At 59.2% G+C, this 57,341-nt stretch carries 55 protein-coding genes; 44 read left to right on the top strand and 11 right to left on the bottom strand.

The window, feature by feature from the left end; genetic code table 11:
* Positions 1-5: 5 nt before the first annotated feature.
* The 23 genes from fabG (at position 6) to L9059_RS23130 (ending at position 21,719) form a co-directional block, all read left to right on the top strand.
* Positions 6-749 (top strand): 3-oxoacyl-ACP reductase FabG, encoded by a 744-nt coding sequence (gene fabG, locus L9059_RS23240; RefSeq protein ID WP_247293238.1) that lies wholly within the window; start codon positions 6-8, stop codon positions 747-749.
* 191 nt (positions 750-940) lie between these two features.
* Positions 941-1,177, top strand: coding sequence for an acyl carrier protein (gene acpP, locus L9059_RS23235; protein WP_004371293.1), 237 nt, complete (start codon positions 941-943; stop codon positions 1,175-1,177).
* A gap of 107 nt (positions 1,178-1,284) precedes the next feature.
* Positions 1,285-2,529 (top strand): beta-ketoacyl-ACP synthase II, encoded by a 1,245-nt coding sequence (fabF, locus tag L9059_RS23230; RefSeq protein ID WP_247293237.1) that lies wholly within the window; start codon positions 1,285-1,287, stop codon positions 2,527-2,529.
* Complete coding sequence (pabC, locus tag L9059_RS23225) at positions 2,529-3,344, top strand: aminodeoxychorismate lyase (RefSeq protein WP_247293236.1); 816 nt, start codon at positions 2,529-2,531, stop codon at positions 3,342-3,344. Before fabF ends, pabC begins: the two co-directional genes overlap by 1 nt.
* 3 nt (positions 3,345-3,347) lie before the next feature.
* Positions 3,348-4,562, top strand: a complete 1,215-nt coding sequence (mltG, locus tag L9059_RS23220) for an endolytic transglycosylase MltG (RefSeq protein ID WP_247293235.1) — start codon at positions 3,348-3,350, stop codon at positions 4,560-4,562.
* Between the two features lie 19 nt (positions 4,563-4,581).
* Positions 4,582-5,214 (top strand): dTMP kinase, encoded by a 633-nt coding sequence (gene tmk, locus L9059_RS23215; protein WP_247293234.1) that lies wholly within the window; start codon positions 4,582-4,584, stop codon positions 5,212-5,214.
* Positions 5,207-6,193, top strand: a complete 987-nt coding sequence (locus tag L9059_RS23210; protein WP_247293233.1) for a DNA polymerase III subunit delta' — start codon at positions 5,207-5,209, stop codon at positions 6,191-6,193. Before tmk ends, L9059_RS23210 begins: the two co-directional genes overlap by 8 nt.
* Positions 6,194-6,225: 32 nt before the next feature.
* Positions 6,226-6,582 (top strand): PilZ domain-containing protein, encoded by a 357-nt coding sequence (locus L9059_RS23205; RefSeq protein ID WP_247293232.1) that lies wholly within the window; start codon positions 6,226-6,228, stop codon positions 6,580-6,582.
* A 15-nt stretch (positions 6,583-6,597) separates the two neighbouring features.
* A complete protein-coding gene (locus L9059_RS23200; RefSeq protein WP_247293231.1) occupies positions 6,598-7,383 on the top strand; it encodes a TatD family hydrolase in 786 nt (261 codons plus the stop codon).
* Positions 7,384-7,725: 342 nt separating this feature from the next.
* On the top strand, positions 7,726-8,364 hold the full coding sequence (locus tag L9059_RS23195; protein WP_019689364.1) for a TetR/AcrR family transcriptional regulator: 639 nt from the start codon (positions 7,726-7,728) through the stop codon (positions 8,362-8,364).
* Between the two features lie 138 nt (positions 8,365-8,502).
* Positions 8,503-9,471, top strand: a complete 969-nt coding sequence (locus L9059_RS23190; protein ID WP_247293230.1) for a GTP 3',8-cyclase MoaA — start codon at positions 8,503-8,505, stop codon at positions 9,469-9,471.
* A 111-nt stretch (positions 9,472-9,582) separates the two neighbouring features.
* Positions 9,583-10,191, top strand: a complete 609-nt coding sequence (locus L9059_RS23185; protein WP_247293229.1) for a DUF4823 domain-containing protein — start codon at positions 9,583-9,585, stop codon at positions 10,189-10,191.
* A gap of 17 nt (positions 10,192-10,208) precedes the next feature.
* On the top strand, positions 10,209-10,769 hold the full coding sequence (locus L9059_RS23180; protein WP_247293228.1) for a DUF1285 domain-containing protein: 561 nt from the start codon (positions 10,209-10,211) through the stop codon (positions 10,767-10,769).
* Positions 10,770-10,878: 109 nt separating this feature from the next.
* A complete protein-coding gene (locus tag L9059_RS23175; protein ID WP_247293227.1) occupies positions 10,879-11,595 on the top strand; it encodes a FadR/GntR family transcriptional regulator in 717 nt (238 codons plus the stop codon).
* 46 nt (positions 11,596-11,641) lie between these two features.
* Positions 11,642-12,517, top strand: a complete 876-nt coding sequence (locus L9059_RS23170; RefSeq protein WP_247293226.1) for an SMP-30/gluconolactonase/LRE family protein — start codon at positions 11,642-11,644, stop codon at positions 12,515-12,517.
* Positions 12,518-12,714: 197 nt separating this feature from the next.
* Positions 12,715-13,533 carry an SDR family oxidoreductase gene (locus L9059_RS23165; protein ID WP_247293225.1) on the top strand — a complete coding sequence of 273 codons (819 nt, stop codon included), beginning with the start codon at positions 12,715-12,717 and terminating at the stop codon, positions 13,531-13,533.
* Between the two features lie 119 nt (positions 13,534-13,652).
* Entirely contained in the window at positions 13,653-14,657 is a 1,005-nt protein-coding gene (locus tag L9059_RS23160) for a substrate-binding domain-containing protein (RefSeq protein WP_247293224.1), read from the top strand.
* Positions 14,658-14,720: 63 nt separating this feature from the next.
* Complete coding sequence (gene araG / locus L9059_RS23155; protein ID WP_247293223.1) at positions 14,721-16,265, top strand: L-arabinose ABC transporter ATP-binding protein AraG; 1,545 nt, start codon at positions 14,721-14,723, stop codon at positions 16,263-16,265.
* A gap of 12 nt (positions 16,266-16,277) precedes the next feature.
* Positions 16,278-17,246 (top strand): L-arabinose ABC transporter permease AraH, encoded by a 969-nt coding sequence (araH, locus tag L9059_RS23150; RefSeq protein ID WP_247293222.1) that lies wholly within the window; start codon positions 16,278-16,280, stop codon positions 17,244-17,246.
* A gap of 179 nt (positions 17,247-17,425) precedes the next feature.
* A complete protein-coding gene (locus L9059_RS23145) occupies positions 17,426-18,139 on the top strand; it encodes a GntR family transcriptional regulator (RefSeq protein ID WP_247293221.1) in 714 nt (237 codons plus the stop codon).
* Positions 18,136-19,134, top strand: a complete 999-nt coding sequence (locus L9059_RS23140) for an ADP-ribosylglycohydrolase family protein (RefSeq protein ID WP_247293220.1) — start codon at positions 18,136-18,138, stop codon at positions 19,132-19,134. Before L9059_RS23145 ends, L9059_RS23140 begins: the two co-directional genes overlap by 4 nt.
* A gap of 196 nt (positions 19,135-19,330) precedes the next feature.
* Entirely contained in the window at positions 19,331-20,797 is a 1,467-nt protein-coding gene (locus L9059_RS23135) for a purine-cytosine permease family protein (RefSeq protein WP_247293219.1), read from the top strand.
* Positions 20,790-21,719 carry a PfkB family carbohydrate kinase gene (locus L9059_RS23130; protein ID WP_247293218.1) on the top strand — a complete coding sequence of 310 codons (930 nt, stop codon included), beginning with the start codon at positions 20,790-20,792 and terminating at the stop codon, positions 21,717-21,719. The genes L9059_RS23135 and L9059_RS23130 overlap by 8 nt, the downstream gene beginning before the upstream one ends.
* 118 nt (positions 21,720-21,837) lie before the next feature.
* Here the strand turns inward: L9059_RS23130 and L9059_RS23125 are convergent, their stop codons facing one another.
* The 3 genes from L9059_RS23125 to L9059_RS23115 form a co-directional block, all read right to left on the bottom strand.
* Positions 21,838-22,092, bottom strand: a complete 255-nt coding sequence (locus L9059_RS23125; protein ID WP_247293217.1) for a hypothetical protein — start codon at positions 22,090-22,092, stop codon at positions 21,838-21,840.
* A 43-nt stretch (positions 22,093-22,135) separates the two neighbouring features.
* Positions 22,136-22,474, bottom strand: a complete 339-nt coding sequence (locus L9059_RS23120) for a hypothetical protein (RefSeq protein ID WP_247293216.1) — start codon at positions 22,472-22,474, stop codon at positions 22,136-22,138.
* Between the two features lie 84 nt (positions 22,475-22,558).
* On the bottom strand, positions 22,559-23,764 hold the full coding sequence (locus tag L9059_RS23115; RefSeq protein ID WP_247293215.1) for an MFS transporter: 1,206 nt from the start codon (positions 23,762-23,764) through the stop codon (positions 22,559-22,561).
* A gap of 207 nt (positions 23,765-23,971) precedes the next feature.
* Here L9059_RS23115 and L9059_RS23110 point away from each other — a divergent pair, with 207 nt between their 5' ends.
* From L9059_RS23110 to L9059_RS23085, 6 genes are all read left to right on the top strand, one after another.
* Positions 23,972-24,454 carry a GNAT family N-acetyltransferase gene (locus tag L9059_RS23110; RefSeq protein ID WP_045061705.1) on the top strand — a complete coding sequence of 161 codons (483 nt, stop codon included), beginning with the start codon at positions 23,972-23,974 and terminating at the stop codon, positions 24,452-24,454.
* A gap of 188 nt (positions 24,455-24,642) precedes the next feature.
* Positions 24,643-25,635, top strand: a complete 993-nt coding sequence (locus tag L9059_RS23105; RefSeq protein WP_247293214.1) for a 2-dehydro-3-deoxygalactonokinase — start codon at positions 24,643-24,645, stop codon at positions 25,633-25,635.
* A gap of 20 nt (positions 25,636-25,655) precedes the next feature.
* Positions 25,656-26,276: a 2-dehydro-3-deoxy-6-phosphogalactonate aldolase gene (locus tag L9059_RS23100; RefSeq protein ID WP_205892125.1), complete on the top strand. Its 621-nt coding sequence runs from the start codon at positions 25,656-25,658 to the stop codon at positions 26,274-26,276.
* Between the two features lie 47 nt (positions 26,277-26,323).
* On the top strand, positions 26,324-27,472 hold the full coding sequence (gene dgoD, locus L9059_RS23095; RefSeq protein ID WP_045061702.1) for a galactonate dehydratase: 1,149 nt from the start codon (positions 26,324-26,326) through the stop codon (positions 27,470-27,472).
* Between the two features lie 198 nt (positions 27,473-27,670).
* Positions 27,671-28,981, top strand: coding sequence for an MFS transporter (locus tag L9059_RS23090; RefSeq protein WP_247293213.1), 1,311 nt, complete (start codon positions 27,671-27,673; stop codon positions 28,979-28,981).
* Between the two features lie 60 nt (positions 28,982-29,041).
* A complete protein-coding gene (locus tag L9059_RS23085) occupies positions 29,042-29,845 on the top strand; it encodes an IclR family transcriptional regulator (RefSeq protein ID WP_247293212.1) in 804 nt (267 codons plus the stop codon).
* Here the strand turns inward: L9059_RS23085 and L9059_RS23080 are convergent, their stop codons facing one another.
* Entirely contained in the window at positions 29,846-30,898 is a 1,053-nt protein-coding gene (locus L9059_RS23080) for an NAD(P)-dependent alcohol dehydrogenase (RefSeq protein ID WP_247293211.1), read from the bottom strand. It lies immediately after the preceding gene.
* 192 nt (positions 30,899-31,090) lie between these two features.
* On the opposite strand from L9059_RS23080, the gene L9059_RS23075 reads away from it, so the two are divergent.
* Positions 31,091-31,981, top strand: a complete 891-nt coding sequence (locus tag L9059_RS23075; RefSeq protein WP_247293210.1) for an AraC family transcriptional regulator — start codon at positions 31,091-31,093, stop codon at positions 31,979-31,981.
* Positions 31,982-32,035: 54 nt separating this feature from the next.
* On the opposite strand, the gene L9059_RS23070 is transcribed toward L9059_RS23075, so the two are convergent.
* Positions 32,036-33,700 carry an electron transfer flavoprotein-ubiquinone oxidoreductase gene (locus L9059_RS23070; RefSeq protein ID WP_247293209.1) on the bottom strand — a complete coding sequence of 555 codons (1,665 nt, stop codon included), beginning with the start codon at positions 33,698-33,700 and terminating at the stop codon, positions 32,036-32,038.
* A 548-nt stretch (positions 33,701-34,248) separates the two neighbouring features.
* Between L9059_RS23070 and L9059_RS23065 the strand changes: the two genes are divergently transcribed.
* The 10 genes from L9059_RS23065 (at position 34,249) to L9059_RS23020 (ending at position 43,792) form a co-directional block, all read left to right on the top strand.
* Complete coding sequence (locus tag L9059_RS23065) at positions 34,249-34,998, top strand: electron transfer flavoprotein subunit beta/FixA family protein (protein WP_017340080.1); 750 nt, start codon at positions 34,249-34,251, stop codon at positions 34,996-34,998.
* 2 nt (positions 34,999-35,000) lie between these two features.
* Positions 35,001-35,930 carry an electron transfer flavoprotein subunit alpha/FixB family protein gene (locus L9059_RS23060; protein WP_247293208.1) on the top strand — a complete coding sequence of 310 codons (930 nt, stop codon included), beginning with the start codon at positions 35,001-35,003 and terminating at the stop codon, positions 35,928-35,930.
* A 77-nt stretch (positions 35,931-36,007) separates the two neighbouring features.
* Complete coding sequence (locus L9059_RS23055; protein ID WP_247293207.1) at positions 36,008-36,826, top strand: substrate-binding periplasmic protein; 819 nt, start codon at positions 36,008-36,010, stop codon at positions 36,824-36,826.
* 9 nt (positions 36,827-36,835) lie between these two features.
* Positions 36,836-37,192, top strand: coding sequence for a DUF4398 domain-containing protein (locus L9059_RS23050; RefSeq protein ID WP_008147008.1), 357 nt, complete (start codon positions 36,836-36,838; stop codon positions 37,190-37,192).
* Positions 37,189-38,001, top strand: coding sequence for an OmpA family protein (locus tag L9059_RS23045; protein ID WP_247293206.1), 813 nt, complete (start codon positions 37,189-37,191; stop codon positions 37,999-38,001). The genes L9059_RS23050 and L9059_RS23045 overlap by 4 nt, the downstream gene beginning before the upstream one ends.
* 254 nt (positions 38,002-38,255) lie before the next feature.
* Positions 38,256-39,695 carry an aminotransferase-like domain-containing protein gene (locus L9059_RS23040; protein WP_247293205.1) on the top strand — a complete coding sequence of 480 codons (1,440 nt, stop codon included), beginning with the start codon at positions 38,256-38,258 and terminating at the stop codon, positions 39,693-39,695.
* Between the two features lie 89 nt (positions 39,696-39,784).
* Positions 39,785-40,276: a translation initiation factor 2 gene (locus tag L9059_RS23035; RefSeq protein WP_247293204.1), complete on the top strand. Its 492-nt coding sequence runs from the start codon at positions 39,785-39,787 to the stop codon at positions 40,274-40,276.
* Positions 40,277-40,440: 164 nt separating this feature from the next.
* Complete coding sequence (locus L9059_RS23030) at positions 40,441-40,695, top strand: YkgJ family cysteine cluster protein (protein ID WP_247293203.1); 255 nt, start codon at positions 40,441-40,443, stop codon at positions 40,693-40,695.
* Positions 40,696-40,736: 41 nt separating this feature from the next.
* A complete protein-coding gene (locus L9059_RS23025; protein WP_247293202.1) occupies positions 40,737-41,339 on the top strand; it encodes an START domain-containing protein in 603 nt (200 codons plus the stop codon).
* Positions 41,340-41,698: 359 nt separating this feature from the next.
* Positions 41,699-43,792, top strand: a complete 2,094-nt coding sequence (locus L9059_RS23020; protein ID WP_247293201.1) for an LTA synthase family protein — start codon at positions 41,699-41,701, stop codon at positions 43,790-43,792.
* Positions 43,793-43,854: 62 nt separating this feature from the next.
* Here L9059_RS23020 and L9059_RS23015 read toward each other — a convergent pair whose 3' ends face one another.
* The gene (locus L9059_RS23015; protein ID WP_247293248.1) at positions 43,855-44,013 is read right to left on the bottom strand and encodes a DUF3309 family protein; all 159 of its coding nucleotides are present in this window, start codon (positions 44,011-44,013) and stop codon (positions 43,855-43,857) included.
* A gap of 278 nt (positions 44,014-44,291) precedes the next feature.
* On the opposite strand from L9059_RS23015, the gene L9059_RS23010 reads away from it, so the two are divergent.
* The 3 genes from L9059_RS23010 (at position 44,292) to csrA (ending at position 45,844) form a co-directional block, all read left to right on the top strand.
* Positions 44,292-45,107 (top strand): SDR family oxidoreductase, encoded by an 816-nt coding sequence (locus tag L9059_RS23010; protein WP_247293200.1) that lies wholly within the window; start codon positions 44,292-44,294, stop codon positions 45,105-45,107.
* A 64-nt stretch (positions 45,108-45,171) separates the two neighbouring features.
* Positions 45,172-45,504, top strand: coding sequence for a YnfA family protein (locus L9059_RS23005; RefSeq protein WP_247293199.1), 333 nt, complete (start codon positions 45,172-45,174; stop codon positions 45,502-45,504).
* A 154-nt stretch (positions 45,505-45,658) separates the two neighbouring features.
* A complete protein-coding gene (csrA, locus tag L9059_RS23000) occupies positions 45,659-45,844 on the top strand; it encodes a carbon storage regulator CsrA (protein ID WP_247293198.1) in 186 nt (61 codons plus the stop codon).
* 8 nt (positions 45,845-45,852) lie between these two features.
* Here csrA and L9059_RS22995 read toward each other — a convergent pair whose 3' ends face one another.
* The 4 genes from L9059_RS22995 to L9059_RS22980 all read right to left on the bottom strand — a co-directional run bounded on the left by L9059_RS22995 (position 45,853) and on the right by L9059_RS22980 (position 51,058).
* Positions 45,853-46,080, bottom strand: a complete 228-nt coding sequence (locus L9059_RS22995; RefSeq protein WP_003199186.1) for a YheU family protein — start codon at positions 46,078-46,080, stop codon at positions 45,853-45,855.
* 113 nt (positions 46,081-46,193) lie between these two features.
* Positions 46,194-47,384, bottom strand: a complete 1,191-nt coding sequence (locus L9059_RS22990) for an osmoprotectant NAGGN system M42 family peptidase (RefSeq protein WP_247293197.1) — start codon at positions 47,382-47,384, stop codon at positions 46,194-46,196.
* Between the two features lie 149 nt (positions 47,385-47,533).
* Positions 47,534-49,282, bottom strand: a complete 1,749-nt coding sequence (gene ngg / locus L9059_RS22985; protein ID WP_247293196.1) for an N-acetylglutaminylglutamine synthetase — start codon at positions 49,280-49,282, stop codon at positions 47,534-47,536.
* A gap of 3 nt (positions 49,283-49,285) precedes the next feature.
* Complete coding sequence (locus tag L9059_RS22980; protein ID WP_247293195.1) at positions 49,286-51,058, bottom strand: N-acetylglutaminylglutamine amidotransferase; 1,773 nt, start codon at positions 51,056-51,058, stop codon at positions 49,286-49,288.
* A gap of 294 nt (positions 51,059-51,352) precedes the next feature.
* Here L9059_RS22980 and L9059_RS22975 point away from each other — a divergent pair, with 294 nt between their 5' ends.
* The gene (locus tag L9059_RS22975; protein WP_247293194.1) at positions 51,353-56,179 is read left to right on the top strand and encodes an NEL-type E3 ubiquitin ligase domain-containing protein; all 4,827 of its coding nucleotides are present in this window, start codon (positions 51,353-51,355) and stop codon (positions 56,177-56,179) included.
* 5 nt (positions 56,180-56,184) lie between these two features.
* On the opposite strand, the gene mnmC1 is transcribed toward L9059_RS22975, so the two are convergent.
* Positions 56,185-57,341 (bottom strand): FAD-dependent 5-carboxymethylaminomethyl-2-thiouridine(34) oxidoreductase MnmC1 (gene mnmC1, locus L9059_RS22970; protein ID WP_247293193.1); only part of this gene is annotated, 1,157 nt, incomplete at its 5' end.

The raw sequence follows: 57,341 nt of genomic DNA, 5'->3' as shown, positions 1-57,341 counted from the left end.
CTTGCATGAGTCTGCAAGGTAAAGTTGCACTGGTCACCGGTGCGAGCCGCGGAATCGGCCAGGCTATCGCCTTGGAACTGGGTCGTCAGGGCGCCATCGTCGTGGGTACTGCGACTTCCGCATCCGGCGCCGAGCGCATTGCTGCGACCCTGAAAGAAAACGGTATCCAAGGCACTGGCCTGGAACTCAATGTTACCAGTGACGAGTCGGTCGCAGCCGTGTTGGCGAGCATCTCCGAGCAGTTCGGTGCGCCGGCGATCCTGGTCAACAATGCCGGCATCACCCGCGATAATCTGATGATGCGGATGAAAGATGACGAATGGCATGACGTTGTCGATACCAACCTGAACAGTCTGTTCCGCCTGTCCAAGGGCGTTTTGCGTGGCATGACCAAGGCGCGTTGGGGACGAATTATCAGTATTGGCTCTGTTGTGGGTGCCATGGGCAACGCAGGCCAAGTAAACTACGCCGCCGCCAAGGCCGGTCTGGAAGGTTTCAGCCGTGCACTGGCGCGTGAAGTCGGTTCGCGTTCGATTACGGTAAACTCGGTGGCCCCTGGGTTCATCGACACCGATATGACCCGTGAACTGCCGGAGGCGCAGCGTGAATCCTTGGTGACACAGATTCCGCTGGGCCGTCTGGGGCAAGCTCAAGAGATCGCGTCTGTGGTCGCTTTTCTTGCGTCCGACGGTGCGGCATACGTTACTGGGGCTACAATCCCGGTGAACGGCGGGATGTACATGAGTTAAATGTGACGGACTGCTTCAAAAAAATGTCATACGAGCTGTCTAAAATCCGTTATAAAGCTGCAATCTATTTATAGGCATCGGGCTGCAGGGTTAGAGGAGTGAAGCTTTCAGTTGAAAAACTGAAAAGTCTTTCTATACACTTACCCACTGGCCAGCTGCCTGAATTTGTCCATTAGGAGTGAAAACAAGGTATGAGCACCATCGAAGAGCGCGTCAAGAAAATCGTTGCCGAGCAACTGGGCGTTAAGGAAGAAGAAGTGACTAACAGCGCTTCCTTCGTTGAAGACCTGGGTGCTGACTCCCTTGACACCGTTGAGCTGGTGATGGCTCTGGAAGAGGAATTCGAGACCGAAATCCCTGACGAAGAAGCTGAAAAGATCACTACTGTACAAGCTGCAATCGACTACGTTACCAGCCACCAGGCGTAATAGTTTGTAGTCGTTGCTTGCTGTCATGGAAAAACCGCACTGCCTCATGGCGTGCGGTTTTTTCTTTAGACCTGATGCAAAGTCGTCATTTGAAAAAGGAGAGTGCTGTGTCGCGTAGACGCGTCGTAGTCACCGGTATGGGTATGTTGTCGCCACTGGGCACGGATGTGCCAAGCAGTTGGCAGGGCATTCTGGCTGGCCGCAGTGGCATTGGTCTGATCGAACACACCGACCTTTCTGCCTATTCCACCCGTTTTGGCGGCTCGGTAAAGGGCTTCAATGTCGAGGAATACCTGTCGGTCAAGGAAGCGCGCAAGCTCGACCTGTTCATTCAATACGGTCTGGCCGCAGGGTTTCAGGCAGTAAAGAATGCAGGCCTGGAAGTGACCGATGCCAACCGCGAACGCATCGGCGTCGCCATGGGCTCGGGCATTGGCGGCCTGACCAACATTGAAGACACCAGCCGTACCCTGCATGATTCCGGCCCTCGACGGATTTCGCCGTTTTTCGTGCCCGGCTCGATCATCAATATGATTTCCGGATTCCTGTCCATCCACCTCGGAGCACAGGGGCCCAACTACGCCATCGCCACGGCCTGTACCACGGGTACACACTGCATCGGCATGGCGGCACGCAACATCATGTACGACGAAGCCGACGTGATGATCGCCGGTGGTGCCGAGATGGCCGCGTGTGGCCTGGGCATGGGCGGCTTCGGTGCCTCCCGGGCGCTGTCGACTCGCAACGACGAGCCAACCCGTGCCAGCCGTCCTTGGGACAAGGGGCGTGACGGCTTTGTACTGTCCGACGGTGCTGGCGCGCTGGTTCTCGAAGAACTGGAGCATGCCAAGGCTCGCGGTGCGACCATCTATGCCGAGTTGATCGGTTTCGGCACCAGTGGCGATGCGTTCCATATGACTTCGCCTCCTGCCGATGGTGCGGGTGCTGCCCGGTGCATCACCAATGCCCTGCGCGATGCCAGGATCAATGGCGACCAGGTCCAGTACATCAATGCCCACGGCACCTCGACTTCGGCCGGTGACCTTGCCGAGGCCTGTGCGATCAAGTCGGTGTTCGGTGATCATGCCTACAAGCTGGCCGTCAGTTCGACCAAGTCCATGACCGGTCACCTCCTGGGTGCGGCAGGCGCGGTTGAAGCGATCTTCAGTGTGCTGGCGATCAACAGCCAAGTGGCGCCGCCGACCATCAACCTTGACGAACCCGACGAAGGCTGTGACCTCGACTTCGTGCCGCACACTGCGCGCAATATGGATATCGATGTGGTTCTGTCCAACTCCTTCGGATTTGGTGGGACCAACGGCTCGCTGGTGTTCCGCCGGTTCGCTGGCTGATGGACAGCTGGGTCGACGGTCAGCTGGCGCACGCTCTGTCGCTGAAGGATCGCGGCCTGGCCTACGGTGATGGTCTGTTCGAGACCATCGCCGTGCGCAAGGGCACCCCGATATTGCTTGACCGACATCTGGCGCGGTTGCTCAAGGGTTGCCAGCGCCTGGCAATCAATCTTGATGGCGCGGTGGTGCGCACCGAGCTACTGGCCTATGCCCAGGCGCTCGGTGAAGGCGTACTCAAGCTGATCGTCACCCGTGGCGAAAGTGCTCGCGGCTACGCGCCGGACCCTGTCGTTGTGGCGCGACGGATCATGCTGGGCAATCCTCCTGCGACTTACCCGGTGTCACACGCGGAGCATGGCGTGCGCCTGTTCCCTTGCGCAACCCGGCTGTCCCTGCAGCCCTTGCTTGCCGGTCTCAAGCACCTCAATCGCCTGGAACAGGTCATTGCCCGTTCCGAGTGGCAAGACGCTGAGCACGCCGAAGGCCTGATGCTCGACCAGGCGGGTCGCGTGATCGAGGGCGTGTTCAGTAATTTGTTCCTGGTGCGTGATGGTGTGCTGATCACTGCCGACCTTGAGCGCTGCGGAGTCGCCGGGGTGATGCGCGCTGAATTATTGTTTCAAGCCGAGTCTTCGGCGATCCCTGTACAAATCATCGATATCACCCTGGAACAGCTGCAATGGGCCGATGAAGTCTTTGTCTGTAACAGTGTTTATGGCATCTGGCCGGTGCGTGCCTATGCCGCACTGAGCTGGCCGGTTGGCCCGCTCACCCGTAAACTCCAAACCATTGCCCATGCGCTATTGGATGCTTGATTCGTGAGACGTAAATTCTTGCTGCTGCTGGAAACCGGATTGGTTCTGGCGGGGCTGTTGTTCGGCGCTTGCGCCTGGAAAATTCATTCGGCGCTGGATCAGTCGCTGAACATCACCCAGGAGGAGATGCTCGAAGTACCCAGGGGCACGACGCCAACCCGCACTTTCTACCGACTCGAAGCCGATGGCGTCATCAAGGACGCGTTCTGGCTTCGCGTGTACTGGCGCTTTAACCTCGCCGGACAACCCCTGCACAGCGGCGAATACCGAATGCAGCCCGGCATGACCGTCGCAGGTTTGATCCAATCGTGGACGCGCGGGGACGTGGTGCAGTACAGCGTGACTCTGGTCGAGGGCTGGAATTTCCATCAGGTCCGCGCGGCCCTGGCCAAAGACGAAAAACTCGACCAGACACTTGATGGTTTGAGCGACACCCAGGTGATGGAAAAACTTGGCCACCCGGGGATTTTTCCGGAGGGGCGTTTTTTTCCCGATACCTACCGTTTTGTTCGCGGCATGACCGACATCGAATTGCTCCAAACCGCCTACGAGCGCCTCGACGAAGTGCTTGCCAGGGAATGGAACCAGCGGGCCCCGGATCTACCCTACGCAGATCCGTATCAGGCACTGATCATGGCCTCCCTGGTGGAGAAAGAAACCGGTGTGCCGCAGGAGCGCGGGCAGATCGCCGGGGTGTTCGTGCGACGCATTGCGATGGGCATGCTCTTGCAGACAGACCCGACCGTGATTTACGGCCTGGGCGATCGCTATCGCGGTAAATTGACTCGCGCGCACCTCAGGGAAGCGACACCGTATAACACCTACATGATTTCAGGCCTGCCGCCGACTCCCATCGCCATGGTCGGGCGCGAAGCGATTCACGCGGCCTTAAATCCGGTGGCGGGCAGCAGTCTGTATTTTGTTGCCCGTGGCGATGGCAGTCATGTCTTTTCCGATGACCTGGATGCGCACAACAATGCAGTGCGCGAGTACCAGCTCAAACGTCGCGCCGATTACCGATCCAGCCCGGCACCAGCGACTGCACCTGGGATATCAGCGCCTGAAACACCTGATGTCGCCACCCCGGCCGACGAGGCGCCAATTCCTGCCGCGTCGCCCAACCCCGATCCCGAGGCTTTGCCCCAGGTAGCACCGCAGGAGCCGCCATCGGCGCCTGCAGCCGAACCGGACGCCACCACGCCGCAAAGCCCGCAATGACCCTGACTAAGGACTGCCTGTGACTGGCTTGTTTATTACCCTGGAAGGCCCTGAGGGCGCCGGCAAGAGCACCAATCGCGAATACCTGGCCGAACGCCTGCGCGCCGCCGGTATCGAGGTCGTGTTGACCCGGGAGCCGGGCGGCACGGCGCTGGCCGAGCGAATTCGTGAAGTGCTGCTGGCACCGGTTGAAGAAGTCATGAACCCGGACACCGAGTTGCTCTTGGTTTTCGCCGCTCGCGCCCAGCACCTGGCCGAAGTCATCCGCCCGGCATTGGCCCGGGGGGCGGTGGTGCTGTGCGATCGTTTCACCGATTCGACCTATGCCTATCAAGGTGGTGGCCGTGGCCTGTCGCTGGAACGTATCGCCACCTTGGAATCCTTCGTCCAGGGGACCCTGCGCCCTGGCCTGACATTGATTTTTGATCTGCCGGTGGAAGTCGGTCTGGCGCGCGCCAGTGCCCGTGGGCGCCTCGACCGCTTTGAGCTGGAAGGCCGGGCCTTCTTCGATGCTGTGCGCAGCGCCTTCCTCAAGCGCGCTGAAGCCGATCCTGCGCGTTATGTGCTGGTGGATGCCGCGCAACCGCTGGGGCAGGTCCAGCAGTCCCTGGACGCCTTGCTCCCGCGTCTGCTGGAGCTGGCCCGTGGCTGAAGCCTATCCCTGGCAGGAATCGCTCTGGCAGCAACTGGCCGGTCGCAAGCAGCATGCCCACGCCTATCTGTTGCACGGCCCGGCCGGAATCGGCAAGCGTGCATTGGCCGAGCGCTTGATGGCCAGCCTGCTGTGCCAGCGTCCGACCGCCCAGGATGCCTGCGGCGAATGCAAATCCTGCCTGCTGCTCAAGGCCGGCAGCCACCCCGACAACTACATCCTCGAACCGGAAGAGGCGGACAAGGCGATCAAGGTCGACCAGGTTCGCGAACTGGTGAGTTTCGTAGTGCAGACCGCGCAGATGGGCGGGCGCAAAGTAGTGCTGATAGAACCCGTTGAGGCGATGAATATCAACGCCGCCAATGCCTTGCTAAAAAGTCTTGAAGAGCCTTCTGGCGATACCGTCCTGCTCCTGGTCAGTCACCAGACCAGCCGCCTGCTGCCGACTATCAAGAGCCGTTGCGTGCAGCAGGCCTGCCCACTGCCAGGCCAGGCAATGAGCCTGGCCTGGCTGGCGCGCACTTTGCCCGACTGCTCCGAAGAGGAGCGCGTAGAGCTGTTGACCCTGGCCGCCGGTTCGCCGCTGGCAGCGGTCAAGCTGCAGGCCCAAGGGGTGCGCGAGCAGCGGGCGCTGGTGGTCGACGGGGTCAAGAAACTGCTCAAGCAACAGCAGTCGCCAACGCAGTTGGCCGAAGGTTGGAATGCGATTCCGTTGTTGTTGCTGTTCGACTGGTTCTGCGACTGGTCGAGCCTGATCCTGCGTTATCAGTTGACCCAGGATGAAGAAGGGCTGGGGCTGGCGGACATGCGTAAAGTGATTCAATACCTGGCGCAGAAGTCCGCTCAGGACAAGGTTCTCGATATCCAGGACTGGATTCTCGCCCAGCGCCAGAAAGTTATGAGCAAAGCGAACCTCAACCGGGTATTACTGCTCGAGGCATTGTTGGTGCAATGGGCGTCTTTGCCCGGCCAGAAGTGACTAGACTCTGAACATCAGCAGTGGAGGTCAGCATGAGTGAACCCGTCAACTCCGGACCGCGAAACGGCATCCTGTCCCTGACCATCAAGGACAAGTCGGTGCTTTACGCGGCGTACATGCCTTTCATCAAGAACGGTGGCCTGTTTATTCCGACCAACAAGAGTTACCGGTTGGGCGACGAAGTATTCATGCTGCTCAACCTGATGGACGAAGCCGAGAAGATTCCTGTCGCCGGCAAGGTCACCTGGATCACGCCCAAAGGCGCTCAGGGCAACCGCGCCGCCGGTGTCGGTGTACAGTTCAATGACGGTGACAACACCGCGCGCAGTCGAATCGAAACCCATCTGGCCGGAGCCCTGAAGTCCGACCGTCCCACTCATACGATGTAAGTTGCAGCCCTCTTCATGCTCGTAGATTCCCATTGTCACCTTGATAGACTCGACCTCGCCGCGCACAACGGCTCGCTGGATGCAGCGCTGGATGCGGCCCGGCAACGGGGCGTCGGTCACTTTCTGTGTATTGGCGTCAGCGTCGACAATGCCGCCGGCGTCAAGGCCCTGGCCGACCGTTACGCCGATGTCGACTGCTCGGTTGGCGTGCATCCGCTGGATGTACAGCCGGGTGCGGCCCCAGCCCTGGACTGGCTGTTGCAGGAGCTCAACCATCCGCGCGTGGTGGCCATCGGTGAGACAGGCCTGGACTACCACTACGAGCCGGAAGCGGCCGAGTTGCAGCAGGAATCGTTTCGCCTGCATCTGCAGGCGGCACAGCAGACCGGCAAACCGGTGATCATTCATACCCGCGGAGCCCGCGCCGACACGCTGAGCCTGCTGCGCGAAGCCGCGCTGCCTCAGGCAGGGGTGCTGCATTGCTTCACTGAAGACTGGGAGATGGCGAAAGCGGCACTGGACATGGGTTATTACATTTCCTTGTCCGGGATTGTCACTTTCCGCAATGCTGACGCCCTGCGCGATGTCGCCAGCAAGGTCCCGGCCGATCGATTGCTGGTGGAAACCGATTCGCCGTATCTGGCACCCATCCCCCATCGAGGCAAGCCAAACCTGCCGCAGTACGTGCGTGAGGTAGCGGAATTTCTGGCAATGTTGCGCGGTGAGTCCTACGAGCAATTTGCCGCGCAAACCACTGAGAATTTCAAGCGGCTGTTTCCGTTAGCGCACGTGAAAGGTTAAATCGCAGGCAAAAAAAACCCGGGTTCTGGGGGGTGAATCCGGGTTAAGACCATTAGGAGTAAAACAAAGATACGCGGTCCGTTGGTACCTTTATCGTCGAGACACTTGGGGGAGATGTCCCGTCGACAGTTGAAGTATTGATCAGTATTGCGCTGAGTCCAGTTTAGCCGGTCGGGTTTTTAAACAATTTTGGAATACCCGCGCTTCGGAAGTGTTCTCATCAATCGGCCAGGTGCAGGAAAACCTCAAGAAACACAGATATGGTCGGATGATCCGTGCATTTTGGCGCAAGTTAGGCATAATACGCGGCTTCGAATTTTGACCCCTACAGACCTTTTTCTTATGCATAAAGAACCTCGTAAGGTCCGTGAGTTTCGTCGCCGCGAGCAGGAAATTCTCGATACCGCGCTCAAGCTGTTCCTCGAACAAGGTGAAGACAGTGTCACCGTCGAGATGATTGCTGATGCCGTCGGTATCGGCAAAGGCACGATCTACAAGCACTTCAAGTCCAAGGCCGAGATCTACTTGCGCCTGATGCTCGACTACGAGCGTGACCTGAACGAGCTGTTGCACTCCGCCGATGTCGACAAGGACAAGGAAGCGCTGTCCCGCGCCTACTTCGAATTCCGCATGCGCGATCCGCAACGCTACCGGTTGTTCGATCGCCTGGAAGAAAAGGTGGTCAAGGGCAATCAGGTGCCGGAGATGGTCGAGGAACTGCACAAGATCCGCGCCTCGAACTTCGAGCGCCTGACCCTGTTGATCAAGGGCCGGATCAGCGAAGGCAAGCTCGAAGATGTCCCGCCTTACTTCCACTACTGCGCATCCTGGGCGCTGGTGCACGGTGCCGTGGCGCTGTATCACTCGCCGTTCTGGAGCAATGTGCTGGAAGATCAGGAAGGCTTCTTCCAGTTCCTGATGGACATCGGCGTGCGCATGGGCAACAAGCGCAAGCGCGACACCGACACTCCAAGCAGCTGAGCCATTCAGCAGCCTGATTGCGCCATGATATTCGCACCATGGCGAGGACCGCAGGAATATACTCAGGCATGGGGCTTGCTAAAACTTGATTTGTGAGTCAAGTTTTAGCTGTTCCATTTCCTTTCGCCGGAGTGCTCCATGATCGTTGACCGTCAAGGCAGGCGTTTTCGCAATTTGCGGATCAGCCTGACCTCAGCCTGCAATTACGCGTGTACTTACTGCGTGCCTGATGGCAAGCGGCTGGTGGCTGCGCAGGATGAACTGTCAGCCGATGCTATGGCGCGCGGCGTGGCCTATCTGATCGAAGCGGCTGGCATCGAGCGTTTGCGCATCACGGGTGGCGAGCCGCTGGTCAGTCCGAAACTCGAAGCCTTCATGGCCGCCGTTGGCAAGATGGGCCTGGAAGACATCAGCCTGACCACCAATGGCCAGTTGCTGGCGAAGAAGCTGCCATTGCTCGTGGACGCCGGCATCCGCCGGATCAATGTGTCCCTCGATACCCTGGATGCCGGCGCATTCCGTAGCATCGCGCGTGGCGGCGACCTGGCGACCGTGCTCAATGGCATGGACCAGGCCAGCGCGGCGGGCATGAAGATCAAGGTCAACATGGTGCCGTTGCGCGGGCAGAACCTCGACCAGGTGATGCCGCTGCTCGATTATTGCCTGGAGCGTGGCTATGAACTGCGCTTTATCGAGCTGATGCGCATGGGGCACCTTGCCAGTGACTCCAATGCCTTCCTGCAGCAATTCGTCAGCCTCCAGCAGTTGCTCGACCTGATTGGCGAGCGCTACGAGTACCTGCAGGCCGATGCCCCCGTCGATGCCACGGCGGTGCGCTACGAGATCCCAGGCATGGGCCACTTCGGGGTGATTGCCAACGAAAGCGTGCCATTCTGCCGCACCTGCTCGCGGTTGCGGCTGTCGTCTACGGGCTGGCTGCATGGTTGCCTGTCGTCGAGCAACCGCCACTATGTCGGCGACCTGCTGGACAAACCTCGCCACCAGGCGTTGCCAGCCTTGCAGCGGCTTCTGGTAAAGGCGCTGGGAGACAAGCAGGAAGTGGCGTTCTCCGGTGGCGCGACCATCATGAAGATCATCGGCGGCTGAAAATCCGCCTTCGCGAGCATCAGGCACCGATAAGCTTGAGCTTGAGCTGGCGCGGAAGCTGCATCCAACGCCCATTCGCCGGTTTTCCGTCACCGGCCTCTGGAGGACAGGATGCGTAACCCGGTTTTGCTGCTGGCCATTTTGGCGCTTGGTGGCTGCATGAACGTCAGTGATATGGCCGAAGGCACCCGTTATCACATGAGTGATGCCGGCCTGCTCGACCACAGCGACAGTCGTCGGGTCAATAACCTGCGGATCCAGGCGGACTCCTTCGTCTACATCGCCCAAGGTGCTTTTGCGCCACCTGGCGGCACTGCTTACCCGCGGCCCAACGTCATTGCCGAAGTCGCCTTCGATGGATTTATCGAATACTTCCCCATGGTGCGCCGCGCTCGCGCCCCCGAGGGTCTCGACGAAGCCATGGGCGAGGCCCGCGCAGTGGGCGCTCACTATCTGCTGTACACGCGCTTTGCCAAGGCCGATGACCGCATCGGCAACTCCGATGAGTGGCTGGATCAGGAAGCCTTGGACCGGCTGGGTATCGATACTGGCGTGATTCAGATCATGTTGATCGAGACCAGCACCCAGTATTTGATCGATACTGCACGCATCAAGAGTCGCGGCGGTTTGCTGACGTTCCACGACTCCAGGCCCGAGGACCTGATGGGTCCGCCGCTTGAGCAGTACGCGCGCAGCCTGCTGGGCATCAGTGATCAATAATTTCCAAGGAGTACACCATGAGCGGACCGCAAAAAGCCAACGACCTGTTGGGGCAGATTCCCAAGACCAAAGGCCTGCCGCCGGTCCACCTGTGGAATCCCGACTTCTGTGGCGACATTGATATGCGCATAGCCCGGGACGGCACCTGGTATTACCTGGGCACGCCGATCGGACGCAAGCCGATGGTCAAGCTGTTCTCCACCATCATCCGCCGCGACGGTGATGATTACTTTCTGATCACGCCGGTCGAGAAGGTCGGTATCAAGGTCGATGACGCGCCGTTTGTGGCCATCGCCGTGGACGTGGAAGGAGAGGGTGAGGCGCAGTTGCTGCGGTTTACCACCAATGTTGAGGAGACTGCCGAAGCGGGCGTCGAGCACCCGATCCGCGTGGTGATCGATCCGGTCACCCAGGAGCCGGCGCCTTACGTGCATGTGCGGAGCAATCTCGAAGCGCTCATCCATCGCAATGTGTTCTACCAGTTGGTGGAGCTGGCCGTCACCCGTGAAATCGGCGGGCTGCGCTGGCTTGGCGTGTGGAGTGGTGGTGAGTTCTTCCCGATCGGTCTTGAGCCCTGACCGATTTTTGTGGGCAGACTGTTAAATACAAATTGACACCCAATCGTATGATGATTAGCGTGGACACCCATCGCGAGCGTCTTAACGTCGCCCCAGCATCGAGGTCTCCATGTCCAGTAGCTTTCACGCATCGACCGTCGACTGGCTGGGTTGCTGGATCGCCACTGGCCAGGTAAAGCCCGGCGCGACCATCAAGGTCGAAGCCGACCTGGGCGAGCAGTTGGGTGTCAGTCGCACGGTTATCCGCGAAGCCATCAAGACCCTGGTTGCTAAAGGAATGCTCGAAGTCGGCCCGAAAGTTGGCACCCGGGTTTTGCCAGTGCGCCGCTGGAACCTCTTTGATCCGCAGGTGGTGGGCTGGCTCTCGCACAGTGGCCTACCGGAAAATTTCGTCGACGACCTCCTGGACCTGCGCCGCACCATTGAGCCGATGGCGGTGCGTTGGGCTTGTGAAAGAGCCACCGCCGAGCAGGTCCAGGCGATACGCCAGGCCTTCAATGCGCTCGAACGGGCGGTGGACAGCGGCGTCGACTACAACCGCGCCGACCAGATGTTTCACGAATGCATACTCTCCGCCAGCCATAATCAATTCATCGAACAGATGGTCCCGGCCCTCGGTGCGCTGCTGGCCGTGTCCTTCGAGGTATCTGCTGCCGATCCGGACGAATTGCGACGAACCCTGCCCATCCACAGGGACATGGCCGAGGCCATCGCCGCCCGCGATACTGCGCGCGGGGTCTGGGCCTGCATGACCCTGATCGATAACGCGGACCTGGCCATCAAGCGTTACTACCCGCAAGTCATGGCCGATAAAAAGGCCAGTTGACGGCCGCGCTGCGACCTACAAAAAAAAGAATAGGGCAGGAGGTTTCATGGCGTGCAATGCAGTAACCGAACACCGTGCCCGGCTGGGCGAGGCTCCGTTCTGGGACGTCGCGACCCAGGCGCTGTACTGGGTCGATATCGCGGGCAAGCAGGCACTGCGCCTGATCGGCGCTAATGTGCAGATCTGGGAGATGCCGGAGCACGTGTCGGCCTTCATTCCCTGTGACAGCGGCGACGCGCTGGTGACTTTGAGCAGCGGAGTCTATCGCCTCGACCTTGACTCCCCTGGCCTTGAACCGCGACTGAGTCTGTTCTGCGTGGTTGATCCGCAACCGGGTAACCGCACGAACGAGGCACGCTGCGATGCCCAGGGGCGGCTGTGGCTCAGCACCATGCAGAACAACATCGGCCTCAAGGGCGAGGACTTACCGCTGACGCGTCGCTCCGGTGGCCTATTCCGTATCGATCATGATGGTCGCGTCACGCCGTTGCTGCGCGGGCTGGGCATTCCCAACACCCTGCTGTGGAGTGATGACCAGACCACTGTGCACTTCGGCGACAGCCTCGACGGCACCCTGTACCAGCATTTCATCCGCACTGACGGCAACCTTGATCCCGCGCGTGTCTGGTTCGGCCCCCATTCGCGTGGTGGCCCGGATGGCTCAGCAATGGATGCCCAGGGACATGTCTGGAACGCCCGATGGGACGGCAGCTGCCTGCTCAGGCTGACGCCCCAAGGGCAGGTCGATCGAGTGATCGAGCTACCGGTTAGCCGTCCCACCAGTTGCGTGTTTGGCGGCCGGGACCTGCAAACCCTCTACATCACCAGCGCTGCGAGCCCGCGTAATCACCCGCTGGACGGTGCATTGCTGGCAATGGAAGTCGATGTTGAAGGGAAAGTCTGTCAGCGTTTTGCTGGGTAGATCCCTTAATATGGGATGTAAAATTATATATTGAGATAGTTGTGCGGTCGGGTTTATAGTCGGCCGCATCGGTTACACGCACTCACAACAAAAAAACAAGACAGGTGAAGTGATGCAGCGATTTTCCCATCCGTATTACGACCGGACATCGACAGGTGCCCGGTTTTTGTCGTGCCTGCGAAAAGGAGTCCTGACCCATGGCTGAGCCTCTTTCCTTGCCGCCTGTTCCAGAGCCGCCGCAAGGTGAGCGTCTGAAGGATAAGGTGGTACTCCTGACCGGGGCCGCCCAAGGGATCGGCGAGGCGATCGTCGCTACCTTCGCTTCGCAGCAGGCCAGGCTGGTGATCAGCGATATCCAGGCCGAGAAGGTTGAACAGGTTGCGGCGCACTGGCGGGGCAAGGGTTTTGATGTCCAGGCTGTCAAAGTAGACGTGTCGCGGCAGGACGACCTGCACCAGATGGCGCGACTGGCGATCGAGTTGCATGGCCGGATCGATGTACTAGTCAACTGTGCCGGGGTCAACGTGTTCCGCGATCCACTGGAAATGACCGAGGAAGATTGGCGTCGCTGCTTTGCCATCGACCTGGACGGTGCCTGGTACGGCTGCAAGGCGGTACTGCCGCAGATGATCGAACAAGGTATTGGCATCATCATCAATATCGCCTCGACCCATTCCACCCACATTATCCCGGGCTGCTTCCCATATCCGGTGGCCAAACATGGCCTGCTCGGGCTGACCCGCGCCCTGGGCATCGAATACGCGCCGAAGGGCATCCGCGTCAATGCGATCGCCCCCGGCTACATTGAAACCCAGTTGAACGTCGATTACTGGAACGGCTTCGCCGACCCGCACGCCGAGCGTCAGCGCGCGTTCGACCTGCATCCACCGCGACGCATCGGCCAGCCGATGGAAGTGGCGATGACTGCCGTATTCCTGGCCAGTGACGAAGCTCCGTTCATCAATGCGTCGTGCATCACCATCGATGGTGGTCGCTCGGTCATGTACCACGACTAACTCATGCACATCCCAGGCGCTTGGGTCTGTCTAAAAGTCAATCATAATATGATATGACTATTTTATCGCTTTACCGGCTTTCACAGTAACGCTCAAAAACAATAACAAGGAGTCAGCTTATGAATCGTCGTCAAAGGATTCGCTCCCTATGCAGTGCTGCCCTGGCGGTCGCTGCGGTCAGTCTCAGCAGCACCTTGCTTGCGGCCGAAGAGGTCAAAATCGGATTCCTGGTCAAGCAAGCGGAAGAGCCCTGGTTCCAGACCGAATGGGCCTTCGCTGAAAAAGCCGGCAAGGAGAAAGGTTTCACCGTCATCAAGATTGCCGTGCCGGACGGCGAGAAAACCCTGTCGGCCATCGACAGCCTGGCCGCCAACGGTGCCAAGGGCTTCGTGATCTGCCCGCCGGACGTGGCCCTGGGCCCGGCCATCATAGCCAAGGCCAAGCTCAACGGCCTGAAGGTCATCGCTGTCGATGACCGCTTCGTCGATGCCAGCGGCAAGTTCATGGAAGACGTTCCTTACCTGGGCATGGCGGCGTTCGAAGTCGGCCAGAAACAAGGGGGCGCCATGGCCACCGAAGCGAAAAAACGCGGCTGGGACTGGAAAGACACCTACGCCGTCATCAACACCTACAACGAACTCGACACGGGTAAAAAGCGCACCGATGGCTCGGTCAAGGCGCTGCAAGATGCCGGCTTGCCCAAGGATCACATCGTGTTCTCGGCGCTCAAAACCCTTGATGTGCCGGGCAGCATGGACGCCACCAACTCGGCGTTGGTGAAGCTGCCGGGCGAGGCGAAGAACCTGATCATCGGCGGCATGAACGACAACACGGTGCTGGGCGGTGTACGCGCCACCGAAAGTGCCGGTTTTGCGGCAGCCAATGTGATCGGCATCGGCATCAATGGCACCGACGCCATTGGAGAGCTGAAAAAACCCAACAGCGGCTTCTTCGGCTCGATGCTGCCCAGCCCGCACATCGAAGGCTACAACACTGCCAGCATGATGTATGAGTGGATCACCACCGGCAAAGAGCCGCCAAAATACACGGCGATGGACGATGTAACGCTGATCACCCGCGAGAACTTCAAGCAGGAACTGGAAAAGATCGGCCTCTGGAACTGACGACCGGCTGACTCCACTGGCGGCTCCGGTATGGGGCTGCCTGATCTGTTTGATGAGGTGTTTATGCACGCGCAAACACACGTACAACAACTCACCCCCGGCGGTAGCCTGCGTTTCAACGGGATCGGCAAGACCTTCCCAGGCGTGAAGGCTCTGGATGGGATCAGCTTCACCGCGCATCCAGGGCAGGTCCACGCCTTGATGGGCGAGAACGGCGCCGGCAAATCCACGTTGCTGAAGATCCTCGGTGGCGCCTACACCCCAAGCAGTGGTGACCTGCAAATCGGTGACCAGACCAGAGTCTTCAAGTCTACGGCTGACAGTATCGGCGGCGGGGTCGCGGTGATTCATCAGGAGCTGCACCTGGTGCCGGAAATGACCGTGGCGGAAAACCTGTTCCTGGGTCATCTACCCGGCAGTTTCGGCCTGATCAATCGTGCTCTGTTGCGGCAACAAGCGCTGGCCTGCCTCAAGGGCCTGGCCGATGAAATCGACCCCCAGGAAAAAGTCGGGCGCCTGTCCCTTGGTCAACGGCAGCTGGTGGAGATTGCCAAGGCGTTGTCCCGCGGCGCGCATGTGATCGCCTTTGACGAGCCCACCAGCAGCCTGTCGGCGCGGGAGATCGACCGCTTGATGGCGATCATCGGGCGTCTGCGCGACGAAGGCAAAGTGGTGCTGTATGTCTCGCATCGCATGGAAGAGGTGTTCCGTCTCTGCAATGCGGTCACGGTGTTCAAGGACGGGCGCTACGTGCGTACCTTCGAGGACATGAGCCACTTGAGCCACGATCAGTTGGTGACCTGCATGGTCGGCCGAGACATCCAGGACATCTACGACTATCGCCCCCGGCAGCGTGGCGCCGTAGCGCTCAAGGTTGACTGCTTACAGGGTCCCGGGTTGCGCGAACCAGTGAGTTTCGAGGTGCATAAAGGCGAGGTCCTGGGGTTGTTCGGCCTGGTGGGTGCCGGTCGCACAGAGCTGCTGCGCCTGCTCAGCGGGCTTGAACGCAATACCGCAGGGCGTCTGCTCTTGCGTGGTCATGAGCTGAAACTGAGGTCGCCACGCGATGCCATTTCAGCGGGGATTCTGTTGTGTCCAGAGGATCGCAAGAAAGAGGGCATCATGCCGCTCTCCAGCGTGGCGGAAAATATCAACATCAGCGCTCGCGGCGCGCATTCGACCTTTGGTTGCCTGCTGCGCGGCGTTTGGGAAAAGGGCAACGCCGACAAACAGATCAAGGCGCTGAAAGTGAAGACGCCGGATGCGGCGCAAAAAATCATGTACCTGTCCGGTGGCAATCAGCAGAAGGCGATTCTCGGTCGCTGGCTGTCCATGCCGATGAAAGTGCTGCTGCTCGATGAGCCCACCCGCGGCATCGACATCGGCGCCAAAGCCGAGATCTACCAGATCATCCATAACCTGGCCACCAGCGGTATTGCGGTGATCGTGGTGTCCAGCGACCTGATGGAAGTGATGGGCATCTCCGATCGCATTCTGGTGTTGTGCGAAGGCGCACTGCGCGGGGAACTGGACCGCGACCAGGCCAATGAATCCAACCTGCTGCAACTGGCTTTGCCGCGCCAACGCGCTGACGGCGTGGCGAACTGAGAGGTGACTATGATGACGAGCCAAAACGATGCTTTGCCGACCCAGCGTAAACCTCTGGACCTGCGGCGCTTTCTGGATGACTGGGTGATGTTGCTGGCGGCTGTCGGCATCTTCGTGCTCTGCACCCTGCTGATCGACAATTTCCTATCGCCCCTGAACATGCGTGGCCTTGGCCTGGCGATTTCGACCACGGGGATTGCCGCCTGCACCATGTTGTACTGCCTGGCGTCGGGGCATTTCGATTTGTCGGTGGGCTCGGTGATCGCCTGTGCCGGCGTAGTGGCTGCTGTGGTCATGCGCGATACTGACAGCGTGTTCCTGGGCGTCAGTGTGGCGCTGGTAATGGGCCTGATCGTCGGGTTGATCAACGGGATCGTGATCGCCAAGCTGCGGGTCAATGCGTTGATCACCACCTTGGCGACTATGCAGATCGTTCGGGGCCTGGCCTATATTTTCGCCAATGGCAAAGCGGTCGGCGTGTCCCAGGAGTCGTTCTTCGTGTTTGGCAATGGGCAGTTGTTCGGCGTGCCGGTGCCGATCCTGATCACCATCGTGTGCTTTCTGTTCTTTGGCTGGTTGCTCAATTACACCACCTACGGGCGCAACACCATGGCCATCGGTGGCAACCAGGAAGCGGCGTTGCTGGCGGGGGTGAATGTCGATCGGACCAAGATCATCATCTTTGCCGTGCATGGCGTGATTGGCGCGCTGGCCGGGGTGATTCTGGCTTCGCGGATGACATCCGGCCAACCGATGATAGGGCAGGGCTTCGAGCTGACGGTGATTTCGGCATGCGTGTTGGGCGGGGTGTCGCTTAGTGGCGGGGTCGGCATGATCCGGCATGTGATTGCCGGAGTTTTGATTTTGGCGATTATCGAGAATGCGATGAACCTGAAGAATATCGATACGTTTTATCAGTATGTGATTCGCGGTTCGATTTTGTTGCTGGCGGTGGTGATTGACCGCCTCAAACAACGCTGAAACGCCGATACTGTGAGAGCGGGCTTGCTCGCGAATGCGGTCTGTCAGTGGAGTTGCCACTGAATGACACAACGCCTTCGCGAGCAAGCCCGCTCCCACAGGAAACCTGGTCGCTCCTTTCGTCACCTCCCTGAAATATTCCTTGATCGCCCGAAGTTGTTTCGGGTATCTATTTGTACATGATTAGACAGGTACGATTCGACAAGAAAAAACGGGTGGTCGACGAGCTTATCCGGCGCATCGAAAGCGGCCTTATGGAGGACGGTTTCCTGTTGCCTGGCGAGCATCAGCTGGCTCAGGAGTTCAAGGTGAGTCGGGGCACGTTACGTGAAGCCCTGGCTGAATTGAAACGGCGCCACTACATCGCCACGCAAACGGGAGTCGGTTCCATTGTCACGTTCGATGGGGTAGTGCTCGACCAGCGCAGCGGTTGGGCCCAGGCCCTGGCCGACAGCGGGGCGCTGGTCAATACCGAAGTGCTGCGCCTGGAGGCAGTGGATCGGCCTGATCTGCTGTCGCGCTTTGGCACTGAAAAATTCATCACACTGGACCGCCGCCGTCGCGCCAACGATGGCACCCTGGTTTCCCTTGAGCGCTCCTTGATGCCAGCCAACGGAGGCCTGGAAAGCCTGCCGCGGGTTGGCCTGATCGACAACTCCCTGACCATCACCCTGGCTGCCTACGGTTATATCGGAGAGCGCGGCGATCAATGGATCGGTGCCGAGCCGCTGAATGCTGAGGATGCACAATTACTCGGACGCCCGGTCGGCACGGTCTTCCTCAAGGCCTTGCGCACCACCTACGACCGGCAAAACCGCTTCATGGAACAGGTCGAAAGCCTGCTTGATCCCGTGCATTTTCGACTGCATCTGCCATTTGGAACCCCACAATGACCCTGCTTAACCATGCCTTAGGTGCGTTCTACGGACTGGCCCTGGGCGATGCGTTGGGCATGCCGACGCAATCACTCAGCCGTGCTGAAATCAAGGCGCGTTTTGGCCAGATCAACGATTTGCAAGACGCCGGTCCCGATCAGCCGATCGCGGCTAATATGCCCGCCGGTTCGATCACCGATGACACCGAACAGGCGATTCTGGTCGGTCAGTTGCTGATCGAGGGGCAGGGCTGGATCGACCCCTCTATGCTCGCCCAGCGCCTGATCAAATGGGAAGCTGAGATGCAAGCCAAGGGCTCGCAGGATCTGCTGGGACCCTCGACCAAGCGTGCGATCGAAATGATCCTTGCCGGTCATTCACCTGCAGAAGCCGGGCGCTATGGCACCACCAACGGTGCGGCTATGCGCATCACGCCGGTGGGAATTGCGGCCGACATCGCCAACCCCGAGCGTTTCATTCGGTCCGTGGTGCAGGCCTGCCAGGTCACCCACAACACCACCCTGGGCATTTCCAGCGCGGCAGCGGTTGCGGCGGTGGTCTCCGCCGGCATCAACGGAATGGACCTGGGCGAGGCGCTCAACCTGGGTCAATACATTGCCCAGCAAGCCGAGAGCCATGGCCATTGGGTCGCCGGCGGCCGTATGGCTTCACGCATCGGCTGGGCGCGGACTATCAGTGTCGACAGTGACAAAGCGTTGCTCGCCGACCTGTTGTACGACGTGATCGGCACCTCGGTGGCTTCCCAGGAATCGGTGGTGGTGTCGTTTGCCCTGGCGCAGCAGGTGGCTATTGGCGAAATGAATGCTTTCGAGGCGCTGTGCATGGCCGCGAGCCTGGGTGGCGATACCGATACCATCGCGGCGATTCTGGGCGCGATGCTGGGGGCTTGCCTGGGACTGGAGGTTTGGCCCGTGGTGATGATCGACAAGGTCAAAGCCGTTAACGGGCTGGCGCTGGAATCGTTGGTTCAGGGGCTTTTGGCTTTGCGCTGAAGGCGCCGCGGGGGACACCAGAGCCCTGTATGAGCTGCCGAAGGCTGCGACTTTTGATCTTGATTTGCAATGGATTCAATGTCGCCAAAGATCAAATACCAGAATCAAAGGATCGCAGCCTTTGGCCACTCCTACGAGGAGGCGCGTCGTACGTTCATTTGCCTACAACCCCAAAAATGGCAACAGGAGCATTTGCATGAGTTCATCACACACCGGACAAAGTGCCGGACAACTGGAGACCCGTGGCATCGAACCGGTGCCGGAAGTGGAGTGCAATGGTCATCCTCTGCAGCTGTTCTGGGTTTGGTTCGCCGCCAACATTTCCATCCTTGGCCTGCCACTGGGGGCCACGCTGGTGGCATTTCGCGGCTTGGCGATCTGGCAGGCGATCATCGTGGCGATCCTCGGGGCTGCCGGTTCCTTCGCGGTGGTAGGTATCATCTCCATCGCCGGTCGCCGGGGGCGAGCGCCGAGCCTGACTTTGTCCCGAGCGATCTTCGGCGTACGCGGTAACATTGGCCCGACGCTGGTCTCGTTGATGTCACGCCTGGGTTGGGAGACGGTCAATACCACCACCGCAGCGTTCGTATTGCTGTCGCTGTGCTCGATCCTTTTCGGCTCGCCGGTGGAAGCCAAGAGCGCCCCGGTGCTGACGCTGATCTTCATCGCGATTTTCGTGCTGCTGACCTTATCGGTCTCTGGCCTCGGTCACGCTACGTTGCTGGTCATCCAGAAGTGGGCGACCTACGTATTCGGCGCGCTGAACATTCTGGTGGGTGGTTTCCTATGCGCCACCATCGACTGGAGCACCGTGTTCAACGCGACGCCGGCGCCGCTGAGTGCAATGATCATCGGGGTCGGCACCATGGCGGCGGGTACCGGGATCGGCTGGGCGAATGCTGGCGCCGACATGTCGCGCTACCAGCATCGCAGCGTCAAGGCTGTGCGCCTGGTTGCCTCGGCGGCGTTTGGGGCGGGTATTCCGCTGGTGTTGCTGATTACCCTCGGCGGGCTGCTGTCGGTGGGCAACGATGACCTGGCCTCGGCCACCGACCCGATCGTCGCGATTCGCGACATGCTGCCCACCTGGATGGCGGTGCCTTACTTGATCACCGCATTCGGCGGACTGCTGCTGTCGAACAACCTGTCGGTGTACTCCGCGGGCCTGACTACATTGACCCTCGGCCTCAAGGTCAAGCGGGTCTATGCGGTGGTCGTCGACATCGTCGCGATCTTCGCCGGTTCGATCTACTTCATGTTGATTGCCGACAGCTTCTACGGTCCCTTTATCACCTTTATTTCGCTGCTGGCAGTGCCGATCACGGCCTGGGTAGGGATTTTCGTGGTGGATCTGATTCACCGTCACTACTACAGCCCGACGGACTTGCTGGACATCAGCCCGAGCAGTGCCTACTGGTATCGCGGCGGCATTGAGTGGCGCGCTTTCGGTGCCTGGGCACTGGCAATCGTTTTGGGTTACAGCTTCACCACCATTGGTGCCACCGAGCAAACTCTGTGGTTCCGTGGTTTCCTGTCCGATTCCTGGCTGGGGCATAACGGTCTCGGCTGGATCGTCACCTTTCTGGTGGCGGGTGGGGGTTATTGGCTACTGGGCGGTGCCAGTGATCGTCGCCCGGGACTCATCGAGAACGCTCATGCCTAGATTGCTGCACACCGGCCAGGTCATCATCGACCTGATCATGGCCGTGGAAAAACTGCCTCAATCAGGTGGCGATGTCTTGGCGCAGTCAGCCAGTTTCGAGGTCGGGGGGGGATTCAATGTCATGGCCGCCGCCCAACGCAATGGCTTGCCCGTGTTGTACCTGGGGCGGCACGGCACTGGGCGTTTCGGCGACCTGGCCCGGGAGGCGATGGCGGCTGAGGGCATTCACATCGGCATTGCCCACCGCGCCGGGCAGGATACCGGTTTGTGCGTGGCCGTTACCGAGGCATCGGCGGAACGCACCTTCATTTCCCATATCGGAGCCGAAGGCGAACTGACAGCTGAAGACCTGGGCGGCGTGAAGGTCGAGGCAGGTGATTATGTCTACGTCAGTGGCTACAGCCTGCTGCACGTCGGCAAGGCCCAAGCCTTGGTAGATTGGGTGCTGGCACTGCCAGGCGAGATCAAAGTGGTGTTCGATCCAGGCCCCCTGGTGGAATCGCCGGACGCGCCGTTGATCAAGGCGCTGTTGCCGCGCATAGACCTGTGGACAAGCAACGGCGTTGAGGCGCTGCGTTTTACCGGCGCGGTGGAGATTACCCAGGCGTTGGTTTTATTGGCTGGTCACTTGCGGGAAAAAGTACTGCTGGTGGTGCGCGATGGGCCGCAAGGTTGCTGGGTCAGTCAGGCTGGCTCGTGTCAGCATGTGCCCGGTTTCAGGGTAGAGGCGGTGGACAGCAATGGCGCCGGAGATGCCCATACTGGCGTGTTTATCGCCGGTCTGGCTCACGGATTACCGGTGCTCGAGGCTGCTCGGCGAGCCAATGCAGCGGCGGCTTTGGCGGTGACTCGCTGGGGGCCGGCGACTTCGCCTGGTTCGATTGAAGTCGATGAGTTGATCAGCAAGATTTTCGGCGCCTGAGCTGACGTCATCGCGAGCAGGGATGTGCTCGACACGGGGCCAATGTGGACTGAGCCTGCTCGCGATAGGCCGTCAGTAACAACGCAAGGCCAGCAACGCCAGCCTCGCGCAATCGCCTCTACACGTCCAGCTTGCGCGCTGCCTCAACCCCGGCAGCACTCAGCTTGATTGGCAAATTCAGCGTGTGCTCACCGGCCTCATTACATGTCACATGCCCATGCTGGATCAGACCGCGATCCTGCAAGGTGGCGAGGGTGCTGGCCACGACTTTCTCCCCGCGATAATTATCCAGGACCTCCTTGCCCAAACCACTTGGGTGGGCGTGCAACAGGCGGGTCAGGACTTCTTTCTCAAGTTTTTCATCGACGTTCATGCTTACCTCTTTATGGCAGTACAAGGGCGCTCGCGTGGGCGAACTATCGGTTGGCACCACCTTCGGAGCCCGAGCCACCCGTGGTGGTTTTCGAGCCGGTGCCGGTTTCTGCGTTGTCCGGGGTCTGGCTGTCCGGCGCGTTCATCCCGCCCTGACGGCCCATATCGCTGCCTTGGGTCCGTGGGTCGGTACCGGTGGACGGCGGTAAACTGCTGTCGACACCCGTACCATTGGTGTTAATGCCTGGAGCGCTCTGGATGGCGGGGGCTTTGGGCGCTTCGACAGGATTGGTCGGACCGGTGCCGGTGGCGACGGTCGCCGCGAAAGCGCTAGCGGACAGCAAGGTGGCGAGGGACAGGGCAGTCAATCTGGACAGGATCATTTTGTCGTCTCCATTTATTTAAAGTCCTTACCGAATATTGGTCCGCCCCTGATTTGAATTGGTGCCTGAAGGTCGACGAACGGTTCAGGCGCTTTGCGTCGCCCTAGTGGCAAAGATTCGCCGCCAGAGCAGGCGGCCTGCGGTGATCAGCCAGTTCAGCAGACTGATCAGCAGAACTGTGTGCAAAAGTGTCGTCATTCCATATTCGACGATGATCTTGCCGGCCACGAACGGAAAGCCAAACACGCCGATGAAGTACGCCAGGCTAAATAACAGCAGCGCCTGCGAGAGAGTGCCAGCGGGTGCTTCGTTGGCCGCCAGGCCATTGATCACCGAATATGTCAGGCCGTAGCCGATGCCCAGCATCACTGCAGCCATCAGGTAACTGACGCTGTCGTTCACCCCGTAGCCGAACATCAGGATCGAGCCCAGGGTCAGCCCGGACAGCAGGCAGGACGCGCGAAGCGGGTCGCGCTTGACCACCCACCCGGCAATCAACATTCGCCCGGCGATCGCAGCACTCATGAAACCCAGGAAAAACAGCGAATAGTCGACTGAGCGAGCGGCAGCGTAGCTGGTTTGAAAGCTCGACAAACCGCCAAATATGCTGCCGCCAAGGCCGACCATGATGATCGGGAACACCGCTTTGGATGACAGCACCCGAGCCGTCGCCCGCCAGGATATGCGCGCGCCTGCAATTGACGCAGAAGGCACTTGCCGCAGGTGCACATCGAGCCGCCAGAACAACACCACGCCGATCAGGCTGGCCAGTGCGGACAGGCAAAACGCCGCCGTCACGGGATACCCCAGCGCACTGGCCAGGCGCCCCAGCAGGGGACCGCTGCCAATCCCTGTGAGCATGCTGCCCGACAGCAAGGCGAAATAGCGTGCTCGTTGCGCGGGTGTCACCAGGCTTGCCACAATGATCGGCCCCAAGGTGTAGAAAACGCCCCAGCCCAAGCCCAGCAGCAAACCGAACAACAGCAGCAGGTCGCCAAACCCTGGTGCCATGGCAAATCCCAGACTCGCAGCAGCCAGCAAAATGCCGAACAGGGCGATCGAGCGGGCGGCACCGAGCGCATCCGACAAGTGCCCGGATACGATCACTGCCGCAAAGGTGCTGAGCATCGCTGCGGAGATCACGCTGCCGGCATCGTGCTCATTGCCCCCTCGCGAACTGATCAACAGCGACAGCAGGAAGGTCGAACCGTAGGACAACGACAGCAGATAGCTGGCGAAGCAGAACAAACCGAACAGGCGGTTCGAAACGGCGGGTATTGCGGTGGGCATGAGGCGGGTCCTTGTCCTGATAAAAATGCACAGGCTGTCTATCTAACACGGGTGACGCCGGCGTTAGGTGCGAGGTTCGCGATTTCAGGGTTAGTGCTGGCCGGAGTGATTGCGCAACGGCAGCGATGCGGAAAAACCGATTTCCCATGTGACGAGCGTCGCGTGGCGTCTTAGTATGTTTTTTTCAATTTTGACGAAGGCCCGTCCATGACGATCGACATCCGCCCGGCGACCCCCAGCGATGCGCCGCAAATCCTCGCGTTCATCACTGAGCTGGCCGACTACGAACGGGCCCGGCACGAAGTCATCGCCAGCGTTGCCGACATCGAGCGCAGCCTGTTCAGCGAAGGCGCCACCGCCCACGGCCTGATCTGCCTGCGCGATGGCCTGCCGATCGGCTTCGCGGTGTTCTTCTTCAGCTACTCCACCTGGCTGGGCAGCAATTGCCTGTACCTCGAAGACCTGTACATCACCCCCGAACAGCGCGGCGGCGGGGCGGGCAAGACCCTGCTGCGGCACCTGGCGAAGATTGCCTGCGCCAATGATTGCGGGCGCTTCGAGTGGAGCGTGCTGGACTGGAACAAGCCGGCGATCGAGTTCTATCAATCCCTGGGTGCGCAGCCGCAGGAAGAGTGGGTGCGCTATCGGATGGATGGGGCGGTGTTGCGGGATTTCGCCGCAGGTAATTGACTACCCCTTCAAAGATCGCAGCCTTTGGCAGCTCCTACAGTTTCGCAATCCCTGTAAGAGCTGCCGAAGGCTGCGATTTTTTTATTTTTTTTCAATATATGGGATTGATATTTATATATTGAGATTTATCCTCTCCCAGGTTTATAGTCCAGCTCACTCACTGCCCAACAAACAGAACAGGTGAAGCGATGCTGGCGCAATTGATCGCGCTCGATTGGGGGACAACCTCATTACGTGCTTACAAACTCGCCGAAGGCGGCCAGGTGCTGGAACAGCGGTCGCTGTCTACAGGCATCATGCAGCTGCCCCGCACACCCCGAGTGATCGCCGGCCAGTCGTGCGCTGACGGCTTTGAACTGGCCTTCGATGAAGCCTGCGGCGACTGGCTCGATGCACAGCCAGGCTTGCCGGTCATTGCCTGTGGCATGGTCGGCAGCGCCCAGGGCTGGTGCGAAGCGGCCTACCGGGAGACCCCGGCCAACGTCGCCGATCTCGGGAACTCCCTGCAGGCTGTGCGCAGCATTCGCGGAGTCGACGTGCACATCGTGCCCGGTGTCATCCAGCGCTCGCGCCTGCCCAATGTGATGCGCGGCGAAGAAACCCAGGTGCTCGGCGTTCTGCACCATCTTGCAGGCAACAGTGGCGGTGATCTGCTGATCGGCTTGCCTGGCAGTCATTCGAAATGGGTGGAAGTGGCCGAAGGCTGCATCGTGCATTTCGATACCTTCATGACCGGTGAAATTTTCGCGGTGCTCAGCGAGCACAGCATTCTCGGCCGTACCCAGCAACTCGGCGGATCCTTTGACGGCGATGCGTTCGACCGTGGTGTACAAGTGGCGCTGTCGTCCGATGGCGAGATCGGCCCGCTGTCCACGCTGTTCAGTGCCCGCAGCCTCGGCCTGACCGGCGAACTGAGTGCCAGCGCCCAGCCGGACTACCTGTCCGGGCTGTTGATCGGCCACGAAGTTTGCGCATTGGCACATGCCCAGCGTCATCGACGCAACAGCGTGCATCTGCCCTCAATCATCCTCATTGGCAATTCCCAACTCTGCAGTCGCTACTGCAGGGCCCTGGACGCCTGTGGATTTGCCCGTGTGTCCCTGGCCGAGCAGGCCACCGAGCGCGGGTTGTGGCAACTGGCGCTTGCCGCCGGCCTCATCCCGCCAACCCTTTCCCGTTAACCCCCCACTGGAGGTCTGACATGCTCAAGCAAGCCCTGGCGCAAAACGGTCTGATCGCGATCCTGCGTGGACTGCGTCCGCAAGAAGCGGCCGCCATTGGCGAAGTCCTGTATGCCGCCGGATTTCGCGTCATCGAAGTGCCGCTCAATTCCCCCGAGCCGTACGACAGCATTCGCATCCTGCGCAGCATCTTGCCGGCCGATTGCCTGATCGGCGCAGGCACAGTACTCACGCCGGAGCAGGTCGAGCAGGTGAAAGCCGCGGGCGGCCAGGTGATTGTCATGCCCCACAGCGATCCCAAGGTGCTGCGTGCCGCCAAAGCGGCCGGCCTGTTCCTGTCGCCCGGTGTTGCCACTCCCACCGAAGCATTCGCCGCGCTGGCCGAAGGCGCAGACGTACTCAAGATGTTCCCCGCCGAGCAAATGGGCCCCGCCGTGGTGAAAGCCTGGCTCGCGGTGCTGCCGCCAGGGACTGTTCTGGCCCCGGTTGGCGGGATCACGCCCGACAACATGCAGGTGTTTATCGACGCCGGCGTCAAAGGTTTCGGCCTGGGTTCCGGGCTGTTCAAGCCGGGCATGACGCCAGAGCAGGTGGCGAACAACGCCAAGGCCTACGTGGCTGCCTGGAAAGCCCTTCGCTAAGACTTCTTGGCGCTGCTAGCGCTGCATCCAATAAGAGAGAGATACAGATGAAAATCACCAAACTCACCACCTTCATCGTGCCGCCACGCTGGTGCTTCCTCAAGGTCGAAACCGACGAGGGCGTGACCGGTTGGGGCGAACCCGTGGTCGAAGGCCGCGCCCACACCGTCGCCGCAGCCGTCGAAGAATTGTCCGACTACCTGATCGGCAAAGACCCACGCAACATCGAGGACATCTGGACTGTGCTCTATCGCGGCGGCTTCTACCGTGGCGGTGCCATCCACATGAGCGCACTGGCGGGTATCGACCAGGCGCTGTGGGACATCAAGGGCAAGGCGTTGGGCGTTTCTGTCAGCGATCTGCTGGGTGGTCAGGTTCGGGACAAGATTCGAGTGTATTCCTGGATCGGTGGTGACCGCCCGGCGGACACCGCCCGTGCGGCGAAAGAAGCGGTGGGACGTGGTTTCACTGCGGTAAAAATGAACGGCACCGAAGAATTGCAGTTCCTCGACTCCTTCGAGAAAGTCGACCTGGCATTGGCCAACGTTGCTGCCGTGCGTGACGCGGTGGGGCCTAACGTCGGCATCGGCGTGGACTTCCATGGCCGGGTGCACAAGCCCATGGCCAAGGTGTTGATGAAGGAGCTGGATCCGTACAAGTTGATGTTCATCGAAGAACCGGTGCTCAGCGAAAACTACGAAGCGCTCAAAGAGCTGGCGCCGCTGACCAGCACCCCGATTGCCCTCGGCGAGCGGCTGTTTTCGCGCTGGGATTTCAAACGCGTGCTCAGCGAAGGTTATGTCGACATCATCCAGCCGGATGCGTCCCATGCCGGCGGTATCACCGAGACCCGCAAGATCGCCAACATGGCTGAAGCCTACGATGTCGCCCTGGCGCTGCATTGCCCGCTGGGCCCGATCGCACTGGCCGCCTGCCTGCAGCTGGATGCGGTTTGCTACAACGCGTTCATCCAGGAGCAGAGCCTGGGCATCCACTACAACGAGAGCAACGACCTGCTGGATTACGTCAAGGATCCGCGGGTGTTCGACTATGACAAAGGCTTCGTGAAAATCCCCAACGGCCCGGGCCTGGGGATCGAGATCAACGAGGAGTACGTGATCGAGCGCGCAGCCGTCGGCCATCGCTGGCGCAACCCGATCTGGCGCCACGCCGATGGCAGTTTTGCCGAGTGGTGAGTGCTCTCTGATCCACCGCAAATTCCTGTGGGAGCCAGCCTGCTGGCGATTTGGTCGGCACCCCCGGTATTTTTGGTGACTGACTCATCGCTATCGCCAGCAGGCTGGCTCTCAAAGTTTGATCTCCATGGACAGGGAGATTTGCGGCAAACCCCGATTTCACATCGACCTCAATAAACATAAAAAGAGGCATCCCCCATGCAACCGCAAACCCTCACCGGGCAGGCGTCGTTGGTGGCACCCAGCCGCAAGCGTTTTTTCATCATGGTGCTGCTGTTCATCACCGTGGTGATCAACTACCTGGACCGCAGTAACCTGTCGATCGCCGCCCCGGCGCTGACCAGTGAATTGGGGATCGACCCCATTCATGTCGGGCTGATCTTCTCCGCGTTCGGCTGGACCTACGCTGCCATGCAGATTCCCGGCGGCTGGCTGGTGGATCGCGTGCCGCCGCGCATTCTCTACAGCGTTGCCCTGTTGTTGTGGTCGATCGCCACGGTGATGCTCGGCTTCGCCGCCAGCTTTATCGCGCTGTTCGTATTGCGCATGGCCGTGGGTGCGCTGGAGGCGCCGGCCTATCCGATTAACAGCCGCGTGGTCACCACCTGGTTTCCTGAGCGCGAGCGTGCCACGGCCATCGGCTTCTACACCTCCGGACAGTTCGTTGGCCTGGCCTTCCTGACACCGGTACTGGCGTGGTTGCAGCACCAGTATGGCTGGCACATGGTGTTCGTCAGCACGGGGGTGGTCGGCATTCTGTGGGCGGTGATCTGGTACGCGGTGTATCGCGAACCACGGGACTTCAAGGGTGCCAACGCCGCTGAGATCGAGCTGATCCGCGAAGGTGGCGGGCTGGTGGATATCCAGGCCGAGCAGGCCAAGGTCAAGGCGAAATTCAGCTGGACTGACCTGGGCATCGTTCTGACCAAACGCAAATTGTGGGGCATCTACCTCGGTCAGTTCTGCCTCAACTCTACCCTGTGGTTTTTCCTGACGTGGTTCCCGACCTACCTGGTGAAATATCGCGGCATGGACTTCATCAAGTCAGGCCTGTTGGCGTCGCTGCCGTTTCTTGCCGCGTTCGTCGGCGTGTTGTGTTCAGGGTTCTTCTCGGACTTGCTGATCCGGCGCGGCTACACAGTCGGGTTTGCGCGCAAGTTGCCGATCATTGGCGGCCTGCTGATTTCCACCTCGATCATTGGCGCCAACTTCGTCGAGTCGACGCCGCTGGTCATCGCCTTCCTCGCGCTGGCATTTTTCGGTAACGGGCTGGCGTCGATCACCTGGTCCCTGGTCTCGACCCTGGCCCCGGCGCGGTTGCTCGGCTTGACCGGTGGCGTGTTCAATTTCATCGGCAATCTGTCGGCGATTACCACGCCGATCGTCATTGGTTTCCTGGCTACCGGAGATTCCTTTGCTCCGGCGATCACCTATATCTCGGTGCTGGCGCTGATCGGCGCACTTTCCTACGTGCTGCTGGTGGGCAAGGTCGAGCGTATCAAGTTGTAGTGAGCGCCATCGGGCGACCATAATGCCGCCCGTTCACTCGCTCAACGGTAAAGGCTGGATATGCAGGAAGACTCCGCAAAAATCGCCAAGGACGCCGCACCTACCGGCACCCAAACATTGCTTCGTGGCCTGGGCGTGGTCCAGGCGGTGGCCAGTGGTGCGCGCGATCTCAAGGAAATTGCCCGGATGATCGGGACGACGCGCAGCACCACTCATCGCCTGGCCAGTTGCCTGGTGGACGAACGTTATCTGCGGGTGGTGCCGCAAGTCGGTTATCTATTGGGGCCCAAGCTGATCGAGCTGGGTTTCCAGGCGCGTGAAGAGTTACCACTGGTGACCCTCGCCGGGCCATATCTGGACGAGTTGTCAGCGTTGACCGGCGACACCATTCACCTGGCGATTCGCGAAGGCGACGAGGTGCTGTATCTGCACAAGAATCCCGGGCGCAATGGTCCGGAAATGCGTTCGCGGGTGGGCCACCGCATGCCGTTGGCGCGCACCGGTATCGGCAAAGCGCTGATGCTCGATGACACCCAGGAAGAATGGCTGCGGCTGTACGAAGTCAGCTTGCCGGTGGGTGGGAAAAACCTGTTCTGGCCGCAGCACCCGGAGCAATCCTGGGAGCAGTTTCAGCAGCGCATGATTGAATACGTAACAGGCGGTTATGCCTTTGATTTGGAAGACAACGAGCCATCGATCCGCTGTGTCGCGGCGCCCATTCGTGATGCCAGCAAGCGCATCGTTGCCGGCATCAGCATTGCCAGTACCGTGCCCTACATGCCGCTGGAAAAAATGGCCGAGTTGATTCCCCTGATCAAAGGGGTCACAGCCCGGCTGTCGGCAGAGCTGGGCGCCAAGGTCTGATCAGACCTTCAGGGTGGCCATGTCGATCACGAAGCGGTACTTCACATCACCTGCGATCATACGGGCGTAAGCCTCGTTGATCTGGCGGATGTCGAGCATTTCGATGTCGCAGGTAATGTCGTGTTCGGCGCAGAAATCCAGCACTTCCTGGGTCTCGGCAATGCCGCCAATCAGCGAGCCGGCAAGCACCCGACGACTCATGACCAGCTTGCCGGCGTGGACTGGAGGGTCCACCGGTTCGATCAGGCCCACCAGAATGTGCACGCCGTCGAAACGCAGGGTGTCGAGGTAGGGATTGAGGTCGTGCTGCACCGGAATGGTGTCCAGCAGAAAGTCGAAATGCCCTGCGGCAGCCTTCATCTGTTCGGCATCCGTGGACACGATCACGTGGTCGGCACCTTGGCGACGACCTTCTTCGGCCTTGCTCGCCGAGCGGGTGAACAACGTCACCTCGGCGCCCATGGCCTTGGCGAACTTGATACCCATGTGGCCGAGGCCGCCCATGCCCAGAATCCCGACTTGGTCGCCGGCCTTGACCCCATAGTGCTTGAGCGGCGAATAGGTGGTGATGCCGGCGCAGAGGATCGGCGCGGCGCTGGCAAGGTCGAGCTTTTGTGGAATGCGTACCACGAAGTGCTCGCTGACCACGATGCTGTCGCAATAGCCGCCCATGGTGTTGCTGCCATCGATCCGGTCCGGGGTGGCGTAGGTCATGGTCGGACCTTCGAGGCAATACTGTTCCAGATTTGCCTGGCAGGCTTCGCAGCTGCGGCAGGAATCGACCATACAGCCGACGCCGACCAAATCTCCGACTTTATGCCGGGTGACGTTGGCACCAATGGCGGTCACTTTTCCTACGATCTCGTGGCCTGGCATCAGCGGGTAAACCGCAATTCCCCATTCGTTGCGGGCCTGGTGGATGTCGGAATGGCAGACGCCGCAGTAGAGAATGTCGATTGCCACGTCATCAACGCGCGGGCTGCGGCGTTCGAACTTCATAGGGGCGAGGGGAGTGGTGGCCGACTGGGCGGCATATCCGATAGCGGTGTACATGAGGAACCTCGCAAAAGCAGTGACAAGTGAGGCGACGCATTTTGGTCGCCGAGCCTGTCACCGGCCATGGCGATTCCTCCGGGTATCATGCCTATTCCTCCGGCATCAGCGTTCGTTTGATCAAATGGGTGACCAGACCTGCGATGATGCTTGCATACCTTTTTTCGCGACTTTTTTGGTGAAGATTCCCCCATGTTGTTAACCCGTCATCTCGATGCCAATGCCACGCTGGTTTCGCTGATTGAGCCTCTGACCACTCGCGATGGCTTCGCCCCTACGGCGTTGGCTGGCGTCCAGGTGTTACGGGCCAGTTGTGACGTTGCGCGCGGCCCGCAGATCTACGAGCCAAGTCTGGTGATCATCGCCCAAGGCAGCAAACTTGCGTATCTGGGGCCGCGTACGCTGGAGTACGGCGCCGGGCATTATCTGATTCAGGCATTGCCGGTGCCGTTTGAGTGCGAAACGTTTTCGGCGCCGGACGGGCCGATGCTTGGGGTGTCCATCGCCATTGATCGCGTGCTACTCGGTGAGCTGGTGCTGGCCATGGGTTTGGCGCCGGGACGGCATATTCCGGCACAGACACCCGAATCCATGACCTCTGCAGTGCTCGACGATGCAATGCGCGATTGTGTGGAGCGTCTGTTGCGCTGCCTGCACGATCCGCTGGAATGCCAGATCATGGGCCAGGCGCGGTTGCGCGAGTTGTTGTTCGTAGCATTGCGTGGTCCGCAGGCTGATGTGCTGCGGGCGCTGGTAGAGCAACAAGGGCAGTTCGCGCGGATCGCCGCATCGCTCAGTCATCTGCATGCGCATTACACCGAGCCGCTAAACGTCGAGACCCTGGCCAGTTGCGCGAACATGAGTGCGTCGACTTTCCACGAGCATTTCAAGCGCAGCACGCTATTGTCGCCGGTGCAGTATCTCAAGCGCTTGCGCTTGCTCAAGGCCCAGGCCTTGCTGGTAGCTGAAGGGTTGGGGGTGGCGCAGGTGGCGCATCGCGTGGGTTACCAGAGTACTTCTCAGTTCAGCCGCGAATACAAACGCTACTTCGAGCGTAACCCCGGCGAAGAACGCGCCGCCTGATACAGGCAACAAAAAGGCCCCCATGTTGGGAGCCTTGATGTTCAGCCATTCAAGTTACATGTTCGGGTAAGTCGGGCCACCGGAACCTTCCGGTGCCACCCAGGTGATGTTCTGTGCAGGGTCCTTGATGTCGCAGGTCTTGCAGTGAACACAGTTCTGGGCGTTGATCTGGAAGCGCTTCTCGCCGTCTTCCTTGGTCACCACTTCATACACGCCGGCCGGGCAGTAACGCTGGGCAGGTTCGTCGTACAGTGGCAGGTTCTTGCTGATCGGGATACTTGGGTCGGTCAGCTTCAGATGGCAAGGCTGCTCTTCTTCGTGGTTGGTACCCGAGATAAACACCGAGCTGAGCTTGTCGAAGCTGATCTTGCCATCCGGTTTCGGATAATCAATCTTCTTGCAGTCAGCCGCGAGCTTGAGGCACGCGTAATCCGGCTTGGTGTCGTGCAAGGTGAACGGCAGCTTGCCGCCGAAGATGTTCTGGTCCAGCCAGTTGAAACCACCACCAACGATGGCGCCGAACTTGTGAATCGCCGGACCGAAGTTGCGGCTGGCGAACAGTTCTTCGTGCAGCCAGCTTTTCTTGAAGGCCTCGACGTAGGTGGTCAGCTCTTCGGAGCCGTCTTTTTCGGCAAACAGCGCCTCGGCCACGGATTCAGCGGCGAGCATGCCCGACTTCATCGCGGTGTGGCTGCCTTTGATTTTTGCGAAGTTCAGGGTGCCCAGGTCGCAACCGATTAGCGCGCCGCCCTTGAAGACCATTTTGGGCAGCGAATTCAGGCCGCCTTTGCAGATGGCGCGAGCTCCGTAGCTGATGCGCTTGCCGCCTTCCAGATACTGCTTGAGTACCGGGTGGTGCTTGAGGCGCTGAAACTCGTCGAAAGGCGACAGGTAGGTGTTGCTGTAGGAGAGGTCGACGATCAGACCGACCACCACCTGGTTGTTTTCCAGGTGATACAGGAACGAGCCACCGGTGTTTTCAGTGCCCATGATGTCCAACGGCCAACCGGCAGTGTGGACCACCAGGCCTGGCTGATGCTTGGTCGGATCGATTTCCCAGATTTCTTTCAAACCGATGCCGTAGTGCTGGGCGTCGGCCTCGCTGTCGAGGTTGAAGCGCTTGATCAGTTGCTTGCCGATGTGGCCACGGCAACCTTCGGCGAAGAGCGTGTATTTGCCGCGCAGTTCCATGCCTGGGGTGTACAGGCCTTCTTTTGGATGACCTTCGCGGTCAACCCCCAGATCGCCAGTGATGATCCCGCGAACCACGCCGTTTTCGTCAAACAGTGCTTCCTGTGCGGCGAAGCCCGGGTAGATTTCCACGCCCAGGTTCTCGGCCTGCTGGGCCAACCAGCGGCACAGATTACCCAGTGAGATGATGTAGTTGCCCTCGTTGTGCATGGTCTTGGGCACAAAGAAGTCAGGGATTTTTTGCGCGTTGTCGGCGTTTTTCAGGACGAAAATGTCATCGCGCGTGACCGGCGTGTTCAGCGGCGCGCCCAGTTCTTTCCAGTCCGGGAACAATTCGTTAAGGGCGCGGGGTTCGAAAATCGCGCCAGAGAGAATGTGTGCACCGACCTCGGAGCCTTTTTCGACCACGCAGACGCTGATTTCCTTACCGGCTTCGGCAGCTTTCTGCTTCAACCGGCAGGCGGCGGAAAGACCAGCGGGGCCGGCGCCGACGATGACGACGTCGAATTCCATGTATTCGCGTTCCACAGGTTATCTCCTACTCAAGGCTCAACAGTTTTTTTTCTAATTGGAGGTTTGGTGTCGCGTCCATGAATTTCTGCGCAATGCGCCGAACCGGACAAACGATTGACCACCTTTCTCTCTGGGTGGCGCATTATATCTACACCACTCCCAGCGTCCAATACAAACGTTTGTTTGAATTGGCTCAAACCCATACAAATCAAAGTCACGCGGCTTATGAACGGCCATTTTGCCGTATTGACCGGAATAGGTGTTCCGGTCAAGATACGGTCGGTTTTGCGCTCGCCGTAGGCTGACTGTTGGTTTCAAGAGCACCTCTAAAGACAGGGCTATAGCGGTAGAAGGTGATGCGCAGTGCGGGTTTGGCGCGCAGTTTACACGCCGCGATAATGAATGACTCGCCGGTCACCCCTGACGAACGGTCATCAACATTATGAGCGATGGTCACTTGACACGTATGCCGGCGTTTTTAGAGGTGCCCTTGCGCCCGATGAGCATCAACCGCCAGGTTCGCCTAGGCGACTTTCTTTTCACCGGAGAGTAACGAGGAATCCATGAAGGTTCTTGTAGCTGTCAAACGCGTTGTTGATTACAACGTCAAGGTTCGCGTCAAGGCGGACAATTCCGGCGTCGACCTCGCCAATGTCAAGATGTCGATGAACCCATTCTGCGAAATCGCAGTGGAAGAAGCCGTACGCCTGAAAGAAAAGGGCGTTGCGACTGAAATCGTCGTCGTCTCCGTTGGCCCGTCCACCGCTCAGGAGCAACTGCGCACTGCGCTGGCTCTGGGTGCCGACCGCGCCATCCTCGTCGAATCCGCTGAAGATCTGACTTCCCTGGCCGTTGCCAAGCTGCTCAAGGCTGTTGTCGACAAGGAACAGCCGCAGCTGGTGATCCTTGGCAAACAAGCCATCGACAGCGACAACAACCAGACTGGCCAGATGCTGGCTGCACTGAGCGGCTACGGTCAGGGCACTTTTGCTTCGAAAGTCGAAGTCAGTGGCGACAGCGTTGCCGTGACTCGCGAAATCGACGGCGGCGCGCAGACGGTTTCCCTGAAACTGCCGGCCATCGTCACCACCGACCTGCGTTTGAACGAGCCGCGCTATGCGTCCCTGCCAAACATCATGAAAGCCAAGAAGAAGCCTCTCGAAGTGCTGACTCCTGATGCTTTGGGCGTTTCCACCGCCTCCACCAACAAGACCGTGAAAGTCGAAGCGCCGGCTGCACGCAGCGCGGGTATCAAGGTCAAGTCGGTAGCTGAACTGGTCGAGAAACTGAAAAACGAAGCGAAGGTAATCTAATTATGACTATCTTGGTAATCGCTGAACACGACAACAAGGTAGTGGCCCCGGCCACCCTGAATACTGTGGCTGCTGCTGCCAAAATCGGCGGCGACATCCACGTTCTGGTTGCAGGCCAGGGCGTTGGCGCCGTGGCTGAAGCGGCTGCGAAAATTGTTGGCGTGGCTAAAGTGCTGGTGGCCGACAACGCCGCTTACGCTCACCTATTGCCGGAAAACGTAGCGCCGCTGGTTGCCGAGTTGGGCGCTGGTTACAGCCACATCCTGGCTGCCGCCACCTCCAACGGCAAAAATATTCTGCCGCGGGTTGCCGCTGCACTGGACGTTGACCAGATCTCCGAGATCATCTCGGTCGAAAGCGCTGATACCTTCAAGCGCCCGATCTACGCCGGTAACGCCATTGCCACCGTTCAGTCGAACGCGTCGGTAAAAGTAATCACCGTGCGTGCCACCGGTTTCGACCCAGTGGCTGCAGAAGGCGGCTCGGCATCGGTTGAAACCGTTGCTGCTGCTCACGACGCTGGCACTTCCAGCTTCGTTGGCGAAGAGCTGGCCAAGTCCGATCGTCCGGAACTGACCGCTGCCAAAATCGTCGTTTCTGGCGGTCGTGGCATGCAGAACGGCGACAACTTCAAACACCTGTACGCCCTGGCAGACAAGCTGGGCGCTGCTGTCGGTGCTTCCCGCGCCGCGGTCGACGCAGGTTTTGTACCCAACGATATGCAGGTCGGTCAGACCGGCAAGATCGTTGCTCCACAGCTGTACATCGCCGTCGGTATCTCCGGCGCGATCCAGCACCTGGCCGGCATGAAAGACTCCAAAGTGATCGTTGCGATCAACAAGGACGAAGAAGCGCCGATCTTCCAGGTGGCCGATTACGGCCTGGTGGCGGACTTGTTCGAAGCCATCCCTGAGCTGGAGAAGCTGGTCTAATCCGGCGACTTCACTTATAAAGAGCCCGGCCTTATGGTCGGGTTTTTTTTGCAGCGTACGTTTTAGGGGAAAGAGTTATGGGGCGGGTGTTCGCTTGGCCATTACTGCTGGGTTTGACGGTGCTACCTGCTCTGTCCATGGCCGCAGGCAAGTGCGAGCGCCTGGTAGTCACCGGCAGCCCGGACGCCCCCCCCTATCTCTGGCAAGACCCCCAGGACCCCAAGCACCTGATCGGCGCCAGTGCCGATCTGTTGCAGCAAGTGGCGGGCCAGTTGGGCGTCAAGGTCGAACTGCTCTATGCAGGCAAGCGGCCCCAGGCGCTGGAAGAAGTGCGTAGCGGACGCATGGACCTGCTGGCCGATGCGCCGCTGACGTTCGGCGAGCTCGAGTCGCTGGATTACATTCATCCGCCGTTGCTGGAAAACGACTACCTCGTCTGGACTCGCAAGGATTCGCCGCTGGTCTACAACGAAGCTCAAGACCTGCATGAACACCCCGGAGCGATATCGGAAAAGGCTCAATTGACGCCGCAGTTTGGCACCTACGCCGAGCAGCAATTGACCCTGCTCCGCACGCCCAGCCTGACTCAGGCATTGCAGAAACTGCTGTTGGGTGAAGTGGAATTTGTGCTGGCCGGGCGGTATTCGGGCACGGCTGCTGCGCAGTCGCTGAGCATGGCCAATGACCTTGTCGCCCGTGCTGAACCGGTCGACAAACCCGGGCTGTATCTGGCTGTTTCTCACAACTCCGCCTGCAACGATCCGTGGTTGCGCGGACAGCTGGCTAAAAAGATGACAGAATTGCCCGCGTCCGGCCTGACGGAAGCCGCGTTGCAGCGCAATATCGAGCGCTGGAAACTGCAGCAGCAACAACCCGTCAGTACCCCAAAACAGTAGGGATTTTTAGTGAGTATTCGACCTCTTTTCGCTGCCCTGGCCGTTCTGGCTCTGGCGGGTTGTGCAGCCGATCCGGCGCCGAATGAACAGATGCGCCTGACCGAGCAGGCACTCGAGCAGGCGAAGGCCGTGGGTGCTACCGCCGCCGACGTACCGGAAATGAAACTGGCCGAAGACAAGTTCAACCGCGCCAAAGGCAGCATGAACGATCAGTCCTTCAAGAATGCGCGCATGCGCGCCGAACAGGCCGAGCTGGATGCACGCCTGGCCGAAGCACGGGTGCTGACCCTCAAGAGTGAAGAGCAGTTGAATGTGCTGAACACCCGCATCACCCGCCTGCGTAAGCAACTGGGAGATGCCCAATGAATATTGCGTCCAAAACCGTTGGTGGATTGATCCTGGTAGGTTGCGCGAGCCTTTATGGCTGTGCCGGCCAGCACAGTGAGACGGCACTGCAAGAGGCCAGTGTCGACTTTCAGAAGGTCAAGGAAGACTCCAACGTGCTGCGCATTGCGCCCAAGGATGTGATCCGGGCCGGCGAGTCCCTGGCCCGCGCCGACCGTCTGTCCAGCTACTGGGGCAGTGGCTCGGACGTGCTCCATTACGCTTACCTGAGCCAGCGCTACAGTGAAATCGCTCGGGAGCACACCAATCAGGTGCTCAACGAAGAGCGTACGGCCAAGCTCGAACTGGAACGCCAGCGCCTGCAACTGGCCCTGCGCGAATCCAAGCTGCTCAGCGTGCAACAGCAGGGTAAGTGGCTCGAAGAACAGATTGTCGCGCTGGCCACTACCCAGACCGACCGCGGCCTGGTCATGACCTTGGGTGACATGTTGTTTGACACCGGCGAAGCCGAACTGAAAAGCTCAGCCAATCGCGTGGTGTTGAAGATCGTGCAATTCCTGCAGCTCAATCCCAAACGCGTGGTACGGATCGAGGGTTACACGGACAGTACCGGTGGCAAGCAGGAAAACCTCAAATTGTCCCTTGATCGAGCGCAATCCGTGGCCAATGTGCTGATGGACCTTGGCATCGATGACAAGCGCATCAAGGTCGAAGGTTACGGCGATGAGTATCCTGTTGACGTAAACGCGTCGGAACGGGGGCGGGCGCAGAACCGCCGGGTGGAAATTGTGTTCTCTGACGAAAAAGGCCAACTCGGCGCCGCCCGATAACTGCGAATTTTTTGATCTTTGGCTTGTGATTCAAGGGGGCCTGGAAAGATCGCAGCCTCGTTTCACTCGACAGCTACGACGACCCGGCAGTGCCGGGTTTTTTTACGCGTGCCAACTCGCCCACAAACAGTACAGTTTTTGCTGACACTGCACTGTACGGTCGACTATTGTGGCAACTGTCCCCGTACACTTCTAAACTGTTCCGGTACTGTGTCACATAAGAATAAAATGCCCGTGAAATCGAGTGCTGCTTCATGACCAATCTCCTGCTGTACCAACGTATTGCTCAACAACTGGCCGAAGACATCCGTCGTGGTGTCTATCAACCGGGGGAGCGCGTGCCTTCGGTGCGCAAGATGAGTTCGCAGCTCAACGTCAGTCACGCAACCGTGTTGCAGGCCTACGCCAATCTCGAGGATCAGGGGCTGATTCGTGCCCGGCCGCAGTCCGGCTATTACGTGCACCAAACCCCGGCCCTGACTGCGCCAACCCCGGACATCGCCAGGGTCGAACGCCCTGGCTTGGTCACGCGCAGCAGCATCATTCAACAGGTATTAGTCGAGTCCCGTCGCGAAGGGGTATTTCCCCTGGGCGCGGCGGTACCGAGCGTCGATTATCTGCCGGTGCGGGCGCTGCATCAGCAGTTGGCCAAGGTTACGCGGTTCCATAGCCCGCGGGCCTTCAGCTACATGTTTAGCCCAGGCTTTGAACCGTTGCGGCGCCAGGTGGCGATTCGCATGCGTGATGCCGGGGTGGTGGTCGATCCCTCGGAAGTGGTGATCACCCATGGTTGCGTCGACGCCCTGCAGATGTCCTTGCGCGTGCTGACCCGGCCGGGCGACCTGATTGCCGCTGAGTCGCCTACCTACTACGGGTTGCTGCAACTGGCTGATCTGCTGGGTCTGAAGGTCATCGAAATTCCGAGTGACCCCGCCTCCGGCATGAGCCTGGAAGCCCTGCAGCTGGCCGCCAACCAATGGTCGATCAAGGCGCTGGTTTTAACCACACGCCTGAGCAATCCCTTGGGCGGAACCATGCCGGAGGAACGCCAGAAGCAATTGCTTCGCCTGGCGTCGGACTTCGATATCCAGATCGTTGAAGACGATATCTATGGCGAACTCATGTTTGAGCAGGGTCGCACCAAGGCGCTCAAGGCCTATGACCGGCTGGATCGGGTGATCTATTGCTCAAGCTTTTCCAAGACCCTGTCGCCCGGAGTCCGCATCGGTTGGATGATTGCTGGCAAATACCAGCAGGAAATCCAGCGTCTGCAGACCTTTAGCACCCATTCAGCGTGCAGCGTCACCCAGATGGGCATTGCTGCTTATCTGGAAAACGGTGGCTACGATCGGCATTTGCGCTACATCCGCCAGGAATATCGCAAGAACCTCAGTGCTTTTCAGCTGGCCGTCCAGCAGTACTTTCCCGAAGGCACGCAGATGACCCGGCCCACCGGTGGTTTCATTCTGTGGGTCAGCTTGCCGGGAAGAGTAAACACCCAGGAGCTGCACGTGCGGGCGTTGCAGCAGGGGATCAGTATTGCCCCGGGGCTGATTTTCAGTAACACCGAGCAATTTAACCACTGCATCCGGCTGAACTGTGGCGTTCCTTGGAACCGCGAAGCGGAGCGTGCCTTGATGACACTGGGCATGCTCGCCACCCAGCTGTGCCAAGAAACAGCGGCCGGTTTTTGACGTACTGGACAGGTTATTCCTGCCCATACTTGTCTTGCGCCGGCTAACAGGCGAGCATATGGCCCTCTATCGTTAGTGTTGCTGGGTCCATGAAATCGATTTTCCCCGCCGTGTTGTGGTCGCTCTGCCTGCTGATGGCTTTTCAGGCACAAGGCATCATGGCGGCTGCGTCTCAGGACCCCCCTGCGGCGAACACTCCCGCGAGCAAGTCTGCCCCAGCAACAAAGATCGCTCCTGTCAAAAAGACTGCGCCGGCTAAAGAGAACAGCAAGCCGGTTCAAAAGCGCGCACCGATTGCTTCCAAGTCCAAATCCGCCAGCGAAATAGTGAAAATCGCGCTACCTCCTGCCAGACTCGACCTGAGCCTGCCCAAGGACATGGTTGACGAGCTTGATCCCGTGGGCACTGTCCCGCTGCCCCAGCACGATGCGATATTGCCGCAAATGTTTGGCGACAAGACTGGCAGCAGTCCTTTCCAGCTCAACGGCCGCCTGCTTAGTAACGAAATGCAGTTGCAGTTGCGCAATGAAGAGCGGCGAGACGTTGAAGGTGCCGCGCTGGAGTTCGAATTCAAGCAGTGATTTGTTCTCTGTTGTGACCCAGAGCCAGGACGCTTTGTCGGAGACTGGTCAGTCACGCCCATTTGTTTGAAAAACCTCAGTCGGTTTAATTTAAAACAACTGTTTTAGCGGTTATTCTGTGCCTTGTGCTTTAACACATCGCCCATCGCGAGGAGCTTGTCGTCATGAAATGCCGTGAGGGTTGTGGCGCCTGTTGCATTGCCCCTTCCATCAGTTCACCGATCCCCGGTATGCCCCAGGGCAAACCTGCCGGAGAACGTTGCCTGCAATTATCTGTCGAAAATCTGTGCAACATTTTCGGTAAACCGGAGCGCCCGGCTGTTTGCTCGGCATTTGCAGCCGACCCCGATGTTTGCGGCAACAGCAGCGAAGACGCCATCAAGTTGATTGGATGGTGGGAGCAAATGACGGCGGCGTGATGTGTTCAACGGTCGGAACTTCAACAATAAGGAATAACATTATGGGTTCGCTGCATCGTTTGGCTGTGCTGTGTGGTTTCACCGTTTTGCTGGCGACTTCGGTCCAGGCCGAAGAATGGAAAGTCGCCAGGAACGAGGACGGTATCAAGGTGTCTTTGAGTGAAGTGGCCGGTTCCGATTACAAGGCTTACCAGGGCGTAACCCTGATGAAAACCACCATGGCCAAACTGCGCGCCTTGCAAGAGGATGTGTCGGGGGCCTGTGCCTGGATTCACGAATGCAAACTGCAGAAATTGCTCAAGCATGAAGGTGACCAGAGTTGGACCTACACCCAATTCAATACGCCATGGCCGGTGACCCCACGGGATTCGGTGCTGCACATCACTACCGTCGAAGGCGCCGATGGCAGCCTGACCCGCAAGCTCGAAGGCGTGCCCAAGTACATTCCCGAGGAAAAGGGTTTTGTGCGGGTGGCCAAGGTCGAGGGTTTCTGGAAGTTCGTGCCCAAGGGTGACCAGGTCGAAGTGACCTACCAGGTGCACACCGAGCCGGGCGGCAGCGTGCCTTCGATGGTGGCCAACAAGTTCGTGGTTGATGCGCCGTTTAATACGTTGAAGGCTTTGAAGGATCGCGCGCAGAAGTAATCGCCGCGCTGCAACGGGTAGTTCGCCCGCTTCATCGGCGTTATTGGCGAACGCCAGTGTCATGCCAAAATCAGATCCCTGCAGGCGTCAGCAAGCCGGCTCCTGCAGATGATTGGGTGAACCTTCCACCCGTCTCCCAAGCTTAAATTTTGTATCCGAATATTCGCTGCACAAAATTTTCACAACACGTCCAAGACAATCCCGCCCGCGCCCAGCCCAAACAGTAATCAATGGCAATGCTGCGGTTGATCGGGCAACATTTGCGCACCGCGCAAGTCCCGGGGTCAGGAATTGACCAACAGAGGGCAAAGCGCCGCTGTATTTTTGCAACTTCAACTTCCAATGGGTCCTAAAACGACATGGCAAACCCGGACGCCCTGAAACAGCAGCGAGCTTCAAGTCGCCTGCTGCAACCAACCGTCAAATCGCACCTGGCCTACACTTTACTGTGCGCTCTGGTCATGATGGTCATGTTCAGCCTGCTGCGCGTTGCGCTGCTGGTCTACAACAGCGAGATGATCCTTGATACACCGGCCTCGACCTTCGTCGAAGCGTTCGTCAATGGTCTGCGTTTCGACCTGCGCCTGGTGGTCTACCTCAGCATTCCGCTGGTATTGGCACTGTTCAGCGTCCGCGCGATGGCGGCCCGCGGGTTCTTTCGTCTGTGGCTGACCGTGGCGTCGAGCATCGCGCTGTTCCTCGGTCTGATGGAAATGGACTTCTACCGCGAATTCCACCAGCGACTGAACGGCCTGGTTTTCCAATATGTGAAGGAAGACCCGAAAACCGTGATGAGCATGCTCTGGTACGGTTTTCCCGTGGTTCGTTACCTGCTGGCATGGGTCGGCGGCACTGTGATCCTCGCGCTGGCGTTCAAGGGCGCCGACCGTGCCACTCGTCCACGCGGCCCGTTCAGCGGCGGTAGCATCAGTACTCGCCAAGTGGCTCCCTGGTATGCGCGCACTGCCGTGTTCGTAGTCTGCCTGCTTATCTGCGTAGTCGCGGCTCGCGGCACATTGCGCCAAGGCCCGCCGTTGCGTTGGGGTGACGTCTACACCACCGATTCCAATTTCGCCAACCAGATGGGCCTCAACGGCACGCTGTCGCTGATTGCTGCCGCCAAGAGCCGCATGTCCGAAGATCGCGACAATATCTGGAAGGCCACCTTGCCACAGCCTGAAGCCCAGAAAATTGTGCGCGACATGCTAATGACGGCCGATGACAAACTGGTGGATCCGGACACAGCGGTCGTGCGCCGTGATTACACGCCACCGGCCGACAAGACCCTGCCGATCAAGAACGTCGTCGTGATCCTGATGGAAAGCATGGCCGGTCACTCGGTGGGGGCATTGGGCGCTTCGGGCAACATCACGCCATACCTCGACCAATTGTCGAAAGAAGGCCTGTTGTTTGATCGCTTCTTCTCCAACGGCACCCACACTCACCAGGGCATGTTCGCCACCATGGCTTGCTTCCCGAACTTGCCAGGTTTCGAATACCTCATGCAGACCCCGGAAGGCAGCCACAAACTGTCCGGTTTGCCGCAACTGCTCAGTGTTCGTAATTACGACGATGTGTACGTCTACAACGGCGACTTCGCCTGGGATAACCAATCGGGCTTCTTCAGCAGCCAAGGCATGACCAAGTTTATTGGTCGCAATGACTTCGTGAACCCAGTGTTCTCCGATCCGACCTGGGGCGTGTCCGACCAGGATATGTTCTACCGCGGCCTGGTCGAGTTGAAGGCGCGGGAAAACGGCAAGCCGTTTTATGCGCTGCTGCAAACCCTGTCGAACCACACCCCATACGCCTTGCCGTCGCCATTGCCGGTCGAGCGCGTGACGGATCGCGGCAGTCTCAACGAGCATCTGACGGCCATGCGCTACTCCGACTGGGCTCTGGGTCAGTTCTTCGAGAAGGCCCGCAAGGAGCCTTACTTCAAGGAAACCCTTTTCGTCATCGTCGGTGACCACGGATTTGGCAACGAACGTCAGATCACCGAAATGGACCTGGGCCGGTTCAACGTGCCGATGCTGATGATCGCACCGGGCATCCAGGAGAAATTCGGCGTGCGTGACCACACCGTTGGTACCCAGATTGATATCGTGCCGACCATCATGGGCCGCATCGGTGGCGAGGTGCGCCATCAGTGCTGGGGCCGCGACCTGCTGAACCTGCCGGAAGGTGACACCGGTTTTGGTGTGATCAAGCCATCCGGCAGCGAGCAGACCACCGCGATCATTACGGCTGACGAGATCCTCGTGTTGCCCAAGGAAAAAGAAATGGCGCCTAAGGTGTACCAGTACCAGTTGGGCGCTACACCGAAGGCCGAGATCATTCCTGACGCACCGCGTACAGCCGAGCTCAAGCAGAAACTTGAAGCCTTCTTGCAAACGGCGACCAAGAGCCTGCTGGATAACACCGCCGGTGTGGTTGACGGCAAGCCGGACTAAATGTTCAAGGCAATAAAAAAGAGGCCCTTTTCAGGGCCTCTTTTTTTGCCTGTGTTAACGCTTTATATCTTGCCAAGCAAGAGCAGAATCAACAGCACCACCAGCACGACGCCGATGATACCCGACGGGCCATAACCCCAACTTCTGGAGTGTGGGAAGACCGGCAAGCCACCTACCAGAAGAAGGATCAAAATAACGATTAGAATTGTGCCCATGGTTATTTCCTTGTTGAAAGTGTTCCGGATTGACCTAGCTTTAACTATCAGCAGGAATGCAATAAATCCGAGCTGCTTAAATAGTCCGACTACGGTGATGCCGAGAAAATTCCGAAATTTTTTAATGTTTTTCGAACAAAGCCTTATTTCGTTTTTATTGGGTGAGTTAATCCGCCCACGTCCGGGGTTTGAGCAGCCTATTCAGCAATCTGATGGAGCGTGGGTATGGGGGTATCCTTCGCTACACTCGGCCAATCTTCCCTGGAACAACAAGGCTGTTTGCTATGCAAAATCGCATGATGATCACTGGCGCAGGCTCGGGCCTGGGTCGCGAAATCGCACTCCGCTGGGCGCGCGACGGCTGGCAACTGGCCTTGTCCGATGTCAGCGATCCCGGCCTCCAGGAAACCCTCAAACTGGTGCGCGAGGCGGGTGGCGACGGTTTTACCCAGCGCTGTGACGTGCGCGACTACAGTCAGCTGACGGCGTTTGCCCAGGCCTGCGAAGAGAAGCTGGGCGGTATCGACATCATCGTCAACAACGCCGGCGTGGCCTCGGGCGGGTTCTTCAGCGAGCTGTCCCTGGAGGACTGGGATTGGCAGATTGCGATCAACCTGATGGGCGTGGTCAAGGGCTGCAAGGCATTCCTGCCGCTGCTGGAGAAGAGCAAGGGCAAGATCATCAACATCGCCTCCATGGCCGCGCTGATGCAAGGCCCTGCCATGAGCAACTACAACGTGGCCAAGGCCGGCGTGGTAGCGTTGTCCGAGAGCTTGCTGATCGAACTGGCGCAGCAGGGAGTCGGGGTGCATGTAGTGTGCCCATCGTTCTTCCAGACCAACCTGCTGGATTCTTTCCGTGGCCCGACACCCGCGATGAAAGCGCAGGTCGGCAAGCTGCTTGAAAGCTCGCCGATTACCGCTGCCGACATTGCCGATTACATCTATCAGCAAGTCGGCGCCGGTGAGTTCCTGATTCTGCCGCACGAACAGGGCCGCATGGCTTGGGCGATCAAGCAGAAGAACCCGCAACTGCTGTACAACGAAATGACAGTTATGGCAGATAAGATGCGCACCAAGGCCAAACAAACCGCAGGCTAAGCTTGCCCGCATGTCACGCCGTCGCTAGGGTGGCCGCCATCGGCCATTCTAGCGAGACCCTTGCATGCTCAATTACCTGTGGTTTTTTCTCGCCGCCCTGTTCGAAATCGCCGGATGCTTTGCGTTCTGGATGTGGTTGCGCCAGGGCAAGAGCGCCCTGTGGGTCGTGCCAGCACTGCTCAGCCTGACTGTTTTCGCACTGTTGCTGACCCGTGTGGAGGCGACCTATGCCGGTCGCGCTTACGCCGCCTACGGCGGCATCTACATCGTGGCGTCAATTGGTTGGTTGGCGGTGGTGGAGCGAATTCGTCCGCTGAGCTCGGACTGGATTGGTGTGGCCCTGTGCGTCATTGGCGCCACAGTGATTCTTTTCGGCCCGCGCTTGTCGGCTTCCTGAAGGAAAAGTCCCACGCTCTGCGGTTTTGTCAGATAAATCCTACTGAGGGTTTCCTTCAAGCTTGTAGGGCAAAACTGATTTGCCTACAGCGCATTGAAGGACCGTAACCTGCCGGGCATCTTCAAGGTCCTGTCACCCAGTAGGACCTATCCCCATGCTAGTTCTCAGCCGTGTAGCCCCCCAGTTGATTTCAATTGGCGACACCATTTCCGTGCGAATCCTGGCCGTCAGCGGCGACAGCGTGCGCATCGGAGTCGAAGCACCACGCAGCGTTACCGTCCATCGCAGCGAGGTCTACGAGCGCATCCAGCAGGAAAAGAAACCCGGTAAACGCAGTTAAAAGACGTTTCAGTCGAACAGATGCTTAGGCACATCGTGCTTGAGCATCAGTTGGCATTGTTCGCTCTCGGGGTCGAAAACGATCAGCGCCTGGCCCTTGGTCAGGGCTTGGCGCACGCGCAACACCCGGGTCTCCAGCGGGGTGTCGTCGCCATTGTCCGTGCCGTCGCGGGTCACGAAATCTTCGATCAGGCGGGTGAGGGTGTCGACTTCAAGTTGGTCGTGGGGAATCAGCATAGGCACCTCGGTTGAACAATGGCGCGATGCTACGGCGATTGGACGATGGCGGCTACCCTGGACGAAGCGCAGCCTGCTCGTGACGCGATCGAGCAGGCGTCGCAAAGATCCGCCTAGTTATCGTTACGCTGCCCCACCAGGCTATCCACCGACGGCACCCGGGTATCACTTTCCATCTGCGTATCATGCTCGATCTGGTGACTGAACCGGTCCAGCGAACCCTTCGCCGGCTGTGCATCGCTGGCAAACACCGGCGGGCTGAGGATGTAGGCGCCAAGCAAACGACTCAGTGCGGCAAGGCTGTCGATATGGGTACGCTCGTAGCCGTGAGTTGCATCGCAGCCGAAGGCGAGCAGGGCGGTACGAATGTCATGTCCGGCGGTGACCGCCGAATGCGCGTCGCTGAAGTAATAACGGAACAGGTCGCGGCGCACTGGTAATTCGTTGTCGCTGGCCAGGCGCAGCAAGTGACGAGACAGGTGATAGTCATACGGACCGCCGGAATCCTGCATCGCCACGCTCACGGCATGTTCGCTGGAATGCTGACCCGGGGCGACGGGTGCGATATCGATGCCGACGAACTCACTGACATCCCAAGGCAATGCCGCTGCGGCGCCGCTGCCGGTTTCCTCGGTAATGGTAAACAGCGGATGGCAATCGATCATCAACTCTTCGCCACTGTCGATGATCGCCTTCATGGCCGCCAGCAGCGCAGCCACCCCTGCCTTGTCATCCAGGTGGCGGGCGCTGATATGGCCGCTTTCGGTGAATTCAGGCAAGGGGTCGAACGCCACGAAATCGCCGACGCTGATCCCCAGCGAGTCACAGTCAGCACGAGTAGCGCAATAGGCATCGAGGCGCAGTTCGATGTTATCCCAGCTGATCGGCATCTCGTCCACGGCAGTGTTGAAGGCGTGCCCGGAAGCCATCAATGGCAATACGCTGCCGCGAATCACGCCATTATCGGTGAACAGGCTAACCCGACTGCCCTCCGCAAAACGACTGGACCAGCAGCCAACCGGCGCCAGGGTCAGTCGGCCGTTGTCCTTTACCGCGCGGACCGCCGCACCAATGGTGTCAAGATGTGCCGAGACTGCGCGGTCGGGGCTGTTTTTCTTGCCTTTTAGGGTCGCACGGATGGTGCCGCGTCGGGTCATTTCAAACGGAATGCCCAGCTCCTCAAGGCGCTCGGCCACATAGCGCACAATGGTGTCTGTGAACCCTGTGGGGCTTGGAATGGCGAGCATCTCCAGCAGGACTTTTTGCAGGTAGTTCAGATCGGGTTCCGGGATTTTACGGGTCATGGAAACTCCTGATGAGTTGAGCGCATCGATGGTTTCGATGAGGAAATTCTTTGGCCAGTTGCCCGCCATCGCGAGCAGGCTCGCTCCCACAATAAAACGCGGTGTGGGGCGGGCTTGCCAGCGATGGCGGCTGGCGGGGCGTTACACGTTCAAGACAGCGCCGGCTGACTGTGCGGAAATAGCAAATCGACGAAGCGTTCCGCCGTCGGTTGCGGTTCATGATTGGCTAGCCCGGCGCGTTCATTGGCTTCGATAAACACGTACTCCGGCTGATCCGCCGCCGGCACGAGCAGGTCAAGCCCGACCATAGGAATGTCCAGCGCCCGGGCCGCCCGCACGGCGGCGTCCACCAGGGTCGGATGCAGGATGGCTGTGACATCCTGGAGGGTGCCGCCGGTATGCAAATTCGCCGTACGCCGCACGAACAGATGCTCGCCGGCAGGTAAAATGCTGCTGTAGTCGTAACCGGCAGCCGCAAGAGTGCGCTCGGTTTCCTGGTCGAGGGGGATTTTACTCTCGCCGCCAGTAGCCGCTTGGCGGCGGCGACTTTGCGCCTCGATCAGAGCGCCGACACTGTGCTGACCGTCACCAACCACTTCAGCCGGTCGCCGGATGGCCGCAGCGACCACCTCAAAACCGATCACCAGAATCCGCAGGTCCAGGCCTTCATGGAAACTCTCCAGGAGCACTCGGGTGTCAAACTGGCGGGCTGATTCGATGGCTTGCTGAACCTCTTCGATCTTCTGCAAGTCCACCGCCACCCCGCGGCCCTGTTCGCCGTCCAGCGGCTTGACCACCACGCGCTCGTGCTCGTCGAGAAATGCCAGGTTGTCGTCGGCATTACCGGCCAGTTGCTGGGACGGCAGTTTCAGTCCCGCAGCCTTCAGCACCTTGTGGGTCATGCTCTTGTCTTGGCACAGACTCATGCTGATGGCGCTGGTCAGGTCGCTCAGGGACTCGCGGCACCGCACCCGACGCCCGCCATGGCTGAGGGTGAACATCCCGGCGTCGGCGTCATCGACCTGTACATCAATGCCCCGACGATGCGCCTCCTCGACAATGATCCGCGCGTAAGGGTTGAAGTTGGCCTCCGGCCCAGGCCCCAGGAACAGCGGCTGATTGATGCCGTTCTTGCGTTTGATGGCGAAGGTCGAGAGGTTGCGAAAGCCTAACTTGGCGTAGAGGTTTTTGGCCTGGCGATTATCATGTAGCACTGACAGATCCAGGTAACTCAGCCCGCGGCTCATGAAGTGTTCGATCAAGTGACGGACCAGCACTTCTCCCACACCGGGTCGTGAACACTGCGGGTCGACGGCCAGGCACCATAAGCTGCTGCCGTTTTCCGGATCGTTATAGGCCTTGTGATGATTGAGGCCCATCACACTGCCGATGAGCGCGCCGCTGTCCTCATCCTCGGCCAGCCAGTACACCGGACCGCCGAGGTGACGTGGGGTCAGCAAACTCGCATCGATGGGCAGCATGCCGCGGGCCTGGTATAGCGTGTTCATCGCCTGCCAGTCCGCTTCGCTTTGCGCCCGGCGAATCCGGAAGCCGCGAAACACTCGGGTGGCCGGGCGATAGTCAGTGAACCACAGGCGCAACGTGTCCGACGGATCGAGGAACAGTTGCGCCGGTTCCAGCCCCAACACTTGTTGGGGCGCGGCTACGTATAGCGCGATATCCCGCTCGCCGGGCTTTTCATTGAGCAGTTCCTGGGCAAGACTGGCAGAATCGGCGAAGGTGTGGCCGATCAGCAATCGACCCCAACCGCAATGCAGCGCAATCGGTGCCGTGCTCGGTTCACTGCCATCTTCAGCCAAGCGGGCCTGCAAGCGTTCGTAAGAAGGCGTCTGACCGCGCAACAAGCGTTGGCTGTAAGCCGTGGCGTGGGGTTTCATCAATCAGATTCCTTGTTCGCTGAGCCACAGGTTCAGTGCAGCCAGCTGCCACAGCTTGGAGCCGCGCAATGGCGTCAGCTGGCCATGTGGATCAGTCAGCAAGCGGTCGAGCATGGCCGGGTTGAACAGGCCGCGATCCTGGCTCGGATCCAGCAGCAATTCGCGCACCCAATTCAACGTATCTCCCTGCAGATGCTTGAGGCCGGGGACCGGAAAGTAACCCTTCTTGCGGTCGATCACTTCACTTGGAATGACCAGTCGCGCCGCTTCCTTGAGCACCTGCTTGCCACCCTCCGGCAGCTTGAATTTGCCGGGTACCCGCGCCGACAATTCCACCAGGCGATAGTCCAGGAATGGGGTACGGGCTTCCAGGCCCCAGGCCATGGTCATGTTATCAACGCGCTTGACGGGGTCGTCTACCAGCATCACCGTGCTGTCCAGGCGCAAGGCCTTGTCCACCGCCGCGTCGGCGCCAGGCTGGGCGAAATGTTCCTTCACGAAGTCGCCTGCGGCATCATTCGCCGTCAGCCATTTCGGTTGCACGGTGGCGGCGTAGTCTTCGTAGCTGCGGTCGAAAAACGCATCGCGGTACGCAGCGTAGGGGTCGGCGGCGCCGTCGACTTGTGGATACCAGTGATAACCGGCGAACAGCTCGTCCGCGCCCTGGCCGCTTTGTACCACCTTGCAGTGTTTGGCCACTTCACGGGATAGCAGGTAGAACGCAATGCAGTCATGGCTGACCATTGGCTCGCTCATGGCGCGAAACGCCGCCGGCAATTGCTCGATGATCTCTTTTTCGTCGATGCGTAACTGATGGTGCTGGGTGCCGTAGTGCTTGGCGATCAAGTCCGAGTACTGGAATTCGTCTCCGCGTTCGCCGCCGGCATCCTGGAAGCCGATGGAAAAGGTCGACAGGTTTTCCACCCCGACTTCGCGCAACAGGCCCACGAGCATGCTCGAATCGACTCCGCCGGAGAGCAATACGCCGACATCGACCGCTGCACGTTGGCGAATGGCTACCGCTTCGCGGGTGCTATCCAGCACGCGATCGCGCCAGTCTTCCAGTGTCAGGTTCATTTCATCGGCCCGGGGGCCATAGGGCAGGCTCCACCAGGTTTTCTGCTCGGTGCTGCCATCGGCCTCGACGCGCATCCAGGTAGCCGGCGGCAGTTTCTCGATGCCTGCCAGCAAGGTGCGTGGGGCGGGCACCACTGCGTGGAAATTCAGGTAGTAATTCAGCGCCACCGGATCGAGGATCGGGTTGATGTCACCGCCCTTGAGCAGTGCCGGCAAGGCCGAGGCGAAGCGCAGGCGCTGGCCGGTACGCGACAGGTAAAGCGGCTTCACGCCGAGACGGTCACGGGCGATGAACAGGCGCTTGGCGTCACGTTCCCAGATGGCAAACGCAAACATGCCGTTGAGCTTGGGCAGCAGTGCTTCACCCCAGGCGTGATAGCCCTTGAGCAGCACTTCGGTGTCACCGCCGGAGTAGAAAGCGTAACCGAGACTTTCAAGCTCGGTACGCAGTTCGGGAAAGTTATAGATCGCGCCGTTGAACGCCAGGGACAGGCCCAGCTGGTTATCGATCATCGGCTGCGCCGAGCCGTCCGACAAGTCCATGATTTTCAGGCGGCGGTGGCCCAGGGCGATCGGCCCTTGGCTGTGGAAGCCCCACGCGTCAGGTCCGCGAGGTGCCAGGTGATGGGTGATTCGTTCAACGGCTGCAAGGTCCGCAGGTTGATTGTCAAAGCGTAACTCGCCAGCTAATCCGCACATAAAATCCTTACCGGTTTTTCCGTTGGGGAGGGTCGATCGGTACCCAGCCAAAACACCGGGCACTCAGCAACTGACCCACTGAGGTCCAGGGAGTTTTAGATCAATAAGTAATAAGCAGGCAGGACTGAACGAACGTGGCGAACCACAAGTACGCGTTGCGATGGCGTTAATTAATGATGCGATACATAGAAGTAGCTGCTGGGATGCGCTGCCTTTCGATCCGTTTTTCGAGTTATTAAATGCCGAACGCGCTTAATAAACTGGGGGACTGTTAACGCAATAAGGATATTGCACATGCCCACTAAAACTCATGACGCCGCCTTTGCGGTGGAGCCAAGGACATCCGCCCAGCGCCTGGAGGCGTTAGTGGACCACACAGCCGACCTGGACAAGGCTCAAGTATTGCAAGCGGCCATACCGCAATGGTTGGCGACTGCGGACCTGAACATGGTGCAGGCGTTGAAAGCTACGTTCCAGCAGTCTTTCGATGCGCAAGATCGGGTCAAGACCGCCCTCGAACAGCTAATGCCGCTGGACAGGTTTTGCAAAGAGCAGCTAACCACATTCCTCAAGGGCAAGTGGGCAATCGATGTCGATGTCGAGCGCGACACGCTGTCCATTACCACAACGATCTATACCTCAACGGGAACGCTCCCGGCCTTTGGCGCGCCGAATACAGTGACCACCACATCACGCAGTCTGCTTCACGCTGCAATGGAAAACTTTACGCAAGCGCAAGCGACGCCCGGCGGCCCGTTAAAGGACGCGGTGATACTGATCGATGCCAAGACTCCATCAGGTACTGAAGTCACTGCTGAAAAATTCGCGGCGCTCTGTCGTGAGCTCGACCTGGGTACTCGCTATCAGCAGCACATCACCAGCGCCCTGGCGCTGCCGGCCAGGCCCGCCCAAGGCGCGCCTGTCAATGATCGCGCCTCAGCCGCCGATATCCGGCGATTGAAGGTGCTGGATATGCAAGTCGCCCTCCACATGGCCTACCTGAAAAAAGAGATCAGCCCCGCCGTTTACACGATGCTGTTGAGCGTGATCGAACAGGATGCTCCTGCCGCTCAAACCAGGAACGCACGGTTTGAGGGTGGGCCGGTGCTTTGGCAGGGTTTGACCCTCCATGACGCCTGCATCTGCGGCGTATTGGTGTTTACCAAGGTTTCCATCGATACCGACACGAAGGCCAAGTGTGTGGTTTATATGCCGAACGAACCACGACGACCGCTGTATGAATACGCCTCGCTGGATGAGTTCAAGGTCTATCTCACGCTAAAACTGCAGAGTACAAGTTACCGGAAATTTTTCGTCGGGCAGTACCTGCACGGTCACGATAAAACCGATTTTCTCAAAAAGTTTGATAAAGGCAGGACGTTGGGCAGCCTCACTGCGACTCCCGCAGATACCTGTCTTGCGGATTTTTTCTACAGTGGCTTCGTCAGCAAAACCCAGATCGATGCGCAAATTCTTGCGGTTCCGACAGCAGACGTCGACGAGCAGCAGCGGGAAAAAACCATTCAAATGCTGCTCGATGGTGGTCTTGTGCTGTTGAACGCGGCGGCTTTTTTCGTACCCGTGATCGGTAATCTGATGCTGCTGACGGCCGTGGGCGATATCGTCTGCGAGGTTTACGAAGGTGTTCTGGACTGGACACATGGCGAGCGCACCTTGGCGTTGTCCCATTTGTTGAATCTTGTCGAAAACCTCGCGCAAATGGCGGCATTTGCGGCAGGGGGCAAAATCATCTCGACAGCGTTCAAAAGAGGAGTAAAGGAGCAGGCGGCGTTTTTCGACGGTTTCGAGGCCGTCACTCGCGCCGATGGCAAAGCCAGATTGTGGAAGCCCGACCTCCAATCCTACAGGCAGACCTCGATCCTGCCTGCAGACGTACAGCCTGATTCTCAAGGGCTGTACCACCATGGCGGGCAAACTTCAGTCGTCATGGACGGGGGGCGCTATCGAGTTACCCGTCACGCTGATGGATCGCCGTGGACAATCAATCATCCCCTTCAGAAGGACGCTTTCCAGCCTGCCGTCGAGCAAAACGTGGAAGGTGGTTGGCGGCATGTTTATGAGCACGCGCACGAGTGGCGCGACGGTGCCTATGCGCTGGGACGCACGGGTCAGCGCCTGCCAGTGTTGGGACGTGACCTGCAAGCCATTGCCGAAATCAGCGCTATTACGCCTGACGACTTGCACTATTTACATGAAAGCAACCTCACGTTGCCGCAGCGTCTCAACGACTGTATCGAACATTTTAACATCGACCAGCGCATCAGCCGGCTGATAGTGGCTATGGAGCAGGGAGAGATCGCGAACACGGCCTTTACCCAGGAGCAACTGCACACGCTGCCGGGATTGCCTGGCTGGCCGGCGGAGCGCTTCATTGAATTACGGGGCGCTAACGATCAGGTCGTTTCCCGCTTCCCTGAAACCGCACCGCAGGATGATGACGTGAACAGCGTGCACGTATCTCAATCCCAACTGGCCGCAGGGGGGCTCCTCGATACCGTTATCGAAGGTCTCTATCCCCATGAAGTCGAGGACGTTATCGGCCGCACGACAACTGAGTCGAAAGCGCAGTTGTTAGCAAAAAAGATCGCGACGAGCCTCAATGGCAATCGCCGGCCGCTGCATGAGTGGCTTTATAAAAAATATGACGGCACGGCCTCCGGTGACGTTGCGACGCTGAGCGAACACGCCGCCAACCTTCCGACCCGCATATGTCAGGAGTTGCTGGAAAACGCCTCAGCCAACGATCGCATCTTTCTACGAGATCGCAAGATCCCTGGATCGGATCTTGACCGAGCGCTCAGCCAAGCAAAAGCCGGGATCAGGCAGGATCGCGCCCTCATGGGATTGTATCGCGCCCAACTGGCCACTGCCGACACCGACCGACTGGCCCTGGGCCTGATGGACCGTGTTCAGGGCTGGGATGACGGCTATCGACTTGAAGTACGCAAGGGAGCAGTGACTGGCGCCGTGCTGGATTCCGTGGGTGACGCCAATGCGCTGTCGCGTGGGGTGATCGTCAAGACCACCACGGGTTATCAAGTCGCGCACGTAAACGGGGACGTGTCGTCTACGCAGACGAGCGCCACCCTGCTTGAGGCGATATGGGATGTACTGCCGGCCGGCCAACGCACCCGTATGGGGTTCGTGGGCAACGATACATTGGATGTGGCGACCCTGCGATCACGCCTGGTGCGTGCCGCTTCCGGCGATCCGCAGCGTAGCGGCCGCGTGTTGCGAGGTGAGCGCAGCGAAATGCCCAAACATCTTTCTGCCTGTGTCCAGGCGGATACTCCTGCCGCGAATCCTTATCCAAGAAGCCTGATTCGTAAAGTCAAGAAGCTCTACCCGCTGTTCACTGAAGTTCAGGTTTCGTCGTTTCTCGACCAGGCCGGCAGTACCCACCTGCAACGGGTAAATAAAATTAAGGAGCTGGGACAACAACTGCGCCAACTGCGCAACGTGCTGCACACCTGGCGTGACGATGAGACGCAAATGAAGGCGCTAGCGGGGCAACTCAACGATTTGCGTTTGAGCCGTCGTCAGGTGGCCTATGCCATCGAAAACTGCTGGCGTCGGGTCTCGCATCCACTTTGGCCACGTAATCAGTCAGTCACGTCCCTCACACTGGAGCGTAACCCGGTTGGCCCGCTACCGACCCTGACAGAGGCAGATGTCGCTCACGTGCGCAGCCTTTCCATCAACGACATGAAGGCCGGAGATGAGCTGGCGTATTTTCTCCGGCCGTTCAAAGGGCTTTTCAGCCTGGAGTTGCAACGCAATCAGCTCACTCGATTGCCTGAAGTGTTATCGCATATGCCCAACCTGCAATACTTGCGGCTTGATGGAAATCAGATAAACCTGACCGAGCACACACTGCGCAAGCTGGCCGACATGGGCAATTTGCGCACATTGGGACTTGAGGGCAATCGTTTGGGGGCCACGATTGACGTCAGCAAAATGATTAATTTGCAGACCCTGAACCTGAATAATACCCACGCCACAGAACTGCCAGTCGGGCTTTCCCGCTTGCCATATCTGGACTTTGCAGACCTGCGGGCTAATCAAATTCAAGCGTTACCCGACTGGCTGTTCCAAATGCCTCAACGATTCGCCAAAGCTATTAACCTTAAGGGCAACCAGGTATCGCCTGCCAGTCTCGAGAAACTGAGAATCTACCGTGACAGTTCGGGCATCGGAATGGGTCTGCTGGACGATTCAACTGTGTTACTCAGTGAATTGAGGGCTCGTGACTTGTGGATGCCAAAACGCGTTGAACAGAGCTATGCCGAGCGTAACCGGGTGTGGCTGGCATTGAAGAACGAACCCAAGTCGACAGAATTCTTTGAGTTGCTGGCAGAAGTCGGGGACACGGCCGATAGTCGCTTCGTGCATGAGGACATGACGCGCAGGGTCTGGGATGTCATCGAGGCGACCCGCAGCGACAGGGCGTTGTGTGACCAGTTGCTGGCGATGGCGGTCAAGGCAAATTGCGCTGATTCTGCGGCCACTATCTTCAGTAACCTTGAGGTGGCGGTGGATATCCACGCGGTGGTTCGCCAGTCCGCCAATGCCCATGATCGGGCTGCTCGTTTGTTGAGTCTTGGGAGGCGGCTATTCCGCCTGGATAAACTCACTGCAATTGCGCGTGAATATTCCCTCGTCAATCCCGCACTCGACCCGGTGGAAGTGGAACTGGCCTATCGCACCGGCCTGGCTGACAGGCTCGAACTTGTCGGCCAACCGCTGCACATGCGCTATGCCTCGTTGGGTGGCGTAGAACCAGCAGACCTGGATACTGCCTATAACAGAGTCATCACGGCGGAACTCTCCCCCGAACTGTCGACATTCGTTAGCGGTCGCACGTTTTGGAGCGACTTTCTGCGAGAGCATCACAGCCAGGAGTTCACCGACCTGACCGCGCCTTTCCACACACGGATGGAGGCCATTAGCGCAAATGAGACGACATTCGGTGCGCAGTACGGTACCCAGGTCGACGGCATCGCAGATGAACTTGATAAGGCTGAAACCGGCTTGTTGAAGCGTTTGACCCAGGCGGCTATAGAGGCGGACGAAGCAAAAACCTGCTTCGCCCTGGATTGAATATTTCAAGCCTTTCGTCGTATCAAACGCCGCAGGGCAAATCGGTTTGGATGGCACGCCTCGGCCACGGCCCTTGGCAAAGGCAGCGGCTCGTTGGTGAGCCAGGCTGCCAGCAGCTCGCCTGACAATGGCGCGGTGATCAATCCACGGGAACCGTGACCGCTGTTGACGTACACACCGTCCAGCCATGGGCAAGGAATGTCCGGCGTTTGCCGGGCATCCTTGCTCAGCACGCTGTAGGCGTCGGTGAAAGCCTGGGTGGCGGCCAGGGGGCCGACTATCGGCAAGTAGTCAGGGCTGGTACATCGAAACGCTGCGCGGCCTTCAAGTGCCTCTGTTTGCAAGGTGTCTGCGCACAGGCGGGCGACCAGATCGGTGGATATTTCCTCGAGCATCCGCAAGTTGCCGGCATGCTCGGCCGCCGTGGGTGTCAAGTCGTCGTTGTTGAAATCGAAACTGGCGCCCAAGGTATGTTCACCCAGGCGTGCCGGTGCCACGTACCCTTCGGCGCACACCACGGTGCTCAGGCTTTGGCTTTCAGCGGTTTGGGGCAGGCGGGTGATCTGTCCCCGGATACGCTTGAGCGGTAAGTCGCTGCTGAAATCAAAACGCTTGATGTCGGCAGCGCCGGCCAACACCACCACTGGCGCCTCCACCAGTAATCTGTCGCCCGTCCACGCCTGCCATTGCTCTTGGTCACGACGCAGTTGCACCACCTCGTGATGGGTGAAGACTTTGATATTCGGATGAGCGGCTTGCCAGGCGCACAGTGCTGGCGGATGCACCCAGCCGCCTTCAGGATAAAACAGGCCGCCTGAGGGCAGCGCTATGCCCGCGCGGGTCTCGGCGTGTTCGCGATCAAGTACATGCAGCAGATCGTCGGGAAACGCTGCTGCCAATTGGGCCTGCCGCTCGGCTTCCTTGGCATTGAACGCCAGTTGCAGAACACCGCAATCGTCCCACTCGACTCCACGTTGCAAATGTTCGAGCAACCGTCGGGTGTGGCCAAATCCACTGACAATCAGCTGTGACAATGCCGTGCCATGGGCCGAAAGCTTGAGGTACAACACGCCCTGGGGATTGCCCGACGCTTCCTGCGCCAGCGCAGCATGGCGCTCCAGCAGGCTCACGCGCCAACCGCGTGCCGCAAGGCTGGCAGCCG

Source organism: Pseudomonas violetae, assembly GCF_023072615.1.
GTDB lineage: Bacteria > Pseudomonadota > Gammaproteobacteria > Pseudomonadales > Pseudomonadaceae > Aquipseudomonas > Aquipseudomonas violetae.
Note: the sequence above shows the minus strand (reverse complement) of the source record. Positions and strands in the feature narration are given on the sequence as shown.

Excerpts from the sequence above, each read along its gene's own strand:
- L9059_RS23125 (WP_247293217.1), bottom strand. The coding sequence starts at position 22,092 with ATGAACGTCGATGAAAAACTTGAGAAAGAAGTCCTGACCCGCCTGTTG.
- L9059_RS23195 (WP_019689364.1), top strand. The coding sequence starts at position 7,726 with ATGCATAAAGAACCTCGTAAGGTCCGTGAGTTTCGTCGCCGCGAGCAG.
- araG (WP_247293223.1), top strand. The coding sequence starts at position 14,721 with ATGCACGCGCAAACACACGTACAACAACTCACCCCCGGCGGTAGCCTG.
- L9059_RS23020 (WP_247293201.1), top strand. The coding sequence starts at position 41,699 with ATGGCAAACCCGGACGCCCTGAAACAGCAGCGAGCTTCAAGTCGCCTG.
- L9059_RS22995 (WP_003199186.1), bottom strand. The coding sequence starts at position 46,080 with ATGCTGATTCCCCACGACCAACTTGAAGTCGACACCCTCACCCGCCTG.
- L9059_RS23165 (WP_247293225.1), top strand. The coding sequence starts at position 12,715 with ATGGCTGAGCCTCTTTCCTTGCCGCCTGTTCCAGAGCCGCCGCAAGGT.
- pabC (WP_247293236.1), top strand. The coding sequence starts at position 2,529 with ATGGACAGCTGGGTCGACGGTCAGCTGGCGCACGCTCTGTCGCTGAAG.
- L9059_RS23205 (WP_247293232.1), top strand. The coding sequence starts at position 6,226 with ATGAGTGAACCCGTCAACTCCGGACCGCGAAACGGCATCCTGTCCCTG.
- araH (WP_247293222.1), top strand. The coding sequence starts at position 16,278 with ATGACGAGCCAAAACGATGCTTTGCCGACCCAGCGTAAACCTCTGGAC.
- L9059_RS22980 (WP_247293195.1), bottom strand. The coding sequence starts at position 51,058 with ATGTGCGGATTAGCTGGCGAGTTACGCTTTGACAATCAACCTGCGGAC.
- L9059_RS22975 (WP_247293194.1), top strand. The coding sequence starts at position 51,353 with ATGCCCACTAAAACTCATGACGCCGCCTTTGCGGTGGAGCCAAGGACA.
- L9059_RS23115 (WP_247293215.1), bottom strand. The coding sequence starts at position 23,764 with ATGCCCACCGCAATACCCGCCGTTTCGAACCGCCTGTTCGGTTTGTTC.
- fabG (WP_247293238.1), top strand. The coding sequence starts at position 6 with ATGAGTCTGCAAGGTAAAGTTGCACTGGTCACCGGTGCGAGCCGCGGA.
- L9059_RS23200 (WP_247293231.1), top strand. The coding sequence starts at position 6,598 with ATGCTCGTAGATTCCCATTGTCACCTTGATAGACTCGACCTCGCCGCG.
- L9059_RS23010 (WP_247293200.1), top strand. The coding sequence starts at position 44,292 with ATGCAAAATCGCATGATGATCACTGGCGCAGGCTCGGGCCTGGGTCGC.
- L9059_RS23145 (WP_247293221.1), top strand. The coding sequence starts at position 17,426 with ATGATTAGACAGGTACGATTCGACAAGAAAAAACGGGTGGTCGACGAG.
- L9059_RS23055 (WP_247293207.1), top strand. The coding sequence starts at position 36,008 with ATGGGGCGGGTGTTCGCTTGGCCATTACTGCTGGGTTTGACGGTGCTA.
- L9059_RS23045 (WP_247293206.1), top strand. The coding sequence starts at position 37,189 with ATGAATATTGCGTCCAAAACCGTTGGTGGATTGATCCTGGTAGGTTGC.
- L9059_RS23090 (WP_247293213.1), top strand. The coding sequence starts at position 27,671 with ATGCAACCGCAAACCCTCACCGGGCAGGCGTCGTTGGTGGCACCCAGC.
- L9059_RS23060 (WP_247293208.1), top strand. The coding sequence starts at position 35,001 with ATGACTATCTTGGTAATCGCTGAACACGACAACAAGGTAGTGGCCCCG.
- L9059_RS23140 (WP_247293220.1), top strand. The coding sequence starts at position 18,136 with ATGACCCTGCTTAACCATGCCTTAGGTGCGTTCTACGGACTGGCCCTG.
- L9059_RS23110 (WP_045061705.1), top strand. The coding sequence starts at position 23,972 with ATGACGATCGACATCCGCCCGGCGACCCCCAGCGATGCGCCGCAAATC.
- L9059_RS23185 (WP_247293229.1), top strand. The coding sequence starts at position 9,583 with ATGCGTAACCCGGTTTTGCTGCTGGCCATTTTGGCGCTTGGTGGCTGC.
- L9059_RS23075 (WP_247293210.1), top strand. The coding sequence starts at position 31,091 with ATGTTGTTAACCCGTCATCTCGATGCCAATGCCACGCTGGTTTCGCTG.
- L9059_RS23035 (WP_247293204.1), top strand. The coding sequence starts at position 39,785 with ATGAAATCGATTTTCCCCGCCGTGTTGTGGTCGCTCTGCCTGCTGATG.
- L9059_RS23080 (WP_247293211.1), bottom strand. The coding sequence starts at position 30,898 with ATGTACACCGCTATCGGATATGCCGCCCAGTCGGCCACCACTCCCCTC.
- L9059_RS23040 (WP_247293205.1), top strand. The coding sequence starts at position 38,256 with ATGACCAATCTCCTGCTGTACCAACGTATTGCTCAACAACTGGCCGAA.
- L9059_RS23005 (WP_247293199.1), top strand. The coding sequence starts at position 45,172 with ATGCTCAATTACCTGTGGTTTTTTCTCGCCGCCCTGTTCGAAATCGCC.
- acpP (WP_004371293.1), top strand. The coding sequence starts at position 941 with ATGAGCACCATCGAAGAGCGCGTCAAGAAAATCGTTGCCGAGCAACTG.
- L9059_RS23120 (WP_247293216.1), bottom strand. The coding sequence starts at position 22,474 with ATGATCCTGTCCAGATTGACTGCCCTGTCCCTCGCCACCTTGCTGTCC.
- L9059_RS23105 (WP_247293214.1), top strand. The coding sequence starts at position 24,643 with ATGCTGGCGCAATTGATCGCGCTCGATTGGGGGACAACCTCATTACGT.
- L9059_RS23025 (WP_247293202.1), top strand. The coding sequence starts at position 40,737 with ATGGGTTCGCTGCATCGTTTGGCTGTGCTGTGTGGTTTCACCGTTTTG.
- L9059_RS23160 (WP_247293224.1), top strand. The coding sequence starts at position 13,653 with ATGAATCGTCGTCAAAGGATTCGCTCCCTATGCAGTGCTGCCCTGGCG.
- L9059_RS23170 (WP_247293226.1), top strand. The coding sequence starts at position 11,642 with ATGGCGTGCAATGCAGTAACCGAACACCGTGCCCGGCTGGGCGAGGCT.
- L9059_RS23100 (WP_205892125.1), top strand. The coding sequence starts at position 25,656 with ATGCTCAAGCAAGCCCTGGCGCAAAACGGTCTGATCGCGATCCTGCGT.
- L9059_RS23175 (WP_247293227.1), top strand. The coding sequence starts at position 10,879 with ATGTCCAGTAGCTTTCACGCATCGACCGTCGACTGGCTGGGTTGCTGG.
- L9059_RS23135 (WP_247293219.1), top strand. The coding sequence starts at position 19,331 with ATGAGTTCATCACACACCGGACAAAGTGCCGGACAACTGGAGACCCGT.
- dgoD (WP_045061702.1), top strand. The coding sequence starts at position 26,324 with ATGAAAATCACCAAACTCACCACCTTCATCGTGCCGCCACGCTGGTGC.
- L9059_RS22990 (WP_247293197.1), bottom strand. The coding sequence starts at position 47,384 with ATGACCCGTAAAATCCCGGAACCCGATCTGAACTACCTGCAAAAAGTC.
- L9059_RS23180 (WP_247293228.1), top strand. The coding sequence starts at position 10,209 with ATGAGCGGACCGCAAAAAGCCAACGACCTGTTGGGGCAGATTCCCAAG.
- L9059_RS23030 (WP_247293203.1), top strand. The coding sequence starts at position 40,441 with ATGAAATGCCGTGAGGGTTGTGGCGCCTGTTGCATTGCCCCTTCCATC.
- ngg (WP_247293196.1), bottom strand. The coding sequence starts at position 49,282 with ATGAAACCCCACGCCACGGCTTACAGCCAACGCTTGTTGCGCGGTCAG.
- L9059_RS23190 (WP_247293230.1), top strand. The coding sequence starts at position 8,503 with ATGATCGTTGACCGTCAAGGCAGGCGTTTTCGCAATTTGCGGATCAGC.
- L9059_RS23085 (WP_247293212.1), top strand. The coding sequence starts at position 29,042 with ATGCAGGAAGACTCCGCAAAAATCGCCAAGGACGCCGCACCTACCGGC.
- csrA (WP_247293198.1), top strand. The coding sequence starts at position 45,659 with ATGCTAGTTCTCAGCCGTGTAGCCCCCCAGTTGATTTCAATTGGCGAC.
- L9059_RS23065 (WP_017340080.1), top strand. The coding sequence starts at position 34,249 with ATGAAGGTTCTTGTAGCTGTCAAACGCGTTGTTGATTACAACGTCAAG.
- L9059_RS23130 (WP_247293218.1), top strand. The coding sequence starts at position 20,790 with ATGCCTAGATTGCTGCACACCGGCCAGGTCATCATCGACCTGATCATG.